At 65.8% G+C, this 56,175-nt stretch carries 49 protein-coding genes, 1 tRNA gene and 1 riboswitch (1 of these 51 only partly in view); of the genes, 23 read left to right on the top strand and 27 right to left on the bottom strand.

The annotated features are described in order from the left end of the window. Window positions 1–722 carry the 5' portion of a class II aldolase/adducin family protein gene (locus tag IC614_RS11075; RefSeq protein ID WP_200973204.1) on the bottom strand. 64 nt of this gene lie to the left of the window's left edge, so 722 of the gene's 786 nt are visible here — the first part of the coding sequence; it begins with the start codon at window positions 720–722; the stop codon falls past the left edge of the window. Between the two features lie 364 nt (window positions 723–1,086). Further along, window positions 1,087–1,722: a maleylacetoacetate isomerase gene (gene maiA / locus IC614_RS11070; RefSeq protein WP_200971515.1), complete on the bottom strand. Its 636-nt coding sequence runs from the start codon at window positions 1,720–1,722 to the stop codon at window positions 1,087–1,089. 159 nt (window positions 1,723–1,881) lie between these two features. Between maiA and IC614_RS11065 the strand changes: the two genes are divergently transcribed. Then, window positions 1,882–3,465, top strand: coding sequence for a GAF domain-containing sensor histidine kinase (locus IC614_RS11065; RefSeq protein ID WP_207791115.1), 1,584 nt, complete (start codon window positions 1,882–1,884; stop codon window positions 3,463–3,465). 87 nt (window positions 3,466–3,552) lie between these two features. Here IC614_RS11065 and IC614_RS11060 read toward each other — a convergent pair whose 3' ends face one another. After that, a complete protein-coding gene (locus IC614_RS11060) occupies window positions 3,553–4,143 on the bottom strand; it encodes a TetR/AcrR family transcriptional regulator (RefSeq protein ID WP_200971513.1) in 591 nt (196 codons plus the stop codon). 183 nt (window positions 4,144–4,326) lie between these two features. Between IC614_RS11060 and IC614_RS11055 the strand changes: the two genes are divergently transcribed. From IC614_RS11055 to IC614_RS11045, 3 genes are read left to right on the top strand one after another with little or no spacing between them, the layout of a single operon-like run. Next, a complete protein-coding gene (locus tag IC614_RS11055) occupies window positions 4,327–5,511 on the top strand; it encodes an efflux RND transporter periplasmic adaptor subunit (protein ID WP_200971512.1) in 1,185 nt (394 codons plus the stop codon). A gap of 6 nt (window positions 5,512–5,517) precedes the next feature. Continuing rightward, window positions 5,518–8,724: an efflux RND transporter permease subunit gene (locus IC614_RS11050; protein WP_200971511.1), complete on the top strand. Its 3,207-nt coding sequence runs from the start codon at window positions 5,518–5,520 to the stop codon at window positions 8,722–8,724. Further along, on the top strand, window positions 8,724–10,100 hold the full coding sequence (locus IC614_RS11045) for an efflux transporter outer membrane subunit (protein ID WP_200971509.1): 1,377 nt from the start codon (window positions 8,724–8,726) through the stop codon (window positions 10,098–10,100). The genes IC614_RS11050 and IC614_RS11045 overlap by 1 nt, the downstream gene beginning before the upstream one ends. On the opposite strand, the gene IC614_RS11040 is transcribed toward IC614_RS11045, so the two are convergent. The 4 genes from IC614_RS11040 to IC614_RS11025 all read right to left on the bottom strand — a co-directional run bounded on the left by IC614_RS11040 (window position 10,097) and on the right by IC614_RS11025 (window position 14,094). Continuing rightward, on the bottom strand, window positions 10,097–10,990 hold the full coding sequence (locus tag IC614_RS11040; protein WP_200971507.1) for an ABC transporter substrate-binding protein: 894 nt from the start codon (window positions 10,988–10,990) through the stop codon (window positions 10,097–10,099). The genes IC614_RS11045 and IC614_RS11040 overlap by 4 nt on opposite strands. Next, entirely contained in the window at window positions 10,990–11,403 is a 414-nt protein-coding gene (locus tag IC614_RS11035; RefSeq protein WP_200971505.1) for a hypothetical protein, read from the bottom strand. The genes IC614_RS11040 and IC614_RS11035 overlap by 1 nt, the downstream gene beginning before the upstream one ends. Before the next feature lie 137 nt (window positions 11,404–11,540). After that, window positions 11,541–13,451 (bottom strand): TonB-dependent receptor plug domain-containing protein, encoded by a 1,911-nt coding sequence (locus IC614_RS11030; protein WP_200971503.1) that lies wholly within the window; start codon window positions 13,449–13,451, stop codon window positions 11,541–11,543. Between the two features lie 174 nt (window positions 13,452–13,625). After that, a riboswitch (cobalamin riboswitch) is annotated at window positions 13,626–13,865 on the bottom strand. Between the two features lie 153 nt (window positions 13,866–14,018). Beyond that, window positions 14,019–14,094 (bottom strand) — tRNA-Thr (locus IC614_RS11025). Window positions 14,095–14,224: 130 nt separating this feature from the next. Between IC614_RS11025 and IC614_RS11020 the strand changes: the two genes are divergently transcribed. After that, entirely contained in the window at window positions 14,225–14,827 is a 603-nt protein-coding gene (locus IC614_RS11020; protein WP_200971502.1) for a hypothetical protein, read from the top strand. 135 nt (window positions 14,828–14,962) lie between these two features. Then, window positions 14,963–19,624, top strand: coding sequence for an NAD-glutamate dehydrogenase (locus tag IC614_RS11015; protein ID WP_200973203.1), 4,662 nt, complete (start codon window positions 14,963–14,965; stop codon window positions 19,622–19,624). 84 nt (window positions 19,625–19,708) lie between these two features. Here IC614_RS11015 and IC614_RS11010 read toward each other — a convergent pair whose 3' ends face one another. The 8 genes from IC614_RS11010 to IC614_RS10975 all read right to left on the bottom strand — a co-directional run bounded on the left by IC614_RS11010 (window position 19,709) and on the right by IC614_RS10975 (window position 30,220). After that, window positions 19,709–20,842 (bottom strand): PepSY-associated TM helix domain-containing protein, encoded by a 1,134-nt coding sequence (locus IC614_RS11010; protein WP_200971501.1) that lies wholly within the window; start codon window positions 20,840–20,842, stop codon window positions 19,709–19,711. 17 nt (window positions 20,843–20,859) lie between these two features. After that, window positions 20,860–21,543, bottom strand: a complete 684-nt coding sequence (locus tag IC614_RS11005; protein ID WP_200971500.1) for a Fe2+-dependent dioxygenase — start codon at window positions 21,541–21,543, stop codon at window positions 20,860–20,862. Between the two features lie 108 nt (window positions 21,544–21,651). Beyond that, on the bottom strand, window positions 21,652–24,078 hold the full coding sequence (locus IC614_RS11000; RefSeq protein WP_200973202.1) for a TonB-dependent receptor: 2,427 nt from the start codon (window positions 24,076–24,078) through the stop codon (window positions 21,652–21,654). An 83-nt stretch (window positions 24,079–24,161) separates the two neighbouring features. Then, window positions 24,162–24,416, bottom strand: a complete 255-nt coding sequence (locus IC614_RS10995; protein WP_200971499.1) for a ribbon-helix-helix domain-containing protein — start codon at window positions 24,414–24,416, stop codon at window positions 24,162–24,164. 124 nt (window positions 24,417–24,540) lie between these two features. After that, a complete protein-coding gene (phbB, locus tag IC614_RS10990; RefSeq protein WP_200971498.1) occupies window positions 24,541–25,263 on the bottom strand; it encodes an acetoacetyl-CoA reductase in 723 nt (240 codons plus the stop codon). 31 nt (window positions 25,264–25,294) lie between these two features. Continuing rightward, complete coding sequence (gene hemH / locus IC614_RS10985; protein WP_200971497.1) at window positions 25,295–26,302, bottom strand: ferrochelatase; 1,008 nt, start codon at window positions 26,300–26,302, stop codon at window positions 25,295–25,297. Further along, a complete protein-coding gene (locus IC614_RS10980) occupies window positions 26,302–28,494 on the bottom strand; it encodes a xanthine dehydrogenase family protein molybdopterin-binding subunit (RefSeq protein ID WP_200971496.1) in 2,193 nt (730 codons plus the stop codon). Before IC614_RS10980 ends, hemH begins: the two co-directional genes overlap by 1 nt. A gap of 43 nt (window positions 28,495–28,537) precedes the next feature. Beyond that, a complete protein-coding gene (locus tag IC614_RS10975; protein ID WP_200971494.1) occupies window positions 28,538–30,220 on the bottom strand; it encodes a class I adenylate-forming enzyme family protein in 1,683 nt (560 codons plus the stop codon). 71 nt (window positions 30,221–30,291) lie between these two features. Between IC614_RS10975 and lgt the strand changes: the two genes are divergently transcribed. The 7 genes from lgt (at window position 30,292) to IC614_RS10940 (ending at window position 34,943) form a co-directional block, all read left to right on the top strand. Continuing rightward, entirely contained in the window at window positions 30,292–31,167 is an 876-nt protein-coding gene (gene lgt / locus IC614_RS10970; protein ID WP_200971492.1) for a prolipoprotein diacylglyceryl transferase, read from the top strand. 24 nt (window positions 31,168–31,191) lie between these two features. After that, a complete protein-coding gene (locus IC614_RS10965; protein ID WP_226372644.1) occupies window positions 31,192–32,232 on the top strand; it encodes a class I SAM-dependent methyltransferase in 1,041 nt (346 codons plus the stop codon). Then, the gene (locus IC614_RS10960; RefSeq protein WP_200971490.1) at window positions 32,229–32,753 is read left to right on the top strand and encodes a GNAT family N-acetyltransferase; all 525 of its coding nucleotides are present in this window, start codon (window positions 32,229–32,231) and stop codon (window positions 32,751–32,753) included. Before IC614_RS10965 ends, IC614_RS10960 begins: the two co-directional genes overlap by 4 nt. After that, entirely contained in the window at window positions 32,750–33,511 is a 762-nt protein-coding gene (gene pgeF, locus IC614_RS10955) for a peptidoglycan editing factor PgeF (protein WP_200971489.1), read from the top strand. The genes IC614_RS10960 and pgeF overlap by 4 nt, the downstream gene beginning before the upstream one ends. A gap of 135 nt (window positions 33,512–33,646) precedes the next feature. Beyond that, window positions 33,647–34,081 carry a hypothetical protein gene (locus IC614_RS10950; protein ID WP_200971488.1) on the top strand — a complete coding sequence of 145 codons (435 nt, stop codon included), beginning with the start codon at window positions 33,647–33,649 and terminating at the stop codon, window positions 34,079–34,081. After that, the gene (locus tag IC614_RS10945; RefSeq protein ID WP_200971487.1) at window positions 34,078–34,500 is read left to right on the top strand and encodes a hypothetical protein; all 423 of its coding nucleotides are present in this window, start codon (window positions 34,078–34,080) and stop codon (window positions 34,498–34,500) included. Before IC614_RS10950 ends, IC614_RS10945 begins: the two co-directional genes overlap by 4 nt. Window positions 34,501–34,565: 65 nt before the next feature. Continuing rightward, window positions 34,566–34,943, top strand: coding sequence for a VOC family protein (locus IC614_RS10940; protein ID WP_200971486.1), 378 nt, complete (start codon window positions 34,566–34,568; stop codon window positions 34,941–34,943). Window positions 34,944–34,964: 21 nt separating this feature from the next. Here the strand turns inward: IC614_RS10940 and IC614_RS10935 are convergent, their stop codons facing one another. From IC614_RS10935 to pdxH, 5 genes are all read right to left on the bottom strand, one after another. Beyond that, window positions 34,965–35,369 (bottom strand): cupredoxin domain-containing protein, encoded by a 405-nt coding sequence (locus tag IC614_RS10935; protein WP_200971485.1) that lies wholly within the window; start codon window positions 35,367–35,369, stop codon window positions 34,965–34,967. Window positions 35,370–35,434: 65 nt separating this feature from the next. Then, a complete protein-coding gene (locus tag IC614_RS10930; protein WP_200971484.1) occupies window positions 35,435–35,896 on the bottom strand; it encodes an OsmC family protein in 462 nt (153 codons plus the stop codon). Window positions 35,897–36,563: 667 nt separating this feature from the next. Further along, window positions 36,564–37,343, bottom strand: a complete 780-nt coding sequence (locus IC614_RS10925; protein ID WP_200971482.1) for a PhzF family phenazine biosynthesis protein — start codon at window positions 37,341–37,343, stop codon at window positions 36,564–36,566. Then, window positions 37,340–38,269, bottom strand: a complete 930-nt coding sequence (locus IC614_RS10920; protein WP_207791114.1) for a cation diffusion facilitator family transporter — start codon at window positions 38,267–38,269, stop codon at window positions 37,340–37,342. The genes IC614_RS10925 and IC614_RS10920 overlap by 4 nt, the downstream gene beginning before the upstream one ends. Continuing rightward, complete coding sequence (gene pdxH, locus IC614_RS10915) at window positions 38,266–38,844, bottom strand: pyridoxamine 5'-phosphate oxidase (RefSeq protein ID WP_200971478.1); 579 nt, start codon at window positions 38,842–38,844, stop codon at window positions 38,266–38,268. The genes IC614_RS10920 and pdxH overlap by 4 nt, the downstream gene beginning before the upstream one ends. Before the next feature lie 137 nt (window positions 38,845–38,981). Between pdxH and IC614_RS10910 the strand changes: the two genes are divergently transcribed. The 4 genes from IC614_RS10910 to aroC are packed head-to-tail and all read left to right on the top strand — an operon-like array spanning window position 38,982 to window position 42,773. Beyond that, window positions 38,982–39,929, top strand: a complete 948-nt coding sequence (locus IC614_RS10910; protein WP_200971476.1) for a DnaJ C-terminal domain-containing protein — start codon at window positions 38,982–38,984, stop codon at window positions 39,927–39,929. 6 nt (window positions 39,930–39,935) lie between these two features. Next, window positions 39,936–40,901 (top strand): YihY/virulence factor BrkB family protein, encoded by a 966-nt coding sequence (locus IC614_RS10905; protein ID WP_200971474.1) that lies wholly within the window; start codon window positions 39,936–39,938, stop codon window positions 40,899–40,901. Further along, window positions 40,898–41,701: an enoyl-ACP reductase FabI gene (gene fabI, locus IC614_RS10900; RefSeq protein WP_200971472.1), complete on the top strand. Its 804-nt coding sequence runs from the start codon at window positions 40,898–40,900 to the stop codon at window positions 41,699–41,701. Before IC614_RS10905 ends, fabI begins: the two co-directional genes overlap by 4 nt. 4 nt (window positions 41,702–41,705) lie before the next feature. After that, a complete protein-coding gene (gene aroC / locus IC614_RS10895; RefSeq protein ID WP_200971470.1) occupies window positions 41,706–42,773 on the top strand; it encodes a chorismate synthase in 1,068 nt (355 codons plus the stop codon). A gap of 209 nt (window positions 42,774–42,982) precedes the next feature. Here aroC and smc read toward each other — a convergent pair whose 3' ends face one another. Genes smc through IC614_RS10875 form a run of 4 tightly spaced genes read right to left on the bottom strand, consistent with a single transcriptional unit; the run spans window position 42,983 to window position 48,429 of the window. Next, a complete protein-coding gene (smc, locus tag IC614_RS10890; RefSeq protein ID WP_200971468.1) occupies window positions 42,983–46,393 on the bottom strand; it encodes a chromosome segregation protein SMC in 3,411 nt (1,136 codons plus the stop codon). A gap of 19 nt (window positions 46,394–46,412) precedes the next feature. Next, entirely contained in the window at window positions 46,413–47,111 is a 699-nt protein-coding gene (locus IC614_RS10885) for a thioredoxin domain-containing protein (protein WP_200971465.1), read from the bottom strand. Then, window positions 47,108–47,866 carry a thioredoxin domain-containing protein gene (locus tag IC614_RS10880; RefSeq protein ID WP_200971464.1) on the bottom strand — a complete coding sequence of 253 codons (759 nt, stop codon included), beginning with the start codon at window positions 47,864–47,866 and terminating at the stop codon, window positions 47,108–47,110. The genes IC614_RS10885 and IC614_RS10880 overlap by 4 nt, the downstream gene beginning before the upstream one ends. Then, window positions 47,863–48,429 carry a DUF721 domain-containing protein gene (locus IC614_RS10875; RefSeq protein WP_226372643.1) on the bottom strand — a complete coding sequence of 189 codons (567 nt, stop codon included), beginning with the start codon at window positions 48,427–48,429 and terminating at the stop codon, window positions 47,863–47,865. The genes IC614_RS10880 and IC614_RS10875 overlap by 4 nt, the downstream gene beginning before the upstream one ends. 26 nt (window positions 48,430–48,455) lie before the next feature. Between IC614_RS10875 and mutY the strand changes: the two genes are divergently transcribed. From mutY to IC614_RS10860, 3 genes are all read left to right on the top strand, one after another. Further along, on the top strand, window positions 48,456–49,505 hold the full coding sequence (mutY, locus tag IC614_RS10870; protein WP_200971463.1) for an A/G-specific adenine glycosylase: 1,050 nt from the start codon (window positions 48,456–48,458) through the stop codon (window positions 49,503–49,505). Between the two features lie 4 nt (window positions 49,506–49,509). Then, on the top strand, window positions 49,510–50,382 hold the full coding sequence (gene nudC, locus IC614_RS10865; protein WP_200971462.1) for an NAD(+) diphosphatase: 873 nt from the start codon (window positions 49,510–49,512) through the stop codon (window positions 50,380–50,382). Between the two features lie 65 nt (window positions 50,383–50,447). Further along, complete coding sequence (locus IC614_RS10860; protein WP_200971461.1) at window positions 50,448–51,152, top strand: c-type cytochrome; 705 nt, start codon at window positions 50,448–50,450, stop codon at window positions 51,150–51,152. Window positions 51,153–51,173: 21 nt separating this feature from the next. Here IC614_RS10860 and ftrA read toward each other — a convergent pair whose 3' ends face one another. Continuing rightward, a complete protein-coding gene (gene ftrA / locus IC614_RS10855) occupies window positions 51,174–52,145 on the bottom strand; it encodes a transcriptional regulator FtrA (protein WP_200971460.1) in 972 nt (323 codons plus the stop codon). An 80-nt stretch (window positions 52,146–52,225) separates the two neighbouring features. Here ftrA and IC614_RS10850 point away from each other — a divergent pair, with 80 nt between their 5' ends. Together IC614_RS10850 and IC614_RS10845 are read left to right on the top strand one after the other, a co-directional pair. After that, window positions 52,226–52,654 (top strand): rhodanese-like domain-containing protein, encoded by a 429-nt coding sequence (locus IC614_RS10850; RefSeq protein WP_200971458.1) that lies wholly within the window; start codon window positions 52,226–52,228, stop codon window positions 52,652–52,654. Continuing rightward, window positions 52,654–53,139, top strand: a complete 486-nt coding sequence (locus IC614_RS10845; protein WP_200971456.1) for a GNAT family N-acetyltransferase — start codon at window positions 52,654–52,656, stop codon at window positions 53,137–53,139. Before IC614_RS10850 ends, IC614_RS10845 begins: the two co-directional genes overlap by 1 nt. Here IC614_RS10845 and IC614_RS10840 read toward each other — a convergent pair whose 3' ends face one another. Together IC614_RS10840 and IC614_RS10835 are read right to left on the bottom strand one after the other, a co-directional pair. Then, on the bottom strand, window positions 53,140–54,030 hold the full coding sequence (locus IC614_RS10840) for an LOG family protein (protein WP_200971453.1): 891 nt from the start codon (window positions 54,028–54,030) through the stop codon (window positions 53,140–53,142). It abuts the gene before it with no gap. Window positions 54,031–54,042: 12 nt separating this feature from the next. Then, entirely contained in the window at window positions 54,043–54,681 is a 639-nt protein-coding gene (locus tag IC614_RS10835) for an extensin family protein (RefSeq protein ID WP_226372642.1), read from the bottom strand. A gap of 266 nt (window positions 54,682–54,947) precedes the next feature. Here IC614_RS10835 and IC614_RS10830 point away from each other — a divergent pair, with 266 nt between their 5' ends. After that, window positions 54,948–56,105 (top strand): phosphoserine transaminase, encoded by a 1,158-nt coding sequence (locus tag IC614_RS10830; RefSeq protein WP_200971450.1) that lies wholly within the window; start codon window positions 54,948–54,950, stop codon window positions 56,103–56,105. The last annotated feature ends 70 nt before the right edge of the window (window positions 56,106–56,175 follow it).

The raw sequence follows: 56,175 nt of genomic DNA, 5'->3' as shown, positions 1-56,175 counted from the left end.
CCAGCAGCGATCTTGAGACCCATCTTGCCCTGCTCGGCGGTCACTTCCGGCGATCCTTGCGGCGGGTTGCTGATCTGGTCGCCCGCCGATAGGGCCATGATCTGCGCCGCGCAGGCGCGTTCCAGGAAGTAGAGCTTCAGGAAGCATTCACCCACCGTCTCGCCCACCGCGAGCGTGCCGTGGTTGCGCAGCAGCATCGCGCCTTTCGTGCCGAGATCCGCTACCAGCCTCTCGCGCTCGTCGAGGTCCACCGCGACGCCTTCATAATCGTGGAAGGCGATATCGTCGCGGATCAGCATCGCGGTCTGCGTCAGCGGCAAGAGGCCCTCGGCATGGGCGGACACCGCCTGGCCTTGCGGCGTGTGGAGGTGCATCACCGCCTTGGCGTCCTCCCGCGCCATATGGATGGCGCTGTGAATGGTGAAGCCCGCCGGATTGGTGATGAAGGGCGAGGGTTCGACCGGCAGGCCGTTCATGTCGACCTTCACCAGCGACGATGCCGTCACCTCCTCGAACATCAGATTATAGGGGTTTAAGAGGAAATGATGCTCCGGCCCCGGCACGCGGGCGGACAGGTGGGTGAAGATGAGGTCGTCCCAGCCGTAATAAGCGACCAGCCGGTAGGCGGCGGCAAGGTCGACGCGGACCTTCCACTCCTCTTCGCTCACCTTGCCCTCAAGGCTCGGAATCTCGACGGACGACAAGGGGTGCAGGTCCGCCATGCCCCGGTTCATTGCATCCACGCGTTCCATCGCCTTTCCTCCACTTGGCTGGCGCAGGGGGCCGTGTCCTCGCCCACGCCGATCCTATACCGTGCCGTCCACTCTTACACCCGCGCCGCGCCCGCTCCCGTCGGCTCGCTCTCATACCGCGCCATGCCTCCTGCCGCCATGCCTCCTGCCGCCATGCCCCCTGCCGCCATGCCACCGTGTCACGTGCCACCGGACTCTGCCGCCATGCCTCTCCAAACGATCTCACCCCCCAACATCGCCCCTTATAAGGGGCCAGCTCCTTATAAGGGACGCGATTTGCAGGCGAGGCTATGATTTCGCGCTCCTAAAGGTCGGCCAGCGCGGGCTCGCCGTTTCAGCCCGCCGCCCGGTCCGGATGAGCGGCCGCGAAGGCGTCGAGCGCGGCGGCGGCCTTGTCGGCGCGCACCAATGTCGGGAAGGCATCGAGCGGCACGTCGAAGCGGCGGGCGTTGAACATCTGCGGCACGAGGCAGATGTCGGCGAGCGTCGGGGCGTCGCCATAGAGGAACGCGCCCGACCAGCGCCGCGCCATCGTCTCCAGCGCGGTGAAGCCCTCGACGATCCAATGCCGGTACCAATCGTCCCGCGCCTCTTGCGGCTGCGCCAGCGGCCCGGCGAGATATTTGAGGATGCGCAGGTTGTTCACCGGATGGATGTCGCACGCGACGGTGAGCGCGAGGGAGAGGACATGCGCGCGGTCCGCCGCGTCCTGCGGCACCAGGTGCGGCTCCGGCACCCGCGCGTCGAGATAGTCGATGATCGCGAGACTCTGGGTGAAGCGGTGCCCGTCCATCTCCAGCATCGGCACGAAACCCTGCGGGTTGCGGGCGCGATAAGTCTCGTCCTTCTGTCCGTTTTCGAGCAGGTTCACCGGCCGTGCTTCATAAGCCAGGCCCTTCATGTTGAGCGCGATCCGCACCCGGTAGCTGGCCGAAGAGCGGAAATAGTCGAAAAGGATGGGCTTGGTCATGACGCCAAGGCTACCCCTTCCGCTTCCAAATGCAACGAAACATGACGCGGCCTTTTTACCGGACATGCAAAAGGCTTGCGCTTTCCCGGGTCTTTGCGGAAAACTGCCGGCCAATTGGGTGGAGAAACGGATGCCGGCCAGCCTGAAAGTAAGCCTCCGGTGATCGCGCCGCCCCTTCCCGAAGACGAGGACGCCCGGCTCGCCGCCGTCGAGCGCTACGGCCTGTCCGCGCCGGGGCGCGAGCCTGCCTTCGACCGGGCGACGCGGATCGCCGCGCGCCTGTTCGACGTGCCGATCGGCCTCGTCTCCATCGTCACCGCCGACGAGCAGAGCTTCCGCGGCGCCTGCGGCCTCGACGTGCCCGCCACCCCGCGCGAAATCGCCTTCTGCGCTTATGCCATTCACGGCAAGGACGTTTTCGTCGTCGAGGATGCGGGGGCGGATCCCCGCTTCCGGGGCAATCCGCTGGTGACGGGAGAGCCCGGCATCCGCTTCTATGCGGGGGCCCCCTTGATCGTGGCCGGCGGGCACGCCGTCGGCACCTTGTGCATCATCGGCCGGGAACCGCGCGTCCTTTTGCCCAAGGACCGGCAGCTCCTGACCGATCTCGCCGGCCTCGTCGCCGACCAGATCGAATTGCGCCTCGGCTCGATGGCCGCGAGCGAGCGCCAGGCCGCGCTGGAGGAGAAGACCGAGCTCCTGAACCTAACCGTCGAAAACGTGCAGCAAGGCGTCGCCCTCTTCGATCCGGACCTCCGCCTCAATCTCTGCAACGACGCCTTCGTCGAGATGTTCGATTTCCCCCCCGGTTTCGTCCAGCCGGGCGATTATGCCTTCGACCTCATGAAATATGTCGCCGAACGCGGCGATCTCGGCCCCGGCGATCCCGGCGCCATCGTCCATGGCTTCGTCCAATCGATCATGAGCTCGTCGAGCCGCCGTCTCGAAATCGTCCGGCTTAACGGCCGCCACCTCGACATCTGCCGCAACACCGTCGCGGGCGGGCGCTTCATCATGACCGCGTCGGACGTGACGCAGGAGCGGCAATTGGCGCAGATGAAGGACGATTTCGTGGCGACCGTCAGCCATGAATTGCGCACGCCCTTGACCGCCATCGGCGGCGCGATCGGCCTCCTCGCGGGCGGCGCCGCCGGCGCCTTGCCGGACAAGGCGCGCAATCTCATCGATCTCGCCAAGAAGAATAACGACCGGCTGATCGCCATCGTCAACGACCTGCTTGATATGGAAAAGCTGGAATCGGGCCGGACGGAATTCGATTACGCCACCGTCGACCTCGGCGACCTGCTGGTCCAGGTCTGCGAGCAGAATGCGCCTTATGCCGATCATTTCAACGTGCGGCTCGTCCAGGAAAAGGAAGAAGGCCCCCACCGCGTTTCGGCCGACGCCGCGCGGCTGATGCAGGCGCTCACCAACCTCCTGTCCAACGCCGTCAAATTCTCGCCGCCCGGCGGCGCCGTTCGCCTGCGCCTCGCCCGCCATGGCGATACCGCGCGGATCAGCGTCATCGACGAAGGGCCCGGCGTTCCCGCCGCTTTCCGCCCGCGCCTGTTCAAGCGCTTTGCCCAGGCCGACAGCTCGTCGCAGCGCGGCCAGCCCGGCACCGGCCTTGGCCTTGCCATCACCAAGGGGCTGATCGAACGGCAGGGCGGCGAGGTGAGCCTGGACGAGACGGTGAAAAGCGGGGCGACCTTCCACGTCGATCTGCCGCTGATCGACGGCTGAGCATATTCTTTCGGTCCCCGGTGAAAGCCGGGGTCCAGCCGCTCAAACCGCGCCGCTGGGCTCCGGCCTGCGCCGGAGCACGAATGACTAGCCGTCTTCCTCCAACGCCACTTCCAACAGCCGCTCGATGCGCCGCGCGACGTCATGGCGGCACGCGCCTTCGCACACAGTCTCGACGGCCATGACGGACCGGATGATCGCGGTGCCCATCATCACCGCCATCGCCATCGCCGCGCGCTGTTCGGCCCGCTCTCCGCCGATCAAGGCGGCGAGCGGCTCCAGCACGTCGGCGCTGAACGCGCTGCGCACGATGGAGGCGGCGGCGGGAGAAGAGGCCGAGCGCAGGATGATGAGGAGATGCTCCATATTGCCGCACCCCTCGTCCGGCGCCTGCTCCGTCGCCATCGCCGCGAGCCGGGCTGGAAGGCTGGCGGCATCGGCGAGGCCGTCGAGCTTGCCCTCCTTGCCATGGCTGAGAACGGCGCGGAAAAGCCCCTCCTTGCCGCCGAAATAGCGGCTGACGAGCGCGACATCGACGCCCGCATCGCCCGCCACGTCGCGCAGGCCGACATTGTCATAGCTTTCGTTGAGGAAGCGCCGCCACGCCGCCGCGAGGATGATTTCGCGCGTTGCGGCCGCGTTTCGGGCGCGGGGACGATCGTCTATCGGACATGTCACATTTTTGCGGTAGCATGGAATCCCCACGGGTCAACAATCGATGACTTACTGTGTCATCAGCCGTTGACACAATGAACGGCTGTTCATAGTGGGTCATCGCCTGTTGACATTGCAGCGCGAAATCCGGGGCTTTTCGAGGGGTCGTATTCCCTCGTCCGGGGCGCACAGACCGGAAAAAGACGTATGAAAACCAAGATCTTCGCTGCTGCCCTGTCGCTCGCGCTCGCCGCTTGCTCGAACACCGGCGAATCGGCGGGAGGGCCACCGCCCGCCATGCCGGTGACGGTCGCGACTCCGCTCGTGCAGGAAGTCGTCGACTGGGACGATTATGTCGGCCGCTTCGAAGCGATCCAGAGCGTCGAGGTCCGCCCGCGCGCGACCGGCTATCTCCAGGCTGTCCACTTCCGCGACGGCCAATATGTGCAAAAGGGCCAGACCCTCTTCACCATCGACGCGCGCCCGTCGCAGGCGGCGCTCGAGGGCGCCCGCGCCCAGCTCGCCCGCGCCGAAGCGACGCTCGCCAACGCCCGCACCGAACTCGCCCGCTCCGAAACCCTCGCCGCCTCCCGCGCCGCGAGCCAGGAGGAGGTCGAGGCCCGCCGCGCCGCCGTGCGCGCGGGACAGGCCGATGTCGCCGCCGGGCGCGCCGCCGTCCGCGCCGCCCAATTGAATGTCGGCTTCACCCGCGTCGTCGCGCCGATTTCGGGCCGCGTCGGCGAGCGGCTGGTCGATGCCGGCAACAGCGTCGCCGCCGATCAGACGATCCTCACCACCATCGTCTCGACCCAGCCGATCCACTTCGCTTTCGAAGGCTCCGAAGCCCTGCTGCTCAAGTATCAGCGCCAGAACCAGGGCACCGGCGCGGGCACCGAAGTCCGCCTCCGCCTGTCGGACGAAGCGACTTACAGCCGCTCGGGCCGTCTCGATTTCGTCAACAATGCGGTGAGCACCGGCTCGGGCACCATTCGCCTGCGCGCCATCGTTCCCAATCCGGACGGCTTCCTGAAGCCTGGCATGTTCGGCCACATGCGTCTCGCCGGTTCCGCCCCCTATCGCGCCATGCTCGTCCCCGACACGGCCATCGTCACCGACGCCGCGCGCAAGGTCGTCTACGTGACCGCGAAGGACGGCACCGTCGCCGCCAAGCCGGTCGTGCTCGGCCCATTGATGGGCAACCTCCGCGTCATCCGCAGCGGGATCGCGCCCGCCGACCGGGTCATCATCTCCGGCCTCCAGCGCGCCCAGCCGGGCCAGAAGGTCCAGCCCAAGCTCGGCAAGGTGCCGCCGCTTTCCGACACCCCTCCCGCGCAGTCCGAGGGCCTCGCCCCGCCTCCCTCCTCGGCCACGCCGGTCGGCAAAGCGAAGTAAGCGCTTATGAATATCTCAGGCTTCTTCATCGAACGGCCGATCTTCGCGTCGGTCGTCGCGGTGTTCATCACCCTGATCGGCGCCTTCGCCTATCCGCAGCTGCCGCTCGCTCAATATCCGGACATCGCGCCGCCGACGATCACCGTCCAGGCCGCCTATCCCGGCGCGTCGTCCGAAACGCTCGCCGAAACCGTCGCCGCGCCGCTGGAGCAGGAAATCAACGGCGTCGAGAACATGCTCTACATGAGCTCCTCCTCGACCTCGGGCGCGGTCGGCATCACCATCACTTTCAAGCCCGGCACCGATCTCGACGCCGCGCAGGTGCTGGTGCAGAACCGCGTCGCCCTCGCCGTGCCGCGCCTGCCCGATCAGGTGCGCCAGGTCGGCGTCACGGTGAACAAGGAAGCGACCGGCTTCCTCCTGATCGCCGCTCTGACCTCCGAAGATCCCAATCTCGACATCGATTATATCGGCAATTACGCCAATTCGAACCTGCGCGATCGCCTGCTCCGCCTCGAAGGCGTCGGCGGCGTGCTGGTGTTCGGCGGCGGCAATTATTCGATGCGCGTCTGGATCGATCCTGACCGCGCCGCCGCGCGCAATCTGACGGCGGGCGAAATCGTCTCGGCGCTCCGCACCCAGAATGTGCAGGTCGCGGCGGGGTCGGTCGGCCAGCCGCCCTACGCCACCGGCAATCCCGCCTTCGAAGTGCCGTTGCAGGTGCAGGGCCGCCTGTCCGATCCCGCCGAATTCGCCGATGTCGTGCTGAAGACCGACCCGCAAAACGGCGCCATCACCCGCCTGCGCGATGTGGCGCGGGTCGAGCTCGGCTCGCAGGATTACGGCATCGAGGCGCAGTTCGGCGGCAAACGCGGCGTCGCGCTCGCGATCATCCAGCAGCCCGGATCAAACGCCTTGGATGCCGCCGACCTCGTGCTGAACGAGCTTGACGCCGCATCGAAGGATCTGCCGCCCGGCATCTCCGTCTCCGTCCCCTACAACCCGACCGAATATGTCGCGGCGTCGGTCGAGGCGGTGCAGGAAACCTTGTTCGAAGCCGTCCTCCTCGTCGTGCTCGTCGTCATCGTCTTCCTGCAGACCTGGCGCGCGGCGGTCATCCCGATCATCGCCATTCCGATCGCGCTGATCGGCACCTTCGCCGCGCAGCTTGCGCTCGGCTTCTCGATCAACTCGCTCTCGCTTTTCGCGCTCGTCCTCGCCGTCGGCATCGTCGTCGACGACGCCATCGTGGTCGTGGAGGCGGTGGAAAAGCACATCCGCCAGGGCCTTAGCCCCCGCGAAGCCGCGCACCGCACGATGAAGGAAGTCTCCGGCGCCCTCATCGCCATCGGCCTCGTCCTCACCGCCGTCTTCGTGCCGACCGCCTTCGTGTCCGGCATCCCCGGCATCTTCTACCGCCAGTTCGCGGTGACCATCGCCGCCGCCTCGATCATCTCGCTCTTCGTGTCCCTGACCCTCTCGCCCGCCATGGCCGCTTTGCTCCTGAAGCCGCACCGCGAAGGCCATGAGGATGAAGGCCCGCGCTGGATCCGTCCGCTCCGCCGCGCGGGCGCCAGGTTCAATCAGGGCTTCGACTGGCTCGCCGACCGCTATGGCAAGTGGACCGCCAAATTGATCCGCATGACGACGATCATGCTCGTCCTCTATGCGGGCCTCCTGGCGCTCACCGGCTGGCGCCTCGCCGATACGCCCACCGGCTTCATTCCGGAGCAGGATCAGGGCTTCCTGATCGGCGTCGTCCAGCTGCCGCCCGGCTCCTCGCTCGAACGCACGACCGAAGTGCTGAACAAGGCGCAGGCCATCGCCTTCGACACGCCGGGCATCGTCACCGCCGCGTCCTTCGCGGGCCTTGACGGCGCCAGCTTCTCGCAAGCCTCGAACGCGGGCACGATGTTCCTCAAGCTCTCCGATTTCGAAGAGCGGAAGGGCGAGGGCATGAGCGCCAACGCGCTATCGCAGATGCTCACCGGCAAGATCGCCGGCGCGATCGAAAACGCCAACGTCTTCTTCATCGCCCCGCCCGCCGTTCCCGGCCTCGGCAACGGCAGCGGCTTCACGATGATGCTGCAGGACCGTTCCGGCCAGGGCTACAAGGCGCTTGAAGGCGCGACCTTCGCGATGATGGGCGGCGCCTCGCAGATGAAGGAAGTGACGCAAGTCTTCAGCCTGTTCAACACCGGCTCGCCCCGCATCGCGGCGGACGTGGACCGGGAAAAGGCGCAGATATTGGGCGTCCAGCCCGCGCAGGTCTATGAGGCGCTCGGCACCTATTTGGGCTCCACCTACGTCAACGATTTCAACATGCTCGGCCGCACCTTCCGCGTCACCGCGCAGGCCGAACCCTCGGCCCGCGACGACCTTTCCGACGTCGGCCGCCTACAGGTGCGCTCGGCCTCGGGCGGGATGGTCCCGCTCTCCGCCGTCGCGACGCTTCGCTACGACAGCGGCCCCTCGCGCGTCGTCCGCTACAACATGTTCCCGGCGGTCGAGCTTCAGGGCCAGGCCGCGCCGGGCGTGTCGTCGGGCGCCGCGATCCGGGCGATGGAGGGCCTCGCGCGGCAGACCCTCCCGCCCGGCATGACCTATGAATGGACGGGCCTCGCCTATCAGGAGCAGGCGGCGGGCAACACCGCAGTCCTCGTTTTCCTGCTCGCGGTCGTGTTCGTCTTCCTCGTCCTCGCCGCGCAATATGAGGCTTTGACCCTGCCATTGGCGGTTATCCTGATCGTCCCCATGTGTATTCTCGCCGCTTTGCTCGGCGTGAACGTCCGGGGTCAGGACAACAACATCCTGACCCAGATCGGCCTCGTCGTGCTCGTCGCGCTGGCCGCCAAGAACGCGATCCTCATCGTCGAATTTGCGAAGCAGGCGGAGGAGGAAGAGGGGAAGGACCGCTTCGAAGCCGCGGTGCAGGCGGCGGGATCGCGCCTCCGCCCGATCCTGATGACCAGCTTCGCCTTCATCTTCGGCGTGATCCCGCTCGCCATCGCGGTCGGGCCGGGCGCGGAGATGCGGCAGGCCTTGGGCACCGCCGTCTCCTTCGGCATGCTCGGCGTCACCTTCTTCGGCCTCGTCTTCACGCCGCTCTTCTACGTCCTCGCGCGCAAGCTCGGCATCCTCTTCGCCAACTATCGCACCCGCGTGCGCCAACATCCGCCAACTTCCGCCGCGCCTCAGGGAGGAGCCGCCTGATGACCCGCAACCTCCTCGCCGCCCTCGCTTTCCTGGCCCTTTCCGCCTGCGCCGTCGGCCCCGACCACCGCTCCCCGGCCCCCGCCGCCCCGGCCCAAATCTCCTTCGCCGGGGCAACTTTGCCACCTTTCACCCCCGCCGAACCGGCCGGAAAATGGTGGACCCTCTACGCCAATCCGACCCTCGATTCCCTCGTAGAACAGGCCCTCACCGCCAACACCGACCTGCGCATCGCGGCGGCGAACCTGCGGCAGGCGCGTGCCGTCCTCCGCGAGACCCGCAGCGGCCGTCTCCCCTCCACCGACCTCTCCGCCTCGGCCAGCTACGGCCGCGCCGATGGCGAGGAGGGCGCGCTCTACGACGCCGGCCTCGACGTCGGCTACCAGGTCGACCTCTTCGGCCGCATCGCCCGCGCCATCGAGGCGGGCCGCGCCGATGTCGGCGCCGTCCAGGCCGCCTACGACCTCACCCGCATCACCGTCGCCGCCGAGACGGCCCGCGCTTATGCCGACGCCTGCAGCGCGGGGCGCCAGCTCGCCGTCGCCCGCCGCACCCTGACCCTTCAGGAGGAAACCTTCGACCTTACCCGCCGCCTGTTCGAAGGCGGCCGCGCCACCGGCCTCGACACCGCGCAGGCGGGCTCCCTCCTCGAGCAGACCCGCGCCGCCTTGCCCACGCTGGAAGCCGCCCGGCGCACGGCCCTTTATCGCCTCGCCGTCCTCACCGGCCGACCCCCCGCCGAATTTCCGGCGGAGGTTGCCGCTTGTGAAACGCCTCCCGTCCTGACCAGTCCGATCCCGGTTGGCGACGGCGCCTCCCTGCTCGCCCGCCGCCCCGACATCCGCGCCGCCGAACGCCGCCTCGCCGCCGCCACCGCGCGCGTCGGCGTCGCCACCGCCGACCTCTATCCGAGCATCAGCATCGGCGGATCGATCGGCTCCACCGCGACCGCGATCGGCGACCTCGCCTCAGGTTCCGCCTTCCGCTTCGGCATTGGCCCACTCATCTCCTGGAGCTTCCCGAACCTCGCCGCCGCGAGGGCCCGCGTCGCCCAGGCCGAAGCCTCGGCGGAAGGCGCGCTCGCCGAATTCGACGGCACCTGGCTCAATGCCCTGCGCGAAACCGAAAGCGCCCTCACCCTCTACGCCAATGAACTGGAGCGCACCGCGACCCTCCGCCGCGCCCGCGACAATGGCGCCGAAGCCGCCCGCATCGCGCGCCTGCGCTACCAGGCGGGCCGCGAGAGCTTCCAGATCGTGCTCTACGCCGAACGGCAACTCGCCCAAACCGAAGCCCTCCTGGCCCAGTCGGAAGCGCAACTTTCCACCAACCAGATCGCGCTGTTCCTAGCGCTCGGCGGAGGCTGGGAGAGCTAAACCAGCCGAACCCAACCTTGGCCTTGTTTGTCCTCACCTGCCAGCATCGCCGCCAGCATCTCCGTGGACTCAACAAGGCGCGGCCCCGGCCGGTTATAGAAATGATGACCATCCGCGACATAGATACGCCTGTCCCGCACCGCCTTGAGTTTCGGCCAAAACGGGTGCGACAAAAGGGGGCCCATGTCGCCCAACGTCTGCGAGATCTGAAACCCGCAGGGCATGAGAATGATCGCGTCCGGATCGGCGGCAGCGAGATCGTCCCACGCAAGCCAAGGCGAATGCTGGCCCGGCGCCGCGAACAGGCTTTCGCCGCCCGCGATGCCGATCAGTTCCGGAATCCAGTTTCCCGCCGCCATGAGCGGCTCAATCCACTCGATCGCCGCGACGCGAAGGCACGAAGGCGTGGGAGCAATCGACGCTAGCCTCGCCTTCAGGCCGTCGATTACCTCCTCGCCATCCGTGCCCAGCGCGACGGCGACATTGCGGAAATCCTGCCACACATCGGCCAGATCGTCGGGCGCGGTCGAGACGAGGATCGGCTTCGTCCCCACCCAGCTGTCGAGCGCGGCCTGAAGATCGTCGGGAGTCACCGCGCAGACCGCGCACTGCGTCTGGGTCAGGATCACGTCGGGCTTCAGCGCCTTCAAAAGATCGGCGTCGACTTCGTATAGGGACAAGCCCTGCTCGACGATCGACTGGACGCGGCGGTCGATCTCGATGGAGCGCAGCCTTTTCTCCAGTTTGGTCGCCGTGCAGACCGGCAGGTCTTGTACGAAGGCCGGAAAGTCGCATTCGTGCGACCGGCCGACCAGATTGCCGCCAAAGCCGAGCGCCACCGCGATTTCGGTGGCGCTCGGCAGAAGCGAGACGATGCGCGGTCTCGCCATCAGGCGAGGCGGAAAGCCGGAAGGCTTCCGAAACGCCCCGGCGCCGTTCGGCGGAGGAGAGCGTAGAAAGCTAATAGCCCCGCCAGCCAAAGCCCCTCATTGACCGCGATCTGAAGGACGATGCGTGGCGCGAACGTCTCCGTGCCACCGATGGTTAGGGCAAGCGCAAAGAGCGAGGTTTCGTAAACGATGAAGCCAAGCCCGGATGCCGCCGCCACCCGTGCCGGAGAAATGCCGGCGCCGGTCAGGCCAGCCCGCCGCGCCACCACCAAGGCGGCAAGGCTTCCCGCGCCCAATGCGACCCCAAACGCCAGCGCATAGGGTGTCCAGGGATAGCCGAGGAGGCCGAAGCCCAATATCTGATTGGTCGCCCAAACGCCCAATACCGCCATGACGGCGGGACCGCGCCGCATTGTCGCGCCGCGACCACCGCGATGGCGACAAATGGCATCATGCAGGCTGCAGCCAGGCTGCCAGCCACTGCTGTGGCGGCGAGAATGAAGGCCCACAGGGTTTCGGATTTGCCGCGATCGGTCATGGCTAGCCTCCCTCAGAAACCGGCCCGAACGCCGAGATAGGCCGCGCGGCCCGGCGTGCGGTAGCTGAACACGTCCTCGTAATCGGCGTCGAACACATTCTCGATGCGGCCGAACAGGCTCCAGCGATCGCTCACGCGATAGTCGGCCGCCAGATTGACGAGGACGTAATCGTCGAGCTTGACCAGGGTCGCGGGAAAGGTCCGGAAATCGCTTTCGTCCGCGGCGCCGTTATAGCGCGCCGTCGCGGTGATGCCCATCCGGTCGTCCAGCCCCTGCCAGCGCACATTCGCGCTCGCGATATGCTTGGGACGGCGGATTTCGCGCGCGCCATTTTCCTTGGCATCCGTATAGGTGTAGGCAAGGTCCACGCGCCACGCCGGGGAGAGGCGGGCATTGGCGAACAGTTCCACGCTCTTCTGGGTCGACTTCGTATCGCGATTGTCCGGAGTCGCTTCGAACGTGGCCGAATAGAGGACGTAGATTTCGTCCTTCAGCGTCGCATCGAAATAGGTCGCCCCAAGGCGGATCGCTCCGGACCTGAGCACGAAATCCGCCCCGATTTCCCATCCTTCCGATTTTTCCGGCTTCAGGTCCGGATTGCCGATAAAGGTGCCAAAATTGCTAGCGAACAATTCATAGAGGGTCGGATTCTTAATTCCGGTGCCAGCCGCTGCGCGCAGATACAGGCCTTCCGCAGCGCGGACGCTGCCCCGCAGGCGCCAGGTGGTCGCGTCACTGAAATGATCGTTATCGTCATGACGCAGGGATGCGCCGAATCCGATCCGGTCTCCGTCGCTCAGGTCATAGAGCCCGACCAGACCGATATTGCCGATCTGACGGTTCAGGTTGCCCGGGCCCGCCGGACCGCTCACCGGGACGTTCTGGAAAGACTCCCTTTCAAGGTCGACGGCGGCGGTCAGGACATGACGGACGTCGCCGCTGCCGAAGCGGAACCGGCTGTCATACGATCCTTTGATGCGGCCGCCCTTGGTCGAAAAGGTGGGACCATCGCCGTCGCGATCTTCACGACGCGTATCGTTGAACTGGGCGGTCAGGCCGTGGGTCCAGCGTCCGTCCAGCATATCGAATTCGCCGCCGACAAGGCCGTACCAGGCGCGGTTGGTATATTCGTCGTCCGTGTCGATGATGAGGCCATAGGTCGGGGATGCGAAATCCCCATCTTCCCTATTCACTTCCGCGTCGGTCCGAGCGTAGCGGAGCACCGCCTTCAGCCGCAGATCGGGCGTGGCCGTGTAAGCGAGCTTGGTGGAAAGCGCGGTCGATGCCGCATCCAGATCGCGCGTGCCGTTCCGCGCCGAGGGCGTGCCGTCCGTGACGTCGAATGCTCCCTGGACGACATAATCGAGCCCGCCAGCTACGCCGCCGGCGCGCGCCGCCCCGCCGACCGAGCCGAACGTGCCGCCTTCCAGGCGGCCCCGCACGCCCGGCGCCTCCGCGCCGCTCGCCGTGATATAGTGAACGACGCCGCCGATGGCGTCCGATCCGTAAAGCGCGCTCTGCTGCCCGCGCAGGATTTCGATGCGCGCGGCTTCATCGGCGATCAGGGTCGCGAAATCGAGTTCGCCGCCGCGATAGGGATCAGCGGCCTCGATGCCATCGATCAGGATGAGCGTATGGTTCGCCTCGCCGCCGCGCAAGCGGATCTGCGTGAGGCCGCCGACCGCGCCCGACCGGCTGACCGACACGCCGGGCACATCGCGCAGCACGTCGGAAATCTGGCGCACCTGGCGGTCCTGCAGCGCCTCTGCGTCGATGACGGTGACGGAACCGCCATAAGTGTTGCGTTCAATCCCGTCGCCGCTCCGCGTGGCGGTAACGATGATCTCCCCATCGTCCGCGAAGGCCGGCGCAGCAGCGAGAAACGCCGCGATCGCGGCGGTGGAAACATAGACAATCTTCATCGAGACATCCCCAAACGTCCGTGCGACATCGGCAGGGAGCATCCGTGCATCATGCACAGCCGGTCGCCCCGGCGAACGGACGAAAGGCCCGCCGGTCGTCCGGTGCGGCCCCCGCCGCACTCATTCGTCGCTCGAACGAGAAGTCCCGTGCCCCGGCCAATCCCTGAGCCAAAGCGAGAGCGACACGCGCCGGTCGGTCTCCTGGCTCACGGGTCATCGCATCGCGCACGCCTTCCCGGGGACATCGCCCCAGTGGCAGCAGCCTTCCTCTTCAGGAATCCGCAGGCGCACGATGCTCGCCGCTCACAGTTACAGGGATAGCCTCAGATCGGGCGGCTGGCGCCCTCCTGCGTTCCCGGTACCGGCACGTCTAACCGGCAAGGATCGTGTCCCGCCGGCGCGCCCTTCCTAGAACCTCCACCTCCGGTTGCCAAGGGCACAGCCGCATCAGCTTTTCAAAGAAGCCCGCGACTTCGCCTTCCTCATCTCCGGTATGCCCGCCAAGGCGTGATGAGCTATGCAGCCATTATTGAAGGCGCGGCTCAACTGACGTCAATTTTCAGGAAGTGGTGCCGCTTAGGTGACTCGAACACCTGACCCCATCATTACGAATGATGTGCTCTACCAGCTGAGCTAAAGCGGCATTTCCATATTCGGAAGCGCGCGCTCTATCAGCGGCTGCGGGCAAAGACAAGCATCCTCAAGAGGCTGCGGTTACCCTTTCTAAACCCCCCGCCTGTAAAGCCGCCGCAGACCAGTCGTGGGGTGGGCAAATGGACGCATTATTGACGTTCGAGGAAGAATGGCTTCCCGTCGATGAAGCGGAGGCAAGCGGCGGGATTGACGCGCTGCTGGGCGGCGGCATGGACGAACGGCGGTTGCACCTGCGCGCGCATGAGCGCTGGGTTTCCGCGCGCGGCGGCCAAGGCTGCCCGACGCTCGCCAGCTTGCTCGGTGAGCGCTCCGACGAATTCGCGCCTTACAGCCTGATCCTCGATTTCTGCGACGGCGCCGATGCGCCGGTGCTGCGTTATGTTGGGAAAAAACTGAGCCATGCCTTCGGTATCACGGGCGAGCCTCTGCTCGCGCGCCTTGCCGCTCATTATGCGCTGATCGTCGAAAGCGAAACGCCGGTCGGCTTCGAGGCGGAACTGGCCAACGGCAAGGGCGGATCAACCCTCTATCGCGGCATATTGATGCCGATCGCCGACGGCGAAGGCCGGGTGACGGCACTCTATGGAGTCATCAATTCCAAGGAGGTCGCGGACAATGCGGCGACCATCACCTTGGCATTGGAAATCGACCAGGCGATGAACGGCGGCAGCCGGTTCGCGGCCGAGGAAGTGTGGGCAGCCCAGCCCTTTCAGCATGCCTGACGGCCTGCGCCCGGCCTGAATATTTCGCTTCTTTTCCCGGCGCGTCGCCTTGCCCCGTCCAGCATCGCAGGGCTATAGGCGCGAGCGACAAAGCGCATGGCGGCGAAATGCCGTGCGCGCCTGGAGCGGACCTGTATGACGTCGAACAGCAAGGGCGCGGACAAAGCCGTCGACCCGTCGATCCTCAATGCCTTCCAGGCCGCGCTGGTGGATGGCGCGCTTCCCGGTGAGGTCAGCGGCCTGGACGGGGAAGCCGTCGAGGACGCCGCCGCTTTCGTCGCCGCCGCTGCGTCGCGCCGCCCCCCCGGCGCCGCCCTCGTCAACCTGGAATCGCTCGGCGGCGAAGTGGGGCAGCGGCGGATGCGCATCGTCATCGTTAACGACGATATGCCGTTCCTCGTCGATTCCGTGGCCGCGGCGATTGCAGCCCGCGGGCTGATCGTCCACCGCCTGCTCCATCCCGTCGTCTGCGTCGAACGCGACGAAGAGGGTCTGCTCACCAGCGTCGAGCCGTTCTGCGAGGACAAGCACCGGCGCGAGTCCGTTATGTATCTGGAAACGGACCGCACCGACGCGCGCGGACGCCGCGATCTCGTCGCCGACCTGCACCGCGTGCTTGCCGACGTGCGGGCGGCGGTGAGCGACTGGCAGAAGCTGCAGGATCGGATGCGGGGCGATGCCGAAGCCCTGTCCGACGAGGAAGGTGCCGCCCTTCTCCACTGGTTCGCGGACGGCGCCTTCACCCTCCTTGCCTATCAGGTCGAGCATTGCGGCCGGGAGCCGTCCGGCCAGCTCGGCCTTGCCGCATTGCCTGGCGCCGACCTGTGGGACAGCCAGAGCTGCGCCGCCGCCATCGCCTATTTCGAAAATGGCGGAACGGCGCCGCTGATCGCCAAGGCGGACCGCATCTCACCGGTTCACCGCCGCGTGCCGCTGGACCTCGTCATCCTGCCAGTCCGCGAGGGTGGCCAGATCGCCGCGATCGGCGTGCATGCGGGCCTTTGGACCAGCCAGGCGCTGCGCGCGCCGTCCGAACAAGTGCCAGTGCTGCGCCGCCGTCTCGACAGGCTGGAGCAGGAATTCGGCTTCGATCCGAAGGGACATGCCGGCAAGGCATTGCGCCATGCCGTCGCTTCGCTGCCGCGGGATCTGCTGGTCAGCCTGCGCTTCGACGCGGTAAAAGAATTGATTGCGACCGCGATGTCGCTCGCCGACCGGCCGCGCCCGATCATGCTTCTCCTCCAAAGCATCCTCAAGGGCCATCTCTTCGCCTTCGTCTGGCTCCCGCGCGAGGAATTGTCGACGGCGCGGCGCAACGCCATCGGCCGCATGATCGAGCAGGCAGCGAGCGGTACGATTTCGAGCTGGTCGGTCGAACTGGGCGACGGCGATCTCGCCCTCATCCGCTATACGCTCGATGTCGACATGGGATCGGCGATGCCGGACGCCGCCGCGCTCGACGCGCGCCTCAACATGATGGTGCGCGGCTGGGAACCCTCGGTCGAGGAAGCGCTGGGCGCGAAGGTCGGTCCCGCGCGTGCCACCCGTCTCGCCCTGGGCTACGTTAACGCCTTCCCCGAAACCTACCGCGCCCGCACGTTGGCGGACGATGCGGCGGAAGACATATTGCGCCTCGCTGGCCTTTCCCGCGAAGGCGCGCGCGACGCCCGCCTTTACAACGGCGCATGCGACCAGCCGCACCAGCTGCGCCTCAAGACATACCGGTTGGGCAGCGTCATTCCGCTGTCGGACGCAGTGCCGGTGTTCGAAAATTTCGGCTTCCGCGTGCTGGAGGAACAGCCCTCCGCGCTCGACGAGGGCCGGATCGGCTACATCCACGACTTCCTGCTCGAAATGCAGGGCGGCGGCGATGCGGGCGAGGTTCTGGCCCGCGCCGCGTCGGTCGAAAAGGCGATCGCCGCCGTGCTGGAGGGCGAGGCCGAGAATGACGTGTTCAACCAGCTTCTCGTCGCCGCCGCCTTGGACCGCCGCGACGTGGTGTTGTTCCGCGCCTGGTTCCGCTATCTGCGCCAGACCGGCCTCTCTTATTCGATGCAAACCGTGGTCGACGCGCTGCGCAAGGCACCCGCCGTCACCAAGGGCATGATCGCCCTGTTTGACGCCCTCCACGATCCCAGAGTCTCTGGCGACCGCGTCCAGGCGGCTGGCGAGGCGGAAGCCGCGATCACGGCGGGCCTTGCCAGCGTCGCCGCGATCGACGACGACCGCATCCTGCGCATGTTCCGCAGCGTCGTCATGGCGACTTTGCGCACCAACGCCTTCGCGGCCGCGAGCCGCGAAGCCTTGGCCTTCAAGCTCGATTCCAGCCTCATCCCCGGCCTTCCCGCGCCCGTGCCGTGGCGCGAAATCTGGGTCTATTCGCCGCGCGTCGAAGGCATCCACTTGCGCGGCGGCCCAGTCGCGCGGGGGGGCCTGCGCTGGTCCGACCGGCGCGACGATTTCCGCACCGAAATCCTCGGCTTGATGAAGGCGCAAGTGGTGAAGAACGCCGTCATCGTGCCAACCGGCGCCAAAGGCGGTTTTTATCCGAAACAGCTTCCCCCGGTCAGCGACCGCGACGCGTGGTTCGCGGAGGGCACGGAATCCTACCGCATCTTCATCCGCTCCTTGCTGTCGGTTACCGACAACATTGTCGAAGGCAAGGTGGTACACCCCGAAGGCGTCACCATCCGCGACGATGACGATCCCTATTTCGTCGTCGCCGCCGACAAGGGCACGGCCACTTTCTCCGATGTCGCCAATGCGATCTCAGCCGCCCATCATTTCTGGCTGGGCGATGCCTTCGCCTCGGGCGGCAGCCAGGGTTACGACCATAAGGCGATGGGCATTACCGCCAAGGGCGCTTGGGTTTCCGTCCAGCGCCATTTCGCCGAAATGGGCGTCGACGTGCAAACTCAGTCCATCAACGTCGTCGGCTGCGGCGACATGTCGGGCGACGTGTTCGGCAACGGCATGCTTCTGTCGAAGGCGATCAAATTGGTCGCCGCCTTCGACCACCGCCACATCTTCCTCGATCCCGATCCCGATCCGGCGAAAAGCTGGGACGAGCGCGCCCGCATGTTCCAGCTTCCCCGCTCGAGCTGGGAGGATTATGACAAGGCCCTGATTTCGAAGGGCGGCGGCGTCTTCGCCCGCACGCTGAAGTCGATCCCGCTGACACCGGAAGTGAAGGCAGCGCTCGGCATTGAGGCAGATGAACTGACTCCAGCCGATCTCATCAGCGCGATCCTGAAGAGCCCAGCCGACCTCATCTGGTTCGGCGGCATCGGCACTTACATCAAGGCGTCGACGCAGAACAATGCCGAGGTCGGCGATCCTGGAAATGACGGCCTGCGCGTCAATGCGAGCGAGTTGCGCGCCAAGGCGGTCGGCGAAGGCGCCAACCTTGGCGTCACTCAAGCCGCGCGCATCGAATTTTCCGCGCGCGGCGGCCGGATCAACACCGACTTCATCGACAATTCGGCGGGTGTCGACTGCTCCGACAATGAAGTGAACATCAAGATCCCGCTGAACCGCGAAATGGCCGAAGGACGCCTCGCCGAGGCGGACCGCAACGCCCTGCTCGCAGCGATGACCGACGCGGTGGCGCATCTGGTGCTGGAGGACAACCGCCTCCAGACCCTCGCTCTCTCCATCGCCGAACGCGGCGGCGCGGCCGCACTACCCGCCTTCGTCAGGGCCATCGAAATATTGGAGGAAGCAGGCCGCCTCAATCGCAAGGTCGAGGGGCTCGATACCAACGAAAATCTCCTTCGCCGCGCGCAAGACAATCGCGGCCTCACCCGGCCCGAGCTCGCCGTCTTGCTCTCCACGTCGAAGATGGCGCTTCAAGCCGCGATCGAGCGTGGCAATCTGGCCGAGGATCCGACGATGGAAGGCGACCTGATGGCCGCCTTTCCGCCGCTGATGCAGGAGAAGCACCCCCAGGCTATCCGCGAGCATCGCCTGCGCTGCGAGATCATTGCGACTAAGGTCGCCAACCGCTTCGTCAACCGCATGGGCATTCTCGCCCCATTCGCGCTGACGGAGGAGGAAGGGGCGTCTTGGGCACAGGCGGCGGCGGCCTTCGTCGCGGCCGAGCGGCTGTTCGACATGCCTCGTTTGTGGGCCGATATCGACACGCTGGCGGTGCCCGAGGCGGTGCGCCTCGCTTTGTTCGACGAAGCGGCTAAGGCGCTGCGCTTCCACGTCTCCGACATCATCCGCTGCACTGCGCCCGACGCGCTGCCCGGGGAAATGGTCGCGATGCTGGAGCCGGGCCTCAAAAAGCTCGATGCGGCGGTCAATGACCTGCTCCGCGATGAGGCGCGCGGTCAGGCCGGCGCCCTTCACGAGCGCATCGCTGCGCCCGGCGTCCCGGCTGACATAGTCGATCGCATCGTCCGCCTGTTCGAGATGAATGGCGGCGTCGGCATCGCCGCCTTGGGTCAACGCCAGGGCGTCGACGAGGTGGCGCTAACCCAGGCCTATACCAAGCTTGGCGAAGCGCTTGGCCTCGACTGGGCGCAGAGCGCGGCCAACCGCTTCCACGCGACCGACCAATGGGAACGGCTGCTCACCGCCGGCCTCGCCCGCGATTTCGAGCAATTGCGCCTCGATTTCCTGGAACGCGGCGGCAAGGATCCGCACCTGGCGGTCGACAAGTGGGTCTCCACGCACGCCGCCCGCATCGAGCAATTCCGCCACCTCGTCGACCGCGCCCGCACGGCGTCGGTCACGACATCGGCCATGCTCGCCCAGATCGCGACGCAAGCAAGGGTGTTGCTGGCCAGATAATGACCGTCCCTCCGGCGAAATCCGGAGTCCGGCGCCGCCATTGAACGACCGGACTCCAGCTTCGCCGGAGCACCTCTCAGCCGATCACTCCGCCGGAGCGGCCGCCAGTTTCGCTTTCTTGCGGCGCGCCAGATCGCCGCGCCATGTGCGCGTGTTGAGCCACATCATGATGCCGGTGACGCCGAGGATTGCCGGGATGATGCCGCCCAGGAAAATCACGACCTGCCACACCACTCCCATGCCGGTGCCGTCATGCCAGCGTCGCATCGTGCGAGCGATGGTTTCCGGGCGCGGTGGCTTGGGTGGCGTCACCTCCCCGCCCGCATCCGCGATTTCGACCTCAGCGGGGCTGCCCTCGCGCTCATAGGCGACTTTCCAGTCCGGCGTCTTTTCGGTCGGCCAGGTCAGAGTGAGAATAGCGCCAGTCGCGTGCGCCGACGCGGCTTGCACGACGGCTTCCGGAGTCATTGCGGGCGCGGCGAGCGGCGCGGAGGGTGTGGGCCGCCCGCCCTTTTGCGCGGGCGCGCCCGACAGCGGCCCGAAGAAGCCCGGAAAGGAAATCCACATGCCGGTGAAGGACAACATGGCGAGCGGAATGGCGATCCAAAAGCCGGTTTGATGATGCAGGTTGGCGCTGAACCTGGGCTGCCGATTCCACTTGAAGCCCTTTTTCACGCTGCCCGACACCGGCCACCACAGCCAGATGCCGGTGAGCGAAGAGATGAGCATGAACACACCGACCCAGCCGACGATCTGACGGCCCATGCCCGGCACCATCAAGCTGCCATGGAGGACGTGGAGGAAGCGAACAGCGCCCGCATTGCTCGGCGCGCTGTCCAGAATCTTGCCCGTCGCGGGATCGAGCCAAACCTGGGTGCGGACCGGCGGGCCCCCGCGCGCGGCGCCTTCCCGGGTCGGGGCCATGGCGGTGACGACCACCGGCCCTTCACCCTGTTCGGGATAACGGATCACGCTGACCCGTTCGCCGGGCTTCAGCACGGGCGTGGCGGCCTCGGCATATTGAGACGGAGTCAGCCGCGCCTCGGACGAGGTGACCGCATAGCGGCCGGGATTGAGCGTTTCGTCGAGCCAATCATGCCAGACCAAGGCAGCGCCGGAGATCGAGATCGGAACGATCAGGACGGCAAGCAGGATGCCGATCCATTTGTGGAAGGAGAACCACAAATTGCGGAGCCGGAGCTTCGCCGATGTCGCCATGAGGTTACCTCTTCAGATCAGCAGTCCGCCCAGCGGCGGAGGAGATTGTGATAGACGCCGGTCAGCTGGATGATCGCAGGATCGTCCTGGCCGCGATCGGCGGCGATGGCCTGGATCGATCGGTCGAGATCGAAGAGCAAAGTCCGCGCCCCATCGTCGCGCACCATCGACTGAATCCAGAAGAAGGACGCGACCCGCGCGCCCGACGTCACCGGCTCGACACGATGGAGGCTGGAGGCAGGATAAAGAATCATGTGCCCGGCAGGCAGCTTCACTTTGTGGGCGCCGAGATTGTCCTCCACCACCAGCTCGCCGCCTTCATAGCTGTCCGGATCGGCGAGGAAGAGCGTGGCGGAAAGGTCGCTGCGCACCTTAAGGTCGCTGCCCCGTTTCAAGCGCACCGCATTGTCGACATGCGTGCCGAACCGCTCGCCGCCCTGATAGCGGTTGAAGAGCGGCGGGAAGACCTTGAGCGGCAACGCGGCAGCGATGAACAAAGGCGACTTGCCGAGTGCGTCGAGCACGATCGCACCTGCCCGACGCGCAGCATCCGAATTTTCCGCAAGCTGCATGTTCTTCTTGGCGAGCGCGGACTGATGGCCGGACGTCTCGTTCCCGTCCACCCATTCGCCCGCATCGACAATGTGCCGCACCTCATCCAGCTGGCCGGAGTCGAGCAGGTCGGGGATCGCGAGCATCATGATATCTGTCCTAGATCAACCCAATGATGCTGGCCAGTTCCCTGGCGCAGACCGGGGTCCAGCATACTGCGCCACTGGGCTCCGGCCTTCGCCGGAGCACAATTCCCCTCAAAAACTATAGAATAGGCTCAGCACCGCCGACCGGTCCTCGCCCGGCACTGCCCAGCCACCGGTAATGGCGCCGCTCGTCGCATTGATATTGTTGCGGATATTGGTGAAATAACGCTCGTTCGTCAGGTTCTGCACGTTGAGCTGCGCGGTAAGGCCGTTGCCGAAGGCATAGGACAGGAAGGCGCGGTGGATGAGGTAATCGTCCGAACGATATTGCATCCGATTGTTCGCCGTCGGGGCATGGAGTGCGAAGCTGCCCTGATAGGTGAGGCCGTAGCCGATCTCCAATCCGAACGGCAGGCGATAGCTGGTGAACAGGCTGCCCGCATGCTTCGGCACCTGCACCAATTCGCTCCCTTTCTGGGGATCGCGGATATCGGCGGTATTGGCGCAAGCGGTGCTGGGATTGTCGAGGCAATAATTCGACACGCCCTGCAGAACTTCGCTATCGAGATAGGTGTAGTTGGCGAAGACGGTCCAGTTGCGCCCGATATTGCCCGAAGCCCCGAGCGCGATCCCGTCGACGCGGCTGCGGCCGTCGAGGACTGGAAGGGCGCCAACGATCGGATCGTTGCTCGGCACGCGATAATTGGTGCGCTCGTTGCGGAAGACCGATGCGGTCAGCTGCAGGCGGCGGCCGAACAGATCGGCCTTGGCGCCGACTTCGTAATTGCGGGCGGTTTCCGGATCGACGGCGCAGGGATCCTGCGGCCCACCACCGCCGGTGACGATCGTGCCGCAGCCGAGGCGGACGGTGGCGGAGGACGGCGTCTTGGAATTGCCATAGCCCGCATAAAGGCTGACGCTCCGCACCGGCTTGAACACCGCGCCGAAGCGGTAGGAAAGGAGATCGTCATCGCTCCGTTGCACCGCGAAGGAGGGGATCGTGTTTCCGGGCGGATTAAAGGCGAGCGGAATAGAGCGAAATTCGCCCACGACATTCTCGTAACGTACAGCCGCGTTCAGTTCGAACATCGGCCCGATCTCAAGATTATCGAACAGATAAATGGCTTTGTTCCGGTTCTCCCCGCGCGAGCGCGCCGTTTCCGTATAATTGATCGGGCCGGTATAGAGCGTATCGGGGTTCGCGATCTCAATCATCGGCGGAATGATCGCGGCACCCGCTGCGTTGCGCAGCAACGAGGCTTGGGTAAGGCGATAATCTTCCCAAGCAAATGACATGCCCACGACCAGAGTGTTGTGCAGCCCGCCGGTCGTGCCGGTGACAAAGGTCAAGTCGGTCTGATTGTGGAGCAGCTGGCTCTCCTGATCGCGCATCATTCCGCGAGGGCCGGTGGCAGGCTGGAAGAAACCGCGCGGCACTGTCACTGTCACGTTGCGGATCGGAGCATCGTTCACCGACACATTGCTCAGTGTGACGCGGCATGCCGCGCCCTGCATATCATTCGGTCCCGCCGAAACCGGCTGCAGCCCGGTTGCTTCAAGGCAGAATGTCCCCTGCGGCGAGCTGGTGACGCTGCGCTGGCCGACGCGCTGCCAGCGGGTAAGATTGCGGAGCGACAGGCTCTTCGAAAAATCATGCTCGAAGGTCGCGGTCAGGCGATCGACGACGATGTTCTGATCGTCGAGGTTGCGGTAGCCGAAATAATCGCTGTCGTCGGCTTCTTCGAGCGGGCCGTCATTCAGCTGGTTCTTGAAATAAGGAACGCCGTAGACGGGAATATTGTCGTCCTCCTGGTGGAGGTAGGCGAGCGTCAGGCTGGTCGGCGTGCCGATGCCAAGGGTGACGGCAGGCGCCAGGCCCCAGCGCTTGTTCTTTTCGACATCGCGGCCCGGAATATCGTTGCGGTGCGCCATGGCGTTGAGCCGAAACGCGACGAAGTCGTTGACGCGCATGTTGCTGTCGACCGTGCCGCGCCAGTAATTGTCCGTGCCGACGCCAGCCTGGACGATGGTGAGATCGTCGGCTTGCGGTACCTTCGACACGATATTCACCGTGCCACCCACCGATCCGGAGCCGTTGAACACGCTGTTCGCGCCGTTGAAGACCTCGATCTGCTGCAGGTTGAACGGATCGGTGCGGCTATATTGCGCGCTGTCGCGGACGCCGTCCTGCGTGATGTCGTTGCTCGCCGCGAAGCCGCGCAGGTTGATGCTGTCGCCATAGCCCCCGCCGCCCTCACCCGCGCCGAAGGTGATGCCCGGGATGGTCGAGAGCGCATCGCGCAGGGTGAGAAGGTTCTGCTTGCGGATCGTCTGGTCGCTGATCACCGTCACCGTCTGCGGCGTATCGAGCAGAGACTGCACGGCCTTGGGCGATTCAAGCTCCTTCGCCTCCAGAGCACCAGTGACGATGATCGACTGACCCTCGGCATCCCGCGCGACATTGCTCTGAACGACACCCTCTTCCGCAAGCGCGGGCGCGGTGAAGCTGACGCAAGTGAGGGCCAGAAATGCAGGCATGGCGGTGCGGGCAGTGGAATGCGACACGATGGACTCCCTTTGTTACGGGGAGCTCTATTGCGAGTCATTCGCAGCGTCAACCGCTATTGCGAGACATTCTCATCTTGCAGGCGGTAGAACAACCATGAGCGGATTGCGCTACCCAGATTGGGCGGTTGCGGCGTTTCAAGGCGCAACGCATCGATACGGGCAACCAGCGCATTGAGCGGCAGGCCTTCGGCTTCCGCAGCGCGCCGCAGCGCGGCCCAGAACAAAGGTTCGAGACTGATCGACGTCGCATGCCCCGCGATCATCATCGATCGTTTGACCGGACCGGCGAAAAGGGGCGGTGGGATCATTTACAGCTTCCAACGTCACTCCCGCGAGAGCGAGAGTCCAGATGAGGATCGAGCCTTATCGCTGGTCCGGGCCTGGATTCCCGCCTTCGCGGGAATGACGGCGAAGAAGGAACTTGGCCACCCATCAATACATATGCTGGCCGCCATTGATCGACAGCGTCGAACCGGTGACGAAGCCCGCATCCTCGACACAAAGGAAAGTGACCCCGCGCGCAATCTCTTCGGCGCGGCCGAGGCGGCCCACCGGGATGCGAGCCACGATCTTGCCCAGCACGTCTTCCGGCACGGCGGCGACCATGTCTGTGTCGATATAGCCGGGCGCGATGGCGTTGACGGTGATGCCGGCGCGGGCGCCTTCCTGGGCCAGCGCCTTGGTGAAGCCGTGAATGCCCGACTTGGCGGCGGCATAGTTCACCTGGCCGTACTGGCCCGCCTGACCGTTGATCGATCCGATGTTGACGATGCGGCCATATTTGCGGGCGTTCATGCCGTCCCACACGGCCTTGGCCATGTTGAAGCAGCCGCCAAGGTTCACGTCGATGACATCGTCCCACATATCGCGGCTCATCCGCTTCATCGTGCCGTCGCGGGTGATGCCGGCATTGTTGACGAGGACCGCGACCGGCCCGAGCGCCGCCTCGATGCGGGATACGCCATCGACGCAAGCGTCGTAATCGCCGACATTCCACTTATAAGCGGCAATGCCGGTGCGCGCGGTAAAGTCCCGCGCCTTGTCGTCATTGCCCGCATAATTGGCGGCGACGGTCAGGCCCATGTCCCGAAGCGCGAGGCTGATCGCCTCCCCAATGCCGCGCGTTCCGCCCGTGACGATTGCCACCTTTGTCATCCAGCCTCTCCCTCTTGATCATGGGATATTCTTATGAAGCGGGGAGCCATCCCGCAAGTTCGCGCGCCAAAATGCTGCGCAGCATTTCAACACCCGGGCTGCTGTCGTTGAGGCAGGGCAGATAGGCGAAATCCGTGCCACCGGCCGCCAGGAACCCCTCTTTGCCGCGTATCGCCAGCTCTTCCAGCGTCTCGAGGCAATCGGCCGAAAAACCCGGCGCGACGAGCGCCACCTTGCGAATGCCGCGCCCCGGCATGGCGGCCAGCGTGGCGTCGGTCGCTGGCTCCAGCCACTTCGCGCGACCAAAACGCGATTGAAAGGCGACTTGGATCTCCCGCCCCGTCGCTTCCGAAAGGAGCCGCGCCGTCTTGCGGCAATGACAATGATAGGGGTCGCCCAGCTGCAAGGTCCGTTCCGGCATGCCGTGGAAGCTTGCGAGGATCGCATCGGGTGCAAAATCGAGTTTTTCCAGCGCACTCTCCAGCGATGCCTTCAGTGCCGCGATATAAGCCGGATCGTCATGATAAGGCGGCAGCGTACGGATCGCGGGCTGCCAGCGCATCGCGGCGAGCGCTGCAAAGGCGGCGTCGTTGGCGGTCGCCGTCGTCGCCGCGCAATATTGCGGATAGAGCGGCGCGATCAGGATGCGTTCGCATCCCTGATCCTTCAGCGCCGCGATCCGTTCGCCGATCGCCGGGCGGCCGTAGCGCATGGCATGATCGACGATCACGCTTTCTCCAAATGCTCCCTTCAGGGCCCCCGCCTGCCGCCTTGTGATCGCGGCGAGCGGAGAGCCGTCCTCGCTCCACACCTGGGCATAGGCATGGGCGGATTTCTTCGGCCGGACGTTGAGGATGATGCCGCGCAGGATCGGCTGCCAAAGAAAAGGCGGAATCTCGACTACGCGCCGATCGGAAAGGAATTGCCGCAGATAGCGGCGTACCGCTCCCGCTTCAGGTGCGTCCGGCGTGCCGAGGTTGACGATAAGGACGCCGATCCTGGGCGACGGAATTGCGGGATGATCCTGGAATTTGGCCATCAGCCGGCTCCAAGCTGGAGGGGAAGGGCGCGCAGCCGCTGGCCGCTCGCGGCGAAGATCGCATTGGCAAGCGCGGGCGCGGCGAGCGGCACCGCAAGCTCGGTCGCGCCGCCCGGCTCATCCCCGCTGTCCACGATTTCCACCATAATGTCCGGCGCGCGGTCGAGACGGGGGAAATCCAGTCCGACAAGGGTGCGCACCGTCGGCAAGCCGTCCTCAAAGGCGATCGGCCGGGCGAGCGCGGCGGCGATGCCATAGATGATGCCGCCTTCGATTTGCTGGCGCAGCAATTCGGGATTGACGATCCTGCCGCAATCGACGGCGCAAACGGCGCGCTCCACGCTCACGCGCCGTCCCTCAGCGACCTTAACCTCGACCAGCAAGGCGGCATGCGACCCATAAGCGCTGTGGCACGCAATGCCCATCGAACCGCCCGCGACGCCACCGTCCCAGCCGCCCAGGCTCGCCGCGGTCGTGAGAACGCGTGCCAGGCGCGGATTGTCGCCAAGCATGGTCATGCGGAAGGACAGGGGTTCAACGCCCACCTGGCGCGCAACCTCGTCGATGAAGGATTCGACGAAGAAGGTGTTGGCGCCGCGGGCGCCGGAGCGCCACAAACCGGTCGGGATGCGCACGTCCACCGGCACATGATCGATCAGCACGGTGGGGATTCCATAGGGCGGCGCGGCGCCCGCGACGGCCGATGCATCGGCCCCTGCGGCATCGCCGCCTTGCCCGGTTTTCAACCGCTCCGCCGTCTGAAGCGCCGTCGCGGGCGCCGCAATGCGGGCGGAAAAGGCGGCGATGCGCCCGCTTTCTCCCATGCGCGTTTGCAGGCGGGCCAAAGCGGGCGGGCGATAGCGATCCTGCGTCATCTCCTCGAGCCGCGACCAGCTGAGCTGCACCGGTTTCCCAACCTGCATCGCCATCACCACGGCTTGCTCGACAGCCAGCGTTTCGAGCTTGCGGCCATAACCGCCGCCGATCGGCATCGGATAAAGGGTTACTTTCTTCTCCGGCACTCCTGCGGCGCGCGCCGCCGCCGCACGGGCAAGGCCCGGCGCCTGTGCCGGTGCCCATACCTCGATCCGGCCGCCTTCCATGCGCGCGGTGGCGCAAAGCGTTTCCATTGGCACGGTCGCGGCGGGACCGGCGCTGTAATGAGCGGCAAAACCGGTGCCGCCGATGAAAGCCTGATCCGCATCGCCTTGTTCGATAAAGCGGCTCGGCTCGCCCGCCTCCATGGCTTCGGCCAATGCCGCATCGGCATCCGCGCTGGACACGAGCCCGGCGGTTTCGAAAACCGGCTTCATCGCCTCGACCGCACGATTGGCCGCCCACCAGTTCGTCGCGACCGCGCCCGCCCAACGCGGATTTTCGAACAGGGCGCGGACGCCGGGCACGCGCTCCGCCGCTTCGCGGTCGACCCGTTCCAGCCTGCTGCCGCCGGGAGGGCCGGCGCGGACCGCGCCAAACAGCATGCCGGGCAAACGCACGTCGCCCGCGAAACGCGCGGAGCCGTCCACCTTGGCGGGCACGTCGATGCGCGGCAGCGGCCGGCCGGTCAGGCGGTTTTCCTGTCCCTCCCGCATCGGCAAGTCGCCCGGCACGTCATATCCGCTCGCAGCCTCCGCCAATTCGCCGAAGGACAGGCGCGTCCCCTTGTGCAGCGCGAATCCGTCTGCCGTTTCCACCTCCCGCCAATCCACGTTCCACCGCTCGGCGGCTGCCTTGCACAACAATGCGCGCGCCGCGGCCCCCGCTTCGCGCAACGGTGTTTCGAAAGCCCGAACGGAGGTCGAGCCGCCGGTCATGACGATGCCGTTCCGGTCCCCAGAGATCCACGATCCTTCCTCATCCTCCGACAACAGCCGGTTGGAATAGAGGGGACTGAGCGGCGCGGGTTCGACGGCCACCGTCCGCCAGTCGGCACCCAGCTCGTCGGCCAGGATCTGCGGCAAAGCGGTATAGACGCCCTGCCCCAATTCCATCTGCGGCACGGCGACGATCACGCGTCCATCCGAGCCGATCTTCAAATAAGCGTTGAAAATCGACTCACCGGGCGCTGCGCGCAGGCTGGTTTCCGCCGCGCGGGGCCATAGCCGCCAGGCGAGGATCAGCCCGGCGCCCGCGCCGCCGCCAACCAGCAAGGTGCGCCTGCTGACGCCGGTTCCCGCCTTCTGTTTCGCCATCAGCGCCTGATAGAAAGAAGCCGCGCCGCGCGCCACATCAATGTCAGGCCGCCGCCCTGGCGCGATAGGCGTCCCTCAAAACGACCTTGTCGATCTTGCCGGTGCCGAGCTTGGGCAAAGGTTCGTCCACGAACCAGAGGACAGCCGGAATTTTGAACCTGGCGAGACGCTGTTCCAGAAAGACGCGCAGCCCTTCCTCATCCAGCCCCTGCCGGTGCTCGCAATAGACGACGGCGCCGGGCACTTCGCCCAGCCGCTCATCGGAAAGTCCGAACACCGCCGCTTCCGACACGGCCGGATGGGCGTAGATGGCGGCCTCCACTTCCTGGCAGCTGATATTCTCGCCGCCCCGGATGATGATGTCCTTCTTGCGATCGACGATGAACAAATATCCGTCCTCGTCGAGATAGCCGATATCGCCGGTGCGGACATAGCCGTCGGGCGTGAACAGGGTCGCCGTCGCTTCCGGATTGCGCCAATAGGCATGGATGTTGCCCGCCCCGCGTATGCCGATCTCGCCGCGCTCCCCTACGGGCATATGGCGATCCTCCGCTCCGAAGATGGCGACTTCGACCAACGGTGCTTGCGCGCGGCCCGTGGACGCGGGCTTCGCCGCATAATTGGACCAGAAATTGCCGCACCCCGTGGCGTTCGTTTCGGTGAGGCCATAGCCCAAGGCGGGCTGCGCGGTTGCGAAACTCTCCTGCAGCCGTTTCACATGCGCCACCGGCCGCGCCGCGCCGCCCGCGGCGATGTCGGTCAGGGACGAAAGATCATATTTGTCGCGGTCCGGATGCTGCATCAGTTCCAGGCTCATCGTCGGCACGCCGACGAAATAGGTGACCGTCTCCTGCTCGATCAGGCGCAGCGCCTCTCCCGCATCCCATTTGGGCATCAGGACCAGCCCGCGCGCGATGACGAAGCTGTTCAGCATCACCGGCACCTCGCCCGTGACGTGGAAGAGAGGCACGCAGACTAGGGTGCGCGGCGGATTGACCGGCGGGCGCCCTTCGCTTTCCAATATCCCCTTCAGACAGATGAGGCTGATCGTATAGGCGTAAGTCGCGTTGCAGACGGCGCGGTGCGTCGACACGGCGCCTTTCGACAGACCCGTCGATCCGGACGTAAAGAGAATGGTCGCGTCATCCTCCGGCGACACGTCGGGCAGCGCCGCATTCTCGCCGTCTCGATCCAGCACCGGCGCCATGGCTCCCTCGATCGGCTGGTCGATGTGCAGCGTCAGGATCGCACCCGCAACCCCGGTTGCCGCGATCCGGGCAGCACGCGGCGCATCCGCGAGGACAAGAACGGGCTCGGTGAGGGCAAGGCCATGCGCCAGCTCGTCCGCCTGCCACCAGCCATTGATCAGCACCGCGATCCCGCCTGCCTTCACGACCGCGATGTAGGAGACGATCCAGGCGGTGCAGTTGCGCATCGCGATGGCGACGCGGTCTCCCTTCTTGACTCCATGACCGCCGATCAGCGCCTTCGCCACGCGCGTCGCGACGGCGTTCAGCTCCGCGAAGGTCAGCCGCTCGCCGTTCGAAATTACACCGATCGTGTCGGCATTCAGCGCACAAAAGGCGTCGAAGAAAGCGGGCAAGGTCTGCGGAAAATTCTGGACGATGGCACGCCCATTGTCGTCGCGGCCGATCTGGATCGGGCCGCCGGGGCCGGTCACCGCGTCGAGGACGGTTTCGAACTTTAGGTCGAGCGCGCTCGGCATCCTTTCCAATCCTCGCTCTTTTCGTTTTGATTCACGCTCACTATGAGGGCTGAAAGCCCAAGGGGGAAGCCTTGATACTGACATCACTTTCAGCAGCGGTCATCGACGCCTCGTCCGGGATACGCTGGGACGGCCTGGGCCTCGACCCGATTGCGCTCGACCTCGGCTTCTTTCAGCTTCGCTGGTATTCGCTCGCCTATCTCGCGGGCATCGTGTGCGGCTGGTGGTACATGCTGAAGCTGATCGACCGGCCCGGCGCTCCGATGGCGCGGCGGCATGTCGACGACCTCGTCTTTTTCGTTGCGATCGGCGTTATCCTAGGCGGGCGCCTCGGCTATGTGCTTTTCTACCGGCCCGAATATTATATAGCGAACCCGGCGGAAATTCCCCAGCTCTGGGACGGCGGCATGTCCTTCCACGGTGGCGTGATCGGCGTGTCGCTCGGCCTTCTTTACCTCGCGCGCAAGCATGGCCTCAACTGGCTGCGCGTCCACGATTATGTCGCCTGCTGCATTCCCTTCGGCCTCTTCTTCGGCCGCCTCGCCAATTTCGTGAACGGGGAACTTTGGGGGCGCGAGACGCATGTGCCGTGGGCGGTTGTCTTTCCCGGCGGCGGCGATCTGCCGCGCCATCCCAGTCAGCTTTACGAAGCGGGCCTTGAAGGCATCGCCCTTGGCCTCATCCTCTGGTTCCTGTTCTGGAAGACCGACGCCCGCTATCAGCCGGGCAAGCTCGTCGGCACTTTTCTCCTGGGTTACGGCATCAGCCGCTTCCTCGTCGAACTGGTGCGCCAGCCCGATGCGGGCCTCGAACATCTCGCCTGGGGCCTTTCCATGGGCCAGACCCTCACCGTGCCGATGATCCTCGGCGGCCTCTATCTCATCGTCACCGCCAAGGGCCGTCGCGAACGGGTGGAGCCGATCGCAGGCGGCGAGAGCATCGCCTGAGCCCTGTCTTCGTTCTCCCGGACGATGACTGTCGAAGAGAAGCTCAAGCGCCTGATCGCCGCCAACGGACCGATTTCGGTCGCGCAATATATGGCCGAGGCGAATGCGCATTATTATGCGACCCGCGATCCCCTCGGCGCGGCGGGCGATTTCACCACCGCGCCGGAAATCAGCCAGATGTTCGGCGAACTGATCGGCCTCTGGCTCGCCGACCTGTGGCTTCGCGCCGGGCGTCCGGAGCGCGTGCATTATGTCGAGCTTGGTCCGGGGCGCGGCACGCTGGCTGCCGACGCCCTGCGCGCGATGAAAGGCGCGGGACTCCAGCCGACCGTCCACTTCGTCGAGACCAGCCCCATGTTGCGCGCCGCGCAGAAGAGGCGGGTTCCCGGTGCGATTTGGCACGATCATGTCGACTCTCTGCCCGGCAACGACCCGCTGCTGATCGTCGCCAACGAATTTTTCGACGCGCTTCCAGTGCGGCAGCTCGTCCGCATGCCCGATGGCTGGCGCGAGCGGATGATCGGCGTGGAGAATGATGCCTTTCTGCCCGCCGTCGGGCCTCCCGTTCCGTATGGCGCGATCCCCGAAATGCTGCGCAGCATGCCGGTCGGATCGATCCTCGAAACGTCCCCTGCATCGGTCGCTATCATGCGCGCGCTGGCGGAGCGGATCGCAGCGCAAGGCGGCGCGGCTCTCGTCGTCGATTACGGACACCAACGCACCGGCATCGGCGATACGCTGCAATCCGTGCGCGGTCATGCTTATGCCGATCCCTTCGCGGAACCCGGCGGACGCGATCTCACCGCCCATGTCGATTTCGAGGCGCTTGGCGATGCCGCCCGGGCTGGCGGGGCGCGGGTTTCGGCTGTGCAAACGCAAGGCGCGTTCCTGACTGCAATGGGCATTGATTTGCGCGTCAAGGCCCTCAGCCGTGCCGCCCCAGAACGCGCCGAAGAAGTCGAAGTCGCGCGTCACCGCCTTGTCGCGGAGGACGAGATGGGCAGCCTGTTCAAGATCATGGCCGTGACCGCGCCCGGTTGGCCCGAGCCGGAGGGCTTCGCATGACCGGCATATCCTATCGCATGGCCGGGACGGCGGATGCCGCGATGCTCGCATCGCTCGCGCGGCGCACTTTCACCGAGACTTTCGGCCATCTCTACAAGCCCGAAGACCTTGCCGCCTTCCTGGAAAGCCATAGCACGGAGCGCTGGGCCGAAGAGCTGGCCAGCCCCGGCTTCGCGGTCCGCATCGCGCTTTCCGAAGGGGAAGCGGTCGCCTTCATCAAGATCGGCCCGCCGACCCTGCCCTTCACGCCCGTGGGGCCGTCGATCGAGCTGCGCCAGTTCTACGTGCTGAAGCCTTGGCAGGGCGCGGGCATCGCACCGGCCTTGATGGACTGGGCGATCGGCGAGGCGCGGCGACGCGGGGCGGAACATCTTTACCTCTCCGTCTTCACCGACAATCACCGCGCGCGGCGCTTCTATGCGCGCTATGGTTTCACCGAAATCGGCCCCTATGCATTCAAGGTCGGCACTCATGTCGACGAGGATATCGTGATGCACCTCGCATTGGAGGCGCGGCCATGACCGTGGAAGCGATCCGCTCGAAACTGCTGGACGGCATCCCGCACGGTTTTCTGGGCCGGCGCGGCGGCGTGTCGAAAGGGCCGTGCGCGGGCCTCAACGCCGGCTTCGGCAGCGGCGACGATCCGGCGGCGGTGGCGGAAAACCGGCGGCGGGCGGTGGAGGCGGTGGCGCCGGGGCGACGGCTGGTTTCCGTCTATCAGATCCATTCCGCCATCGCCGTTCCGGTGAGCGAACCCTGGGGTGACGATGCCCGGCCAGAAGCCGATGCCCTCGTCACCAATCGCCCCGGCCTCGCGCTCGGCATCGTCACGGCGGACTGCACGCCCGTTTTGCTCGCCGACAGGCACGCCGGAGTTATCGGCGCCGCGCATGCGGGATGGAAGGGGGCCGTCGGCGGCGTACTCGAGGCGACGATCGCCGAGATGGAGAAATTGGGCGCCCGGCGCGAGGCCATCGCCGCCGCCGTCGGCCCGACCATCGCACGCAAATCCTACGAGGTGGACGAAGGCTTCCTCCGCCGCTTCGTCGATATCGATCCGTCCTCCGAACATTTTTTCTCCGGTGGGCGGGAAGACCATTATCAATTCGATCTCGAAGGCTTTGTCCTCTCCCGCCTCGCCGCCGCGGGCGTGACGAAGGTGGAAGCTTTGGGCCTCGACACCTATTCCGATCCCGACCGCTTCTACAGCTACCGCCGCGCCACCCATCGCAATGAACCAAATTATGGACGGCAGATATCGATCATCGCTCTTCCTTGAAACTTATCTTTGATGGAGGGGGTCAGCGCGGTGAGGATGCCGATCATGCCGGCGACAGGATCGAGAGACGTCGAGAGTCCTTGCCAAGCGCCGCCGGCCGGGCGACAATCGCATCTGGATTCGGGGATTATCTTCATGGCTTTACTTTCATTTTTCGCCCTGGCGCTCGCCGCCGCGCCGCTTGCCGCGCAGGAACCGCAGGCGCCAACCGCTGGGGCCGAAGGCTGTTTCGACTTGAGCGATCCCGAAGCGCCGCTCAGCTTCACCGGCACCCTCGCCGCGAACGCCGCAGCCGCGAAGGGTAGCGCGGGCGGCTTGCCGCAGCCCGAATGGCGGCTCGACCTGTCCGCCTCGATCTGCCTCACCGGCGGCATGGAAACCGATCCGTCTCGAACGATCGAAACGCTCGACATTCGCGTGCCGGACGATTTGAAGCCCGTGATGCAGGCCGCGGCAAATCGTCCCGTGACCCTGAGCGGCGTCTACGTGCCAAGGCCGGGCGCCGCCGCACCGCTTTTCTACATCGTCGAAATCAGCGTGGTCGCGGAAGAAGCGCAGATCGCGGCGTGACGGCGGTGAAGGCCCTTCTCCTCTCGCTCGCCGTCGCGTCCGCCGCGCCATCGCACGCCGCTCCGCGCGATGACGGTGCCGAAGGCTGCTTCGATCTGTCGAAGGATGACGGCGCCCTCACTCTGTCGGGCGCGCTGTCGGACGAGGGAACGGCGAAGGGCCGCGCGCCGTTCACGATGGAGATGTCCGCGTCGATCTGCGTGCGCGGGGTCAAGGGCGCGAACCCGGCCAAGCGGACCGACGCCATCCACATCCGGCCGCCCGCCGATCTCCTCCCCGTCCTGCGCGCCTTGCCGGGCACCACGGTCACCTTGACCGGCAAGGTGACCGTCAAGACGAAGCCCGACACCGTCACGCCGCTCACCATGGAGCTGCGCGAAATCCACGTGGTGGCGGAGGACTATCAGATTGCGGGCTAGGGGCGCCCGCCCGGGTTGAACCATCCGTCGCGCCGCGCGCTCGCCCCGGCGGGAAGGAGACCGCCATGCTCAAGGATCATGATTCAGCCGCCATCGTCGCCGTCCGCGATCTCGATCGCGCCCGCGATTTTTACGGCGGCGCGCTGGAGCTGGGGCTGATCGCGAAGGGCGCGGAGGAAGGCGTGCTGACCTACCGGACGGGCGCCACCCGCCTCGTCGTCTACCGCTCCGAATTTGCGGGCACGAACAAGGCCAATGCCGTGGTCTGGGGCGTCGGGGACGAATTCGACGCCATCGTCGCCGCGCTGGAGACGAAGGGCGTACACTTCGAACATTATCCCGGCCTCGGGGACTTGCAGGGCAATGTCCACGTCGCGGGCGGCATGAAACTAGCCTGGCTGAAGGATTCGGACGGCAACATCCTCCACATCAATTCGATGTGACGGAACCGCCTCCTCCGGCGATCACTGCACCACGATTTCGCCGCCCATGCCCAGCATGTGATGGAAGCTGTGGGTGCATTTCACGCCATAGCGTCCGGCGGCGGGGATCAGGCCGATCGAGCGGTGCCCGCCAGGCGGCACCTCGACGCTGCCGTCGCGGATATAGCGCATGTCGCCGCTCCGCACGGCGGCCTTGCGAAACAAGGTGCGGGCGGTGAAATCGTGGCCGTTGTCCGCCCGGTTCCTGAGCGTCAGGATGACGGGCTCGCCAGCCTTCAACGTCAGCGTCTTTGGCCGGTATTCGAAGTTGGCGAGCACGATTTCGATCTGGCGCGCCTGGCTCCAGTCGGGGCCGGCGGGCGGGGCGGCCGCCGATGCGGGCAGGGCCATCGCGGCGAAGGCGAGGGCATGCGGGATACGACTCATCTCCGGTCTCCTTTCCCCGGTCATTCTACCATGAAACACCGGGGGAGAGTTGAGCCTTGTCCCGCTCAGCCGGCGCTTTCCACGACGATCTCGCTCTTCAGCGAATTGGCGATGAAGCAAGCATCGTGCGCCCGGTGATGCATGTCGTGGAGGTCATCCGCGCTGGGCGCTGTGCCTTCGAAGGCGATATCGGGCCGGAGCGCGATGCGGGTGATCGCGATCTTTCCGTCCGCTCCCTTCGCCATCGTGCCTTCCGCCTCGTCGCGGTACCGCGTGACGACGAAACCGGCGTCGCAGGCAATGTGGAGGAACCACAGCATGTGGCAGGCCGATGCCGAGGCGATCAGCGCCTCTTCCGGATCGACGCCCGCAGGATCGGACCAGGGCAGGGGCACGACCGAAGGAGAGGAGGAGCCGCGCACTTCGGCTCCGCCGTCAAAATGCCAGGCATGGGCGCGGCTGTAGCGGCCATGCGCGAAATTGCCGTCGCCCAGCGACCATTCCACCACCGCGATATGCCTGCCCACCGGTCCCTCCTCTTTGCGAAGAGCCCTAGCCGAAACATCCCGAAACGAAAATGGGAGCTGGTGTCGCCACCAGCTCCCACTTGTCCCGGGCTCTCCGCACGGCCTTGCGGCCGGTTTCGTGCCTCGAGCGGTTGTGCAGGGCTTCGGTTCAAGATCCTCTGCTCTGCCGGGCGTTTGCCTTGAGCTTCTGCGCGCATCCAAAGGAACGAGGTTCCAATTTCCAGCGCCGTCCACTCGCGGCTTGTCCGCCCGCCTCCGCTGTCTCGCCTTTTCCAGGGAAAAGTCGAGCGCCGCTTCGGCATTGCAGGGCTTCGGCCGCTTGAGCCTACCACCTGCTGACCGGTTCGGGTCGCCGGCGTCCAAGATGTGCCGGGCTTTCACCCTTTCCGCCTTCGACGCTGGCCGTTCTTGCCGGCCGACCTGCCGTCCCTTCGCGCCGTCTCCCTCGCAGGATCAGGGCTGGTTTCCGTCAGGTCATGGCGGGAATTTCTTTCCGTTTCCGGATCATCCGTTCCCGGCCACATCGAGAAGCTGTCACGGAAAATGAGTCGCGCCAAGCGGAATCCGCCTGTGGATAACGTGGATATCGGGGATAGATTGAACCCTGCGAAACAGGGTCGCGGCGTCCTTTAGCGGGCTTCGCGACCCACACAAGCTCCTTTCGGCCTCAGAGGCGGAATTGCCCTTCGATCACCGTCACGCACCGCCCGCCAAGGATCACCCGGTCCCCGTCAAGGCGGCAGGTGAGATGCCCGCCGCGCTTGCTCGCCTGAAAGGCGGTGAAGCTGTCCCGGCCGAGCCGCTCCGCCCAATAAGGCACCATCACGGCATGGGCGGAGCCGGTGACCGGATCCTCGTCGATACCCGCTCCCGGCGCGAACACCCGGCTGATGATGTCGGTTTCCCGGCCCGGCGCCGTGACGATGGTAAGGACGTCGCCCTGCTTCGCCATGGCCTGGAAGTCGGGTTTTAAATTCAACACCTCGTCAGCGGTTTCGACCACCACCAGCCCGTAACGATGCAGATGCCAGAACGTTTCGATCGCCTTGCAGCCCAAGGCGTCGACGATGATCGGCAGCGGTGCCGGCTCCGGCTTCCAGGCGGGAAGACTCAAGGCATAGCCGTCGCCCTGCCGCTCGACGGTCAGGATGCCCGCCTTGCGCGTGCGAAAGCGAACGCGGTCGCCCGCGATCAAGGCATGGCCGCTGGCCAGCGTCGCGTGGCCGCACAAGGTGACTTCGGTGGCCGGCGTGAACCAGCGCAGCTCATAGTCCGCATCGCCTTCCGTCGGCACGGTGAAGGCGGTTTCGCTGAGATTGTTCTCGAGCGCGATCGCTTGCAGCACATCGTCCGGCAGCCATTCCTCCAGCGGCATGACCGCGGCCGGATTGCCGGCAAAGGGCCGGTCGGCGAAAGCGTCCACCTGGATGAAGGGAAGGCTGGTCATGGGGTTGCTCCTTTGGCGAGGCGGCTCTCGTCGGTTTCCTTCAGCGCATTGCCGGGATGGTCGACATGCCCTTCCGGGTCGAGGTGGATGAGAATTTCAACGCCGGGAAATTCCCGGGCGAGCTTGGCTTCGACCTCGTCCATCACGTCATGCGCTTCGGCGACGGTCATATTCGGATCGACCCAGACGTGGAATTGCACGAAATCCTGCGTGCCGCTCGAACGGGTGCGCAAGTCGTGAATGCCCTTGAGCTCCGGATGGCGCGCGGCGACGGCAAGGAAGTGCCGGCGCTTCTCCTCAGGCCATTCCTTGTCCATCAGCTGATCAACGGCATGGCTGGAAGCTTTCCAAGCCCCCCAGGCTAGCCAGAGGGCAATGAGAATGCCGAAAACCGGATCAGCGCCGGTAAGCCCAAAATATTGGTCAAGCGCTAACGCTACAATCACTGCGGCATTTAGCAAAAGATCCGACTGATAATGGACATTGTCAGCCCGGATCGCGATGGAATTGGTCCGCGCCATCACCTTTTTCTGATAGGCTAGGAGAAGCAGGGTCGCGGCCATCGCGATGACGGATATTGCGATACCTTCGTCAGCCGCGTTGGTCACAGCCCCGGTTAGCCATTGGTTGATCGCCCGCCAGCCAATCCCCATCGCCGACAGGGTGATAAGTGTGACCTGAAACAAGGCCGCCAGCGCTTCCGCCTTGCCGTGGCCGAAGCGATGATCCGCATCGGCAGGCTCTGCCGCAAGGCGCACACCGTACAGCGTTACAAGTGAGGCAACGAGGTCGAGCCCGGTGTCGGCGAGCGATCCCAGCATCGCCACCGATCCAGTCGCCCAAGCCGCGTAGCCCTTGAGGAAGAGCAGAAAGAGCGCGGTTCCGACACTCGCCAGCGCGGCATGGGTGGCGGTATGGCGGCTCACGGGTAGAGCAGGCCTTCGCTCCAACCGGCACCGTCCTTCACGAACAGGCGCCGCTCGTGGAGGCGATGGGCGCGGTCGTTCCAAAATTCGATCCGCTCCGGCAGGACGCGGAAGCCGGACCAGCGCGGCGGGCGCGGCACGGCCGCGCCATCGAAGCGGGCGCGCATCTCTTCATAACGCGCCTCGAATGTGGTGCGGGCATCGAGCGGGCGCGACTGTTCCGAGGCCCAGGCGCCGAGCTGCGAATCCCGGCCCCGGCTGGCGAAATAGGCGTCGGCTTCCTCCGGGCTCACCGGCTCGATCGCGCCTTCGATGCGGATTTGGCGGCGCAGGCTTTTCCAGTGGAAAAGCAAGGCGGCATGCGGGTTGGCGGCGAGTTCCCCGCCTTTGCGGCTGTCGAGATTGGTGTAGAAAACGAAGCCGCGCGGATCATGACCTTTCAGCAGCACCATGCGGACGGACGGACGCCCATCCGCGCCGGCGGTGGCGAGCGCCATCGCATTGGGATCATTGGGCTCTTCCGCCACGGCGTTCGTCAGCCATTGATCGAACAGCAAATGCGGGTCGGTTTCCATGCGGCGTCTCTTGCCCGGACGCGCCGCCAAGCACAAGGGAATCGCTTGCATGCGGGCGGGCTGACGCCCATCTGCAGCTGTGTTAGGTGACGGCAACACCGGGGCTCGCCCGGCAGAGAGTGGAGTGTTGAGGACGGATGGCCGATCTTTATTCACAGCTTGGCGTGGCGCGGGGCGCGAGCGAGGCGGACATCAAGAAGGCTTATCGCAAACTCGCCAAGGAGCTTCACCCCGACCGCAACCGGGACAATCCCAAGGCCGCCGAGCGCTTTACCAGGGTGACGGGGGCTTATGACATCCTGTCCGACAAGGACAAACGCGCGCAATATGACCGGGGCGAGATCGACGAGGATGGGAACCCCAAGATGCCCTTCGGCTTCGGCCAGGGAGGCACGGGCGCCGGGCCGGGCGGTTTTGGAGGCGGCTTCCGGGGCCAGCGCGGCGGTTTCGACATGGGCGGCGAGGGCGCGGATATTTCCGACCTATTCGAGGGCCTGTTCGGCGGCGCCGCGCGGCGCGGAGGCTTTGGCGGCGGCGGTTTCGGGCGGCAGGCCCCGCCCCAGAAGGGCGCCGACATCGCTTATCGCCTCGCGGTCCCGTTCGAGGATGCGGCCGCATTGAAAGAGCAGCGCGTCACCCTGTCGGGCGGCAAGACGGTGGCGATCAAGCTGCCCAAGGGCGTCGAAGAAGGGACCAAGATCCGCCTCGCGGGTCAGGGCCAGGCCGGACCCGCCGGCCCTGGCGACGCGATCGTCACCATCGCCATCCAGCCTCACCGCTTCTTCCGCCGCGACGGCGATACCGTCCGGCTCGATCTGCCCATTTCCTTGGACGAGGCGGTCGCCGGCGCCAAGGTGCGGGTACCGACCGTCGACGGGCCAGTCATGATGAGCATCCAGAAAGGGGCGACGTCCGGCAACGTCCTGCGCCTCAAGGGCAAAGGCTTTCACGGCAAGGACGGAACGCGCGGCGATCAGCTTGTGACCCTGATGGTCGATCTGCCCAAGGACGATGCCGACCTCGCCGCCTTCGTCGAAGGCTGGAAGGGCAAAGGACGAAACCCGCGGGGCGGTTTGGGCGTCTAGCCAGCCGTGCAGGAAGTCTCCCCCCAATCGCCGGAAGAGCGGCGGAAACGCCTTGCCAAGGCGCGGGCGCGCTTCGGACGCGAATTGGCCCGGGTCAAGCCAGGCACCTATCCTTTCGAGGTCATGAAGCGCGTAGCGGTCGGCGTCTATTCCGACGGCTTCATCCATGCCGGGAATCTCGCTTATCTGGCGCTGCTCACCCTCTTCCCCTTCGTCATCGTCGCCGCCGCCGTCGCGCGCCTGTTCGGGCAAACGGAAGAGGGCTTGAACGCTGTGATCGGCGTGCTGCAAACCATGCCGCCCAATGTCGCGGAAGTTTTGAAGAAGCCCATCGCCGACGTGCTGCAAGCGCGGTCCGGCAACCTGCTGTGGCTCGGCGCTCTGGTCGGCCTCTGGACCACGGGCAGCTTCATCGAGACGATCCGCGATATCATCCGCCGTGCTTATGGGGTGCATTTCAGCCGCCCCTTCTGGGAATATCGCCTCTGGTCGGTGGGCATCATCATCGGGTCGGTGGTCTTGGCGATGATCGCGTTCAGCCTGTCGATCCTGCTCACCACGTTGCAGGAATTCGTCGTCCACTATTTTCCGCGCGGCGACGATTTCGCCATCATCTTCCAACTGGTCCAGTTCGCCCCCGCGCTCATCCTGTTCGGATCGCTCTATCTCCTTTTCCTGTCGCTGACACCGAAACGCTATCGGCGAAAGGGGTGCAGGAAGTGGCCGGGCCCGCTTTTCGTCACAATCTGGTGGCTGGCCACGACCGCGCTTCTGCCAAAGGTTTTGTCGCTGCTCGGCGGCTACGACCTCACTTACGGCAGCCTCGCCGGCGTCATCATCGCGCTTTTCTTCTTCTTCATCATCGGCCTTGGCGTCGTGATCGGCGCGGAGCTCAATGCGGCACTAGCGGAAACCCCCGAAGAGGAATTAAAGGAGGGCGAACAGGCATTCTATAACAGGAAAAGCATATGACTGGACTGATGGCCGGGAAACGGGGGCTCATCATGGGCCTGGCCAACAACATGTCTCTCGCTTGGGGCATCGCCAAGGCGCTCGCGGAGCAGGGGGCGGAACTGGCCTTCAGCTATCAAGGCGACGCCCTGTTGAAGCGCGTGGGACCGCTGGCGGAATCGCTCGGCTCCGACTTCCTGATCGAATGCGACGTGTCCGACATGGCGACGCTCGACGCCGCTTTTGAGACTCTGAAGCAGCGCTGGGAAACGATCGATTTCGTCGTCCACGCCATCGGCTATTCCGACAAGAACGAGCTGCGCGGCCTCTATGTCGACACCAGCCTCGACAATTTTCTGATGACGATGAACATCTCGGCCTACAGCTTCGTCGCGGTCGCCAGGCGCGCGCGGGCGATGATGCCGAACGGCGGCAGCCTTTTGACGCTGTCTTATTATGGCGCGGAAAAGGTCGTGCCCCATTATAATGTCATGGGCGTCGCCAAGGCCGCGCTGGAAACCAGCACCAAATATCTCGCCATGGACCTTGGGCCTGAGAATATCCGCGTGAATGCGATTTCGGCGGGTCCGATCAAGACGCTGGCGGCGAGCGGCATTGGCGACTTCCGCTACATCCTGAAATGGAATGAGCTGAATTCGCCGCTGCGCCGCAACGTCACCATCGAGGATGTCGGCGGCGCGGGCCTCTATCTGCTGTCCGATCTCGCATCGGGCGTGACCGGCGAAATCCACCATGTCGATGCGGGCTATAACGTTATCGGCATGAAGGCCGAGGACGCGCCCGACATCGCGCTCGCCTAAAGGCATGTCCTTCAACACCTTCGGCCGTCTGCTGCGCGTCACTACCTGGGGCGAAAGCCATGGGGCGGCGATCGGAGCGGTGGTCGACGGCTGCCCGCCCGGGCTTGTCTTAAGCGAAGAGAACATCCAGCCGTTCCTCGACAAGCGCCGCCCCGGCCAATCGCGCTTCACGACGCAGCGGCGGGAGCCGGACCGGGTCCGGATTCTGTCCGGCGTCTATGAAGGCCGGACGACCGGCACGCCGATCAGCCTTGTCATCGACAATGTCGACGCGCGGTCCAAGGATTACGACGCCGTCGCGCAAACCTATCGCCCCGGTCATGCCGATTATGCCTATGACGCCAAATACGGCCTGCGCGATCCGCGCGGCGGCGGGCGAAGCTCGGCGCGGGAAACGGCGATGCGCGTCGCGGCGGGGGCGATCGCCCGGCTTGTCATCCCGGACGTCACGATCAGCGCTTATGTGATCGAACTGGGCGGCGATCCGGTCGACCCGGCCGCGTTCGATGCGGATGAGATCGCCCGCAATCCTTTCTTCTGCCCCGACGCCGCCGCGGCGCGCCGTTGGGAGGGACTGGTCGACGAAGCGCGCGAATCCGGCTCGTCCCTCGGCGCAATCGTCGAATGCGTCGCGACCGGCATCCCCGCAGGCTGGGGCGCGCCCCTTTATGCCAAGCTGGACGCCGATCTCGCTGCCGCGATGATGGGGATCAACGCGGTCAAAGGCGTCGAGATCGGCAAAGGCTTTGCCGCCGCGCGCCTGCGCGGTGAGGAAAATGCCGATGCGATGCGGCCGGGCCCGGACGGGCCCGCCTTTCTTGCCAATCACAGCGGCGGCATTGCCGGCGGCATTTCGACCGGCCAGCCGATCGTCGTCCGCGCCGCCTTCAAGCCCACCTCCTCGATCCGAATCCCGGTGGACACGGTGACGCAGACGGGCGAAGCCGCGACCGTCGAGACCAAAGGCCGCCACGATCCGTGCGTCGGCATACGCGGCGCGCCGGTGATGGAGGCGATGATGGCGCTGGTCCTCGCCGACCATGCCTTGCTGCACCGGGGGCAGTGCGGATGATCGCGGGCAGATTGGTGCAGGGCATCTTCTAGCGCGGTTGAACGGTCGAGACGGCCCGCACATCCTTCGCCTTTCGCGTCATTCCAGCGAAAGCTGGAATCTCCCTACCTCCCTCCCCCTTGATGGGGGAGGTCGGGTGGGGGTGATCTACGACGTGGAGCACAATCCTTCCGGAAACATCACCCCCACCCAACCAGCGCCTAGAGAGGTCATTCCGCGGCCAGTAATTTCTCCGCGCCCCCAAGATCGACACTGACGAGGCGGCTCACCCCCCGTTCGATCATGGTGACTCCGAACAGGCGGTGCATGCGGCTCATCGTCACCGCATTGTGGGTGACGATCAGATAACGCGTATCGGTTTCCCGCGTCATGCGGTCGAGAAGGTCGCAGAAGCGTTCGATATTCGCGTCGTCCAGCGGTGCGTCGACCTCGTCCAGCACGCAGATCGGCGCGGGATTGGTGAGGAACAGGGCAAAGATCAGGGCCACCGCCGTCAACGCCTGTTCGCCGCCCGACAAGAGAGTCAGCGCCGACAATTTCTTGCCCGGCGGCTGGGCCATGATTTCCAGTCCCGCCTCCAGCGGATCGTCGGAATCGATAAGGTCCAGATGCGCGCTGCCGCCTTCGAACAAGGTCGTGAACAGGCTTTGGAAATGGCCGTTCACCGCTTCGAACGCGGCGATCAGGCGGACGCGGCCCTCGCGATTGAGGCTGCCGATCGATCCGCGCAGGCGGTTGATGGCAAGGCCCAATTCCTCTCGTTCGGCGGCGGATGAGGTGCGGCCTTCCTCCAATTCCATCAATTCCTGCTCGGCGATGAGATTGACCGGACCGATCCGTTCGCGATCCAAGGTCAGGCGATCGAGATCGGCGGATTCGTGCGCGACCGCCTTGATGGTGCCTTCATCGAACCCGGCCTTTTCGGGGAGGAGGGGCGGAGGGCATTCGAAACGCTCGCCGGAAATGCGGCCCATTTCAACCCGGCGCATCTCATGATTTTCATGCCGCGCGACAGCCCCGGCGCGGGCTTCGCGGGCGATGGACAACGCCTCGCCGACGTCGGTCAGCCGTTGCTCGGTCTCCCGTAGCGCAGCCTCCGCCTCGCGCTCTCCGGCCATGGCGGCGTCGGCGGCGGCGCGCGCTTCTTCATGGCGTTTGTCCAGCCTCTCAAGTTCGCCCTCCAACCGGTCCGGCGCATCGGCGAGCAGCGCGGCCTCGGTTTCGGCCTCGACGATCCGGCGGCCCATATCCGCTTGACGTCTTTCCGCCTGGGCAGCCCGCTCGCTCCAATCGGCGCTTTCCTTGCGCGCCGCATCGATGCGCTGGCGGTCGGCGCTCATCGCGCGGGCATGGGTCGCTGCTTCCGCACGGATATCGGCGAGCGCGGCTTGCGCTTTTTCGGCCGCATTGCGCAGCTGCGCAACGCGCGCTTCCGTAGCATCGGAATCGGGAAGGGCGGCGACCACGATCTCGGCTGCTTCGACACCAGCCCGGCTTTCCGCCTGATCCGCTTCGGCCAAGGCCAAGCGCTCGACCAAGCCGGTGCGGCGCACCGCCAGCCGCTCGATCGCGACATTCGCGGCATCCTCTTCCTGTCCCGCCTGGCGGATGGTCGCGCCTGCCTCGGTTTCCGCGCGGCGCGCCGCGCCCATCGCCTCATGCGCCGCCTCCATCGCGGCCAGCGCCGCCGCGGTTCTTTCCTGGGCGCCCGCGACGCAGGTCCGGGCGGCCGGAAGCGCCGCCTCGATCTCGGCGAGGCGATTGACCCGGATCAGCCGCTCCGCCGCCGCGGCGCCGACGCCTTCGGTCACGAAGCCGTCCCAGCGGCGCATCCGGCCGTCTCGCGTCACCAGCCTCTGGCCGACGGCGAGGGGTAGGCTGCCATCGTCGCGGTCGACGACGCCGATCTGGGCGAGGCGGCGGCGGAGCGCGGCGGGCGCCTCCACCTGCTGCGCCAAAAGCATGCACCCTGCAGGGAGTGCCGGATCATGCGGCTGCGGATCCGCGCCGGCCCAACGTCGCGCTCCCTGGGAGAGGCCGGCCTCCAAATCGTCGCCGAGCGCGGCGGCCAGCGCCCGCTCATAGCCCGGAGCCGCTTTCATCCGATCGAGAATTTTGTCTCCAGCCGATGTCTCGACAGCCTTTGCGAGCGCGCGGGCTTCCGCTTCCAGAGCCGCGAGCGTGGCCCTCGCCGCGGCGGCGTCGCTCTCCGCTTCGTCGCGGCGCGTGGCGGCCTTCTGGCGCGCGGCTTCAGCCTCGGCGATGCGCGTTGCGGCGGCTTTCAAGGCCTCTTCCGCTTTCGCTCGCTTCTCGCGCGCGGCGCGGCGCTGCTCGACGAGCGGCGCTTCATCACCCAGCTCGACCATTTGTGCATGCAGCCGGGCAACCTCATCGTCGGCACGCGCGCGCCTGGCGCGGGCGGCTTGAAGCGCTGCGCCCGCCACCCGTGCCTCGGCTTGTTCGCCCGCCTGCTCGGCCCGCGCCCGCCCAAGCATGGCCTCGGCCTCGCGCGCGGCATCTTCCAGGGCGATGCTGCGCTCGTCGATCGTCGATCGCGCTGCTTCCGTTTCGGCGATGCGCGAGGTGAGACTTTCGATTTCTTCGGCCAGCCGGGCAAGTGCATTGCGGGCATCCTCGCCAAGCGCCGCCTCGCGCGCCCGGTCGGCGGCCAGAGTGGCCTGGCGGCTGGCGAGATCGGCGATGCGGCGGCCGACCTGATCCCGCTCGGCGCGGAGCGCGACGAGCTTATGGCCCAGCGTCGTCGCCTCATCCCGCAAGTGAAGCGCCGCCTTGCGCCGCTGGGCGAGCAGGGCGGCGGCCTGCGCCTGATAAGCGGCCGCGCCGCGCTGCGCCTCCGCCGTTTTCTCGACGGCCGCGATGGCGGCATCGGCCTCCGCCTTCGCCGCTTCCGCCGCGCGCGCGGCTTCTCGCCAGCGGGCGAAGATCAGGCGCCCTTCGGCGGTGCGAATCTCCTCGGACAGCTTGCGATAGCGCTCCGCCGCGCGCGCCTGGCGCTTGAGGCTGGCCGCCCGCTGCTCCATGTCGCCGAGCAATTCGTCCAGCCGGGAAAGATTGGCTTCGGCGGCGCGGAGTTTTTGTTCGGCATCCTTGCGGCGGACGTGGAGACCGGCGATGCCCGCCGCCTCCTCCAGCATCTGGCGCCGTTCGGCAGGCTTGGCGGCGATGATCGCGCCGATCCGGTTCTGGCTGACGAGCGCGGGGGAATGGGCGCCGGTCGCGGCGTCCGCGAAGAGCAGGCCGACGTCCTTGGCCCGGACGTCCTTGCCATTCAGGCGATAAGCGGAGCCCGCGCCGCGCTCGATCCGGCGCGTGACCTCGACCTCGCCGCCATGCTGCGCCGCGCCGTCGACGAGCAAGGTCACTTCGGCGAAATCGCGTGCCGGGCGCGAAGCGGTGCCGGCAAAGATCACGTCCTCCATTCCGGATCCGCGCATGGATTTGGGGCTCGATTCCCCCATGACCCAGCGGATGGCCTCAAGGACGTTGGATTTGCCGCACCCGTTGGGGCCGACGACGCCGGTCAGGCCGGGTTCGATGCGCAGTTCGGCGGGTTCGACGAAGCTTTTAAAGCCTGACAGCTTGATCCGCTTGATCTGCACAGCCGCCCCCGCCGCCGGATCAGCCGCCCGGCTTCAGGAGCGGCTCCAGTCGAGCCCAGCCGTCCGCATCCACCTTCTTCCCGTTGATCAGGAAGGTCGGCGTATATTCCAGATTGTAGGTTTCGATTGCCTTCTGGCGCAGGGTCAGAAGCGTCTCCAGCCGCGCCCTATCGGTGAGGCAGGTTTTGGCCTTTGCCGCCGTCACGCCGTGTTTCGCGGCGATCGGCGCGAGGCCGGACGCGGCGGCAATTTGCGGAAACCCTTCGGCGGGCGAAAGCTGGACCATGCGCTGGCGCTCCGCCGCGGGCAAGGCCTGCAGCTTGCCGATCCATTGGCTTTGCGCCGCGAACATCGCGTCGGTCGCCGCGAAATAGTCGCCGGTCCCGGCGCAGCGGCTGAGGAGCGCGGCGACAGCGTCGAACGGATCGCGAATATAGTTGCGGAATTCGAAGCTGACGCGCCCGGTCTTCACATAGTCTTGAAGGAGCTTCGGGTAGCCCTCTTCAGCGAAATGCGCGCAATGGCCGCAAGTGAGCGAACCATATTCGACCACTTTCACCGTCGCATTGGGATTGCCGACGCGAAAGCCGCCCTCCGGCGTTGCCGCCACTGCGCGGGACCAGTCCCGTGCCGCGGCGGCCTTCGGCGCCTGTGCGGGCGCCGAAGCGTGGGCGAAGGCGGCAAGGCCGATCGCCGCGACGATGCGCGCATGCTTCATTTCAGCGCCTCGCGAAGCGCCGGCTCCAACTGCTCCCAGGACGCGGCGTCGGGCACCAGATTGCCATTGATGATGAAGGCCGGCGTACCCGGGATGCCCGGATATTGGGCATTCGCCGTATTCACGATCGATACCAATTTCTGCATCTCCGCCTGGTCGGCGAGGCAGGCATTGGCCTTCGATTCGGGAACGCCGCGCATCTTGACGAAATCGACGAGGCCGGCGGCGCGCGCATATTCGGCGGGCAATTGCTGCTGCGGAAGCGCCTGCAGCCGCTGCTGCGTGGCGGCGTCGAGCGCACCGGCGCGCTGCATATATTGCGCCTGCGCCGCGAACATCTGATCGGTGATCTTGAAGAACGGCGTGGCGCCGCCGCAGCGCGTCAGGAGCGCCGCCGCGATGTCGAGCGGATCGCGCACGAAATTGCGGAATTCGAAGCTCACCTGACCCGATTTCACATATTCGTTTTCAAGCTGCGGCGCACCTTCTTCGGAAAAAGCGGCACAGTGGCTGCAGGTCAGCGATCCGAGCTCGACCAGCTTTACCGGCGCGTTCGGATTGCCCATGCGGAAACCGCCTTCCGGCGTTTGCTCGACAACCTGGGTCCAATCGCCGCCATTCGGGGCCGCAATCTGCTCGAGCGGTGCATTGAGATCGGCGGAAGAAGCGCTTCCGTTGCCGCTATCCCCTGTACCGCCGCACGCGGTGAGCGCGAGGATCAAAGCTGCCGCGCCGCCGAAATAGACTGCCTTCATTGCTTTCTGTCTCCTATTGTCCCGATGACCGGGATGGATGTCACGACCGCCGGTCCTTCCCCTGCCGCGACGCCGCGCGCAAGGGCTTCGAGGACGGCGCGAAGCTCCGGATCGCCGATATCGCGCACCGAATCGCTCATCGCCTGCGGCAGCGGGCGGAGCGAGGGCAGCGCGGCCCGCGCCTTGCCGTCGCGCGCCTGAACCCTGCCTTGCTTGAACTGCACCCGTTCGACGGCGGGATAGCCGAAGAAGCGGTTGACCCGTTCGATGATGACGGGCGCGATATGCTGCATCATCGGGGCATGCGCGCCCTCTACGGCAAGGTGCAACGTTCCGGCCGACTTGCGGCCGGGCGGGAAGCGGATCGATTCGGGCGAGGACACGGCGGCATAGCGTTCGCCGACGATTTCCCGCCATCGCGTCACGATGGACGATTGGACGAAACCGAAGCGGCGGAACGCCGCGCGGCCGATGTCGGGCACGAGATCGGACACCGCGCGGGGTCTTCCCGTGCGCGGCGCATCCTTTTTCTGGCCGTGAATCGTCCCGCCCGATTTCGTCATGGCGCCAAGCATGGCATAGGCGGGGCGTGCTCGTCGATGCTTCAAATGCGCTTCTTGCCTGGTACGATGCCAATAGGCGCGACCTGCCATGGCGGGCGATGCCCGGCGAATCGAGCGATCCCTATCGGGTCTGGCTGTCGGAAATCATGCTCCAGCAGACGACGGTCGCGGCCGTCGGCCCTTATTTCCACAAGTTCATCACTTATTGGCCGACCATGCGCGCCTTGGCGGAAGCCGACGAGGCGGACGTGATGAAGGCTTGGGCAGGGCTCGGCTATTATGCCCGCGCGCGCAACCTGATCGCCTGCGCCCGCACGATCGTCGCGCGGCACGGCGGACGCTTTCCAGACAGCGAGGCGGAATTGCTGCAATTGCCGGGAGTCGGCCGCTATACCGCCGCCGCGGTCGCCGCCATCGCCTTCGGCCGCCGCGCGGTGGTGGTCGACGGCAATGTCGAGCGGGTCGTTGCCCGCCTGTTCGCGGTGAAGGAACCGTTGCCGGGGGCCAAAGCCAAGCTTTACGATCTTACCGATTCGATCACCCCGGCGCGCCGTAACGGCGATTTCGCACAGGCGATGATGGATCTTGGCGCCACGATCTGCACGCCGCGCAAACCCGCTTGCGGCTTCTGTCCGCTCGCGACCTTGTGCGCCGCGCGCGCCGAAGGCGATCCGGCGCGGTATCCGGTGAAGACGCCCAAGGTCGCCAAGCCCCGGCGCGTCGGCCATGCTTATTGGCTGGAGCGGGACGGTGCCGTGCTCCTCGTGCGGCGCCCGGCCAAGGGATTATTGGGCGGCATGCTCGCCTTTCCGTCAAGCGCCTGGGAAGAGAAGGTCGGGGCGGGCAGCGGCGCGCCGGCGCAAGCGGAATGGCAGGACGGCGGCAGCATCGACCATGCCTTCACCCATTTCGCGCTCACCCTGCACCTTCGGTGCGCGGAAGGAGAGGCGGGCGAGGGCATCTGGTGGCCCATCGCCCAGTTGGAGGAAGCGGGTCTGCCGACCGTCTTCGCCAAACTGATCGCCCGGGGGCGGGCGTGGAAGAAGCCGCCCTTGCTGTCGCGGCAAGAGGCCTGATCCCATGATCCGTCCCGGCTTTACCGGCGCCCCGCTCGACCGCGCCGACCGCTTCCGCCTCGATCCGGGCCGTATCGCCGCGCTTCGCCTCCATAGCGCGGCGCGCCTGTTGCGCCTGAGCGGGGTCGATCCGGTGCTCGATGAAGCGGGACGCCTCGTCTGGGACGCTTTATCCCATGACGCGGACTTGCTGTTTCTGGGCCTCGACGGCGATGCCCCTGTGTTCGCGCCGCTGGTGGCGATTGCGGACGCGGCGGCCCGTCCGCCCGCGCTCTTTCAGATGCTGGGCGAGATGGCGCCGGAAGATGCGGCGCTGTGGGGCGTCGCGCGCAGCCTCATCAATTGGCACGGCCGCCACGGCTTTTGCGCGAATTGCGGTTCGCCGACGGTGCCCTTTCGCGCGGGCTGGGCACGCAAATGTGGCGGGTGCGGCGCCGAACATTATCCCCGTGTCGATCCGGTCGTCATCATGCTCGCCGAATGTGAGGGGCGCGTGCTGGTCGGCCGCCAGCCCCAATATCCGTTCGGCCGCTATTCGGCATTGGCGGGTTTCGTCGAGCCGGGCGAATCCATCGAGGAGGCCGTCGCGCGCGAGCTGAAGGAGGAAGCCGGGATCGAGGTTTCGGGCGTCCGCTACGTCGCCAGCCAACCCTGGCCCTTTCCCGGATCGTTGATGATCGCCTGCATCGCCGCGGCGCGAGATGACGCGATTACCATCGATACGACCGAACTTGAGGATGCGAAATGGGTGGATCGGGCAGGGGTCGAAGCCGCCCTTTCCGGGCAAGCCGATGCGCCTTTCCTCGCCCCGCCGCACTTCGCCATCGCTCACACCTTGTTTCTACGCTGGCTTGCGGGGAGCGCCGCCGCCGCTTAAAGGAGCGCGCACATCATATTCTTCGCGCGGCCTGTCTGGCCCCGCGGTCCCTTGGAGGTTGGCACGTGGACGATCGGACGAACACCATTGCGGGCTGGGTGCTGGGCGCGGGCATCGTCGCTCTCGGCGCGTCGATCGTGACCGGCGAGGTCTTCCATTCCGAGCGTCCGGAAAAGATGGGCTATCCGATCGAGGGCGTCGTCGAGGAAGGCGCGGGCGGCGGCGAGGCCGAACAGCCGATCGCTTTCTATCTCGCCAGCGCCGATCCGGCGGCGGGCGCCAATGTCTTCAAGAAATGCGCGGCCTGCCACAATGCCGAAAAGGGCGGCCCGAACGCGCTCGGCCCGAATTTGTGGGGCACGATGGGCAAGCCGCACGGCCACGTTCCGGGCTTCGCTTATTCCGATGCGCTGAAGAGCGTGCCGGGCGTGTGGGATTGGGACAGCATGAACGCCTGGCTCAAGTCCCCTAAAAGCTATGCCCCGGGCACCAAGATGACCTTCGCCGGTCTTTCCAAACCGGAAGACCGCGCCAACCTCATCGCCTATCTCAACCAGCAGAGCGATTCGCCGCTGCCGCTCCCGGCCGCGCCGGCCGCATCGCCGGAAGCCGCCGCAGCCGAGAAGTCGGACGCGATCCCCGGCAAGGCGCCCGACGAGCCCGTCCTTAATGAAGGCGATGCCGCCAAGCAGCCGGAAGGCAATGTCGGCGGCGAGGGCGCGCCGTCCGTCGCTGGCCGCGCCGGTCAGGAAAAGGGCAAGGCGCAATAGGGCAGGCTGCCCTGCGGTCCTTCAAACACGCCTGAACCGTGCCCGGTAAGATGCGGGACTCACCCCCATCCGGGCCCGGAAATGATGACGCAAGGCCGCTGCCGATCCAAAACCGCAAGCGTTGGCGACCGCGTCCACCGGCTGGCGTGTCTCCTCCAGCAACGCCTTCGCGCGATTGAGGCGCTCGGCGAGCAGCCACTCTCCGGGCGTATTTCCCGTCGCCGCCTTGAAGCGCCTCAGAAACGTGCGTTCGCTCATACCTGCTTCAGCGGCTAGCATGGCGATCGTTTGCGGTTCGATCAGCCGGGCGCGCATTCGGCCGATCAGGGGCGACAAGCGCGAGCTTTCGTGCGCGCTGGGCACCGGGCTTTCCACATATTGTGCCTGTCCGCCGTCGCGATGCGGCGGCACGACCAGGCGGCGTGCGACCATATTGGCAGCTGCGGCTCCGAAATCGCGTCTTACGACATGCAGGCAAAGGTCGATTCCCGCGGCGCTGCCCGCCGATGTCAGCACGTCGCCTTCGTCGACGTAAAGCACGTCCGGTTCGAGGCGAATGGCAGGATAGCGGGCTGCAACCTGCGCACCGTATCGCCAATGGGTCGTGGCGCGGCGTCCATCGAGCAGCCCGGCGGCGGCGAGGACGAAAATCCCGGAGCAAAGGGACATGATTCGAGCTCCGCGCGCGTGGGCTGCGCGGAGCGCCGCGCACAGCGCGTCCGGCACCGCCTCGTCCGCGCCGCGCCAGCCCGGAATGACGATGGTCGTGGCGTGTTCAAAGAGGTCGAGGCCGCCGTCCGCAAGCAGCCGAAACCCGCCGCCCGCCTGCAGCGGACCGGGCTCCGCCGCGCAAATGACGAAGCGATACCAGCCGTCGCCCATTTCCGGCCGCTCCAGCCCGAACACCTCGGTCGCGATCCCGAATTCGAAGGTGCACAGCCCGTTATAAGCGACCAGCGCGACCAGCGGAGGCGAAGAGGCGGAATCTGGCATGATCTTTACGCTAATCGGCGATGGCGTCACTTACCAGCCCCTTCCTTTGGCGGCACATCCGCCTTTGGAAGGAGAAGATCATGACGACCACCGTATCGGAATATCCCGCCGCATCGCCTGAGGTGGCTGCAGCGCATTTCGCCGCCCGCCTGTCCCTGGAAACCGATCCGGCCGATGTCCATTCGGTGCTGGAGGCTGGGAATGCGGACTTTGTGTTGCTCGATACGCGAAGCGCCGCCGGCTATGCGAAGGGCCATGTTCCCGGTGCGCTCAGTCTGCCGCATCGCGCCATCTCGGCCGAGCGCATGGCCGAGTGGGCCGACGACACCCTGTTCGTCGTCTATTGCTTCGGCCCGCATTGCAACGCGGCTGACCAGGGTGCGTTGAAGCTGGCCCGCCTTGGCCGAAAGGTAAAAGTGATGATCGGCGGGCTGTGGGGCTGGGTCGACGAAGGCTATTCTGTGGCGCATGGCGTGGACCCGGGCTCTCTAAAGCCGGCAGGTTCGTAATGCCGCCGATCACGGTCCGGCCATTCGCACGGGACGACGTCCCTCAATTGCTGGCGCTGATGCGGGAGTTGGCCTTGTTCGAGGATTATATCGATGCCTTCGCGGTGACGGAGGCCGATATTCTTGCGCACGGCTTGGGCCCATCCCCCTGCTTCGGGGCTTTCGTCGCCTTATGGAACGATGCCGTCATTGGCACGGCGGTTCACCACGTAATCCCCTGGACCTACGATTTGAAGCCTACGCTGGTGCTGAAAGAACTCTATGTCGCCGCGCCGTATCGGGGGTGCGGCGCCGGGCGCGCGTTGATGGGGGCGCTCGCCCGCGAGGCCCGGCGCATTGGCGCCGCGCGGATCGTTTGGGGCGTGCTGAACGGCAACCGGCGGGCGGAACATTTTTACGCCCGGCTGGGTGGACGTCCCGACCGGAAATTCGCTCCATGGAGTCTGGACGCCGCCGCCATCGCCGCATTGGCGTGCGCGACCTGATCAGCCTTTCGCTTTGCCTGGTCCCTGATCCGTGCCTTCGTAATAGGCACAGACATACTCCCAGGCCTCGTCCGCCGTTTCGACCATCTTGATCAGATCGAGATCGCGCGGAGACACCGTACCTTCTTCGACCAGAGCCTCGAAATTGACGACACGATTCCAAAACTCCGCGCCGAAGAAAATGATCGGGATCGGCTTTACCTTGCCGGTCTGGATGAGGGTCAGAAGCTCAAAGGCTTCGTCAAACGTGCCGAAGCCGCCCGGAAAGACCGCCACTGCGCGCGCACGAAGAAGGAAGTGCATCTTGCGAAGCGCGAAATAGTGGAACTGGAAGGACAAGGAAGGCGTGACATAAGGATTGGGCAGCTGCTCGTGCGGGAGCACGATGTTGAGGCCGATCGACTCCTGGCCCTCGTCGCACGCGCCCCGGTTCGCCGCTTCCATGATGGAGGGGCCGCCCCCTGAGCAGACGACGAAATGGCGCTGCCCATCCTCGTCGCGCGGCACCCGGCTCGTCATGCGGGCGAGCTTGCGGGCCTCGTCATAATATTTGGACTTCGCCTTCAGCCGCTCGGCGATCAGCTTCTGCTCCGGCGTTGCGGCCATGGCGATCAGCGAATCCGCTTTCGACGGCTCGGGAATACGCGCCGATCCGTACATGACGAAGGTCGAGGCGATCTTGGCCTCGTCCAGCAGCAATTCGGGCTTCAGCAGCTCCAATTGGAAGCGGACGGGCCGCAGATCCTCGCGCAGCAGGAAGTCCTTGTCTTGAAAGGCGAGGCGGTAGGCGGGATCCTCGGTCTGCGGGCTGGAGGTCTGCTGCTCGGCGACCTTGGCTTCGACATGGGCGGGCGAAAAGACGCGCTTCGGCGGTTGGGTTGGTTCGGTCATAAGCGCCGCCCTTTAGCGGCAATAGGGGCCGCGGCCCATATCGAAATGAAAATGATCGTGATGGAGGGCGTTGGCGTCCGGCCCGAGGCCGATGGGGAATTGGCCGCAACCGGCGCCATGAGCGGCGCGGAGAAAATCCCTTACCCGCCGATCCTCGCCGTTCCATCCGCTTTTCACGGTGATCCGGCGCCCGTCTTCCAGCACGAAGCCGCCGATATCGACGGCATTGGCCCGGCCATGTTCGGACAGCTTGTTTCCGGCCTGGCCGTTGACCGGGCGGCAGGCATAGGTGCCCATGCTCTCGATCTTGACGACCCGGGCGCCGAGATGGCGTTGCGCGGCGGGTTGCACCGCCTCCTGCACCCAGCGTGCGAAATTGGCGGCGAGCGGGCAGGTCATCGCGCCGAGGTTCGTCACCGGCGTGCCGATATCGAGCAGCTGCACCGCGCCGATGGCAGAACAGCCGCCGTCGAACGTGCGATCAGGGAGCGGCTTGAACGCCACCGCCGCGCGGGCGAGGTCGGCATGGCATTGGCGCAGCACCTTGTCCGGCTTCAGCGCTTCGGCTTGAGGCCCGGGTTGAGGCGAGGGTGCAGGTCTGTCGGGCTTTGGAATACAGCCCGCCAGCAGTACCAGCCCTAGGATGATCATGCCCCGCTGCATGGGCTGGAAGGTGAATCGAGCGGTAAATCCCGTCAAGTTGGATGCGGCGAACAAGGCCCTCCCCCTCGATGGGGGAGGTTGGGTGGGGGTGATGCCGGAGACGGTCACCGCTCTACGCCGAACATCACCCCTCCCCAACCCCTCCCCATCGAGGGGAGGGGCTTAAGAGTTGACACCCCGCCTCATATCCCTATCCCCGGCTGCGGGCCACGCCGTCCCAACGCGGCGCGTGCTCTCTGTGAGGAGAGTCGTACATGACTGAAGCTATCAAGCCGGGCTCGAAGCCCGCGCGTCCCTATTTCTCGTCCGGTCCCTGCGCGAAGCCGCCGGGCTGGTCCCCCGAAAAACTCGCGCTTGCATCGCTTGGTCGCTCGCATCGCTCGAAGCTCGGCAAGGCGCGCCTCCACCATGCGATCGAATTGACGCGCAAGGTGCTGGAAGTGCCCTCCGATTACCGCATCGCCATCGTTCCGGCCTCCGATACCGGTGCCGTCGAAATGGCGCTCTGGTCGATGCTCGGCGCACGCCCGGTCACCTTGATGGCGTGGGAAAGTTTCGGTGAAGGTTGGGTGACCGATGCCGTCAAGCAGCTGAAGCTCGATGCGACGGTCGTGAAGGCGCCCTATGGCGAAATCCCCGATCTCTCCGCCATTGATCAGGACGGCGACGTCGTCTTCACCTGGAACGGCACCACTTCGGGCGCCCGCGTGCCGAACGGCGACTGGATCCGCGACGACCGCCAAGGCCTGATGTTCGCGGATTCCACCTCCGCCTGCTTCGCTCAGGATGTGCCCTTCCATAAGCTCGATGTCGTCACCTTCTCCTGGCAGAAGGTTCTGGGCGGCGAGGGCGGCCACGGCGTCCTCATCCTCTCGCCGCGCGCGGTCGAGCGCCTCGAAAGCTACACGCCCGCTTGGCCGCTGCCCAAAATCTTCCGCATGACGAAGGGCGGCAAGCTGATCGAGAGCCTGTTCAAGGGCGAGACGATCAACACGCCCTCCATGCTCGCGGTCGAGGATTATATCTACGCCCTCGAATGGGCGCTCCAGCTTGGCGGCCTCTCCGCGCTTCAGGCCCGTTGCACCGCCAACGCCGCCGCGCTCGACGCCTGGGTGCGGAAAACGCCGTGGATCGAGCATCTCGTCGCCGACCCCGCGATCCGCTCGAATACGTCTGTCTGCCTCAAGTTCGCCGACGATGCGGTGCCCGGACTCGACGAAGCCGGCAAGCTGGCCCTCGTCAAGGCGATGGACTCCGCCCTCGAAGCCGAAGCCGCCGCTTTTGACATAGCCGGACACCGCGACGCCCCCGCGGGCATTCGCATCTGGTGCGGCGCCACGGTGGAAACGGCGGATATCGAAGCCCTCGGCCCCTGGCTCGACTGGGCCTTCCACACGGCGCGCAGTGCCTAAACCCCTCTCCCCTTCAGGGGAGAGGATGGGAGAGGGGGAGTCAATGCGCGACCAGAATCTCTTGAAGCAC

It is taken from the genome of Sphingosinicella flava, from assembly GCF_016025255.1.
Lineage (GTDB): Bacteria > Pseudomonadota > Alphaproteobacteria > Sphingomonadales > Sphingomonadaceae > Allosphingosinicella > Allosphingosinicella flava.
The sequence above is the reverse complement of the archived record's forward strand: the minus strand, read 5'-3'. Positions and strand labels throughout refer to the sequence as shown.

What these genes read in the sequence shown, in the direction of transcription:
- IC614_RS10875 (WP_226372643.1), bottom strand. Translation starts at nt 48,429, where the DNA reads ATGACGAAATCGGGCGGGACGATTCACGGCCAGAAAAAGGATGCGCCG.
- fabI (WP_200971472.1), top strand. Translation starts at nt 40,898, where the DNA reads ATGACTGGACTGATGGCCGGGAAACGGGGGCTCATCATGGGCCTGGCC.
- phbB (WP_200971498.1), bottom strand. Translation starts at nt 25,263, where the DNA reads ATGACAAAGGTGGCAATCGTCACGGGCGGAACGCGCGGCATTGGGGAG.
- maiA (WP_200971515.1), bottom strand. Translation starts at nt 1,722, where the DNA reads ATGACCAAGCCCATCCTTTTCGACTATTTCCGCTCTTCGGCCAGCTAC.
- ftrA (WP_200971460.1), bottom strand. Translation starts at nt 52,145, where the DNA reads ATGCCAGATTCCGCCTCTTCGCCTCCGCTGGTCGCGCTGGTCGCTTAT.
- IC614_RS10845 (WP_200971456.1), top strand. Translation starts at nt 52,654, where the DNA reads ATGCCGCCGATCACGGTCCGGCCATTCGCACGGGACGACGTCCCTCAA.
- IC614_RS11015 (WP_200973203.1), top strand. Translation starts at nt 14,963, where the DNA reads ATGACGTCGAACAGCAAGGGCGCGGACAAAGCCGTCGACCCGTCGATC.
- IC614_RS11045 (WP_200971509.1), top strand. Translation starts at nt 8,724, where the DNA reads ATGACCCGCAACCTCCTCGCCGCCCTCGCTTTCCTGGCCCTTTCCGCC.
- IC614_RS10925 (WP_200971482.1), bottom strand. Translation starts at nt 37,343, where the DNA reads ATGACCAGCCTTCCCTTCATCCAGGTGGACGCTTTCGCCGACCGGCCC.
- IC614_RS11035 (WP_200971505.1), bottom strand. Translation starts at nt 11,403, where the DNA reads ATGCGGCGCGGTCCCGCCGTCATGGCGGTATTGGGCGTTTGGGCGACC.
- IC614_RS10980 (WP_200971496.1), bottom strand. Translation starts at nt 28,494, where the DNA reads ATGGCGAAACAGAAGGCGGGAACCGGCGTCAGCAGGCGCACCTTGCTG.
- IC614_RS10940 (WP_200971486.1), top strand. Translation starts at nt 34,566, where the DNA reads ATGCTCAAGGATCATGATTCAGCCGCCATCGTCGCCGTCCGCGATCTC.
- IC614_RS10975 (WP_200971494.1), bottom strand. Translation starts at nt 30,220, where the DNA reads ATGCCGAGCGCGCTCGACCTAAAGTTCGAAACCGTCCTCGACGCGGTG.
- IC614_RS10840 (WP_200971453.1), bottom strand. Translation starts at nt 54,030, where the DNA reads ATGACCGAACCAACCCAACCGCCGAAGCGCGTCTTTTCGCCCGCCCAT.
- IC614_RS10885 (WP_200971465.1), bottom strand. Translation starts at nt 47,111, where the DNA reads ATGAAGCATGCGCGCATCGTCGCGGCGATCGGCCTTGCCGCCTTCGCC.
- IC614_RS11020 (WP_200971502.1), top strand. Translation starts at nt 14,225, where the DNA reads ATGGACGCATTATTGACGTTCGAGGAAGAATGGCTTCCCGTCGATGAA.
- IC614_RS11000 (WP_200973202.1), bottom strand. Translation starts at nt 24,078, where the DNA reads ATGCCTGCATTTCTGGCCCTCACTTGCGTCAGCTTCACCGCGCCCGCG.
- IC614_RS11050 (WP_200971511.1), top strand. Translation starts at nt 5,518, where the DNA reads ATGAATATCTCAGGCTTCTTCATCGAACGGCCGATCTTCGCGTCGGTC.
- IC614_RS10830 (WP_200971450.1), top strand. Translation starts at nt 54,948, where the DNA reads ATGACTGAAGCTATCAAGCCGGGCTCGAAGCCCGCGCGTCCCTATTTC.
- IC614_RS10880 (WP_200971464.1), bottom strand. Translation starts at nt 47,866, where the DNA reads ATGAAGGCAGTCTATTTCGGCGGCGCGGCAGCTTTGATCCTCGCGCTC.
- aroC (WP_200971470.1), top strand. Translation starts at nt 41,706, where the DNA reads ATGTCCTTCAACACCTTCGGCCGTCTGCTGCGCGTCACTACCTGGGGC.
- IC614_RS10950 (WP_200971488.1), top strand. Translation starts at nt 33,647, where the DNA reads ATGGCTTTACTTTCATTTTTCGCCCTGGCGCTCGCCGCCGCGCCGCTT.
- IC614_RS10995 (WP_200971499.1), bottom strand. Translation starts at nt 24,416, where the DNA reads ATGATCCCACCGCCCCTTTTCGCCGGTCCGGTCAAACGATCGATGATG.
- IC614_RS10935 (WP_200971485.1), bottom strand. Translation starts at nt 35,369, where the DNA reads ATGAGTCGTATCCCGCATGCCCTCGCCTTCGCCGCGATGGCCCTGCCC.
- IC614_RS11010 (WP_200971501.1), bottom strand. Translation starts at nt 20,842, where the DNA reads ATGGCGACATCGGCGAAGCTCCGGCTCCGCAATTTGTGGTTCTCCTTC.
- IC614_RS11055 (WP_200971512.1), top strand. Translation starts at nt 4,327, where the DNA reads ATGAAAACCAAGATCTTCGCTGCTGCCCTGTCGCTCGCGCTCGCCGCT.
- hemH (WP_200971497.1), bottom strand. Translation starts at nt 26,302, where the DNA reads ATGGCCAAATTCCAGGATCATCCCGCAATTCCGTCGCCCAGGATCGGC.
- pgeF (WP_200971489.1), top strand. Translation starts at nt 32,750, where the DNA reads ATGACCGTGGAAGCGATCCGCTCGAAACTGCTGGACGGCATCCCGCAC.
- IC614_RS10850 (WP_200971458.1), top strand. Translation starts at nt 52,226, where the DNA reads ATGACGACCACCGTATCGGAATATCCCGCCGCATCGCCTGAGGTGGCT.
- IC614_RS10835 (WP_226372642.1), bottom strand. Translation starts at nt 54,681, where the DNA reads ATGATCATCCTAGGGCTGGTACTGCTGGCGGGCTGTATTCCAAAGCCC.
- nudC (WP_200971462.1), top strand. Translation starts at nt 49,510, where the DNA reads ATGATCCGTCCCGGCTTTACCGGCGCCCCGCTCGACCGCGCCGACCGC.
- IC614_RS11040 (WP_200971507.1), bottom strand. Translation starts at nt 10,990, where the DNA reads ATGGCGAGACCGCGCATCGTCTCGCTTCTGCCGAGCGCCACCGAAATC.
- IC614_RS11030 (WP_200971503.1), bottom strand. Translation starts at nt 13,451, where the DNA reads ATGAAGATTGTCTATGTTTCCACCGCCGCGATCGCGGCGTTTCTCGCT.
- IC614_RS10965 (WP_226372644.1), top strand. Translation starts at nt 31,192, where the DNA reads ATGACTGTCGAAGAGAAGCTCAAGCGCCTGATCGCCGCCAACGGACCG.
- IC614_RS10960 (WP_200971490.1), top strand. Translation starts at nt 32,229, where the DNA reads ATGACCGGCATATCCTATCGCATGGCCGGGACGGCGGATGCCGCGATG.
- pdxH (WP_200971478.1), bottom strand. Translation starts at nt 38,844, where the DNA reads ATGGAAACCGACCCGCATTTGCTGTTCGATCAATGGCTGACGAACGCC.
- IC614_RS11005 (WP_200971500.1), bottom strand. Translation starts at nt 21,543, where the DNA reads ATGATGCTCGCGATCCCCGACCTGCTCGACTCCGGCCAGCTGGATGAG.
- IC614_RS10910 (WP_200971476.1), top strand. Translation starts at nt 38,982, where the DNA reads ATGGCCGATCTTTATTCACAGCTTGGCGTGGCGCGGGGCGCGAGCGAG.